This window comes from Pseudomonas sp. GNP012 (genome assembly GCF_054343835.1).
This window is the reverse complement of record NZ_JBTGUU010000001.1, coordinates 3,070,891-3,125,736: the sequence shown is the minus strand read 5'-3', so window position 1 is coordinate 3,125,736 and position 54,846 is coordinate 3,070,891. Positions and strand designations below refer to the sequence as shown.

At 61.3% G+C, this 54,846-nt stretch carries 56 protein-coding genes and 2 pseudogenes (1 of these 58 only partly in view); 38 read left to right on the top strand and 20 right to left on the bottom strand.

Annotated features, from left to right (window positions below; all coding sequences use genetic code 11):
• Nucleotides 1-61: 61 nt before the first annotated feature.
• Nucleotides 62-334 (bottom strand): hypothetical protein, encoded by a 273-nt coding sequence (locus ACXX83_RS13955; protein WP_056725158.1) that lies wholly within the window; start codon nt 332-334, stop codon nt 62-64.
• Nucleotides 335-776: 442 nt separating this feature from the next.
• Between ACXX83_RS13955 and ACXX83_RS13950 the strand changes: the two genes are divergently transcribed.
• The 4 genes from ACXX83_RS13950 to ACXX83_RS13935 all read left to right on the top strand — a co-directional run bounded on the left by ACXX83_RS13950 (nt 777) and on the right by ACXX83_RS13935 (nt 4,692).
• Complete coding sequence (locus ACXX83_RS13950) at nt 777-2,135, top strand: MATE family efflux transporter (protein WP_458548827.1); 1,359 nt, start codon at nt 777-779, stop codon at nt 2,133-2,135.
• 233 nt (nt 2,136-2,368) lie between these two features.
• Nucleotides 2,369-3,040, top strand: a complete 672-nt coding sequence (locus ACXX83_RS13945) for a phosphoribosyltransferase (protein ID WP_217835652.1) — start codon at nt 2,369-2,371, stop codon at nt 3,038-3,040.
• 137 nt (nt 3,041-3,177) lie between these two features.
• The gene (locus ACXX83_RS13940) at nt 3,178-3,762 is read left to right on the top strand and encodes a YceI family protein (protein ID WP_458548826.1); all 585 of its coding nucleotides are present in this window, start codon (nt 3,178-3,180) and stop codon (nt 3,760-3,762) included.
• 207 nt (nt 3,763-3,969) lie between these two features.
• Nucleotides 3,970-4,692 carry a GNAT family N-acetyltransferase gene (locus ACXX83_RS13935; protein WP_217835650.1) on the top strand — a complete coding sequence of 241 codons (723 nt, stop codon included), beginning with the start codon at nt 3,970-3,972 and terminating at the stop codon, nt 4,690-4,692.
• Nucleotides 4,693-4,844: 152 nt separating this feature from the next.
• Here ACXX83_RS13935 and ACXX83_RS13930 read toward each other — a convergent pair whose 3' ends face one another.
• The gene (locus ACXX83_RS13930) at nt 4,845-5,285 is read right to left on the bottom strand and encodes a hotdog fold domain-containing protein (protein WP_458548825.1); all 441 of its coding nucleotides are present in this window, start codon (nt 5,283-5,285) and stop codon (nt 4,845-4,847) included.
• Between the two features lie 165 nt (nt 5,286-5,450).
• Here ACXX83_RS13930 and ACXX83_RS13925 point away from each other — a divergent pair, with 165 nt between their 5' ends.
• Nucleotides 5,451-6,071, top strand: a complete 621-nt coding sequence (locus ACXX83_RS13925; RefSeq protein ID WP_217835649.1) for a TetR/AcrR family transcriptional regulator — start codon at nt 5,451-5,453, stop codon at nt 6,069-6,071.
• 297 nt (nt 6,072-6,368) lie between these two features.
• On the opposite strand, the gene ACXX83_RS13920 is transcribed toward ACXX83_RS13925, so the two are convergent.
• Together ACXX83_RS13920 and ACXX83_RS13915 are read right to left on the bottom strand one after the other, a co-directional pair.
• The gene (locus tag ACXX83_RS13920) at nt 6,369-7,499 is read right to left on the bottom strand and encodes a DmpA family aminopeptidase (protein WP_407801469.1); all 1,131 of its coding nucleotides are present in this window, start codon (nt 7,497-7,499) and stop codon (nt 6,369-6,371) included.
• A gap of 164 nt (nt 7,500-7,663) precedes the next feature.
• The gene (locus ACXX83_RS13915; RefSeq protein ID WP_458548822.1) at nt 7,664-8,767 is read right to left on the bottom strand and encodes an extracellular solute-binding protein; all 1,104 of its coding nucleotides are present in this window, start codon (nt 8,765-8,767) and stop codon (nt 7,664-7,666) included.
• A gap of 110 nt (nt 8,768-8,877) precedes the next feature.
• Between ACXX83_RS13915 and ACXX83_RS13910 the strand changes: the two genes are divergently transcribed.
• The gene (locus ACXX83_RS13910) at nt 8,878-9,651 is read left to right on the top strand and encodes a helix-turn-helix transcriptional regulator (RefSeq protein ID WP_458548820.1); all 774 of its coding nucleotides are present in this window, start codon (nt 8,878-8,880) and stop codon (nt 9,649-9,651) included.
• Nucleotides 9,652-9,763: 112 nt separating this feature from the next.
• Here ACXX83_RS13910 and ACXX83_RS13905 read toward each other — a convergent pair whose 3' ends face one another.
• Entirely contained in the window at nt 9,764-10,675 is a 912-nt protein-coding gene (locus tag ACXX83_RS13905; RefSeq protein WP_458548818.1) for a LysR family transcriptional regulator, read from the bottom strand.
• 105 nt (nt 10,676-10,780) lie between these two features.
• Between ACXX83_RS13905 and ACXX83_RS13900 the strand changes: the two genes are divergently transcribed.
• From ACXX83_RS13900 to ACXX83_RS13890, 3 genes are all read left to right on the top strand, one after another.
• On the top strand, nt 10,781-12,508 hold the full coding sequence (locus tag ACXX83_RS13900; RefSeq protein ID WP_015094476.1) for an amidohydrolase: 1,728 nt from the start codon (nt 10,781-10,783) through the stop codon (nt 12,506-12,508).
• Nucleotides 12,509-12,657: 149 nt separating this feature from the next.
• Nucleotides 12,658-13,734: a C45 family autoproteolytic acyltransferase/hydrolase gene (locus ACXX83_RS13895; protein ID WP_458548816.1), complete on the top strand. Its 1,077-nt coding sequence runs from the start codon at nt 12,658-12,660 to the stop codon at nt 13,732-13,734.
• Nucleotides 13,735-13,771: 37 nt separating this feature from the next.
• Nucleotides 13,772-15,115, top strand: a complete 1,344-nt coding sequence (locus tag ACXX83_RS13890; RefSeq protein WP_015094478.1) for an MFS transporter — start codon at nt 13,772-13,774, stop codon at nt 15,113-15,115.
• 79 nt (nt 15,116-15,194) lie between these two features.
• Here ACXX83_RS13890 and ACXX83_RS13885 read toward each other — a convergent pair whose 3' ends face one another.
• Complete coding sequence (locus tag ACXX83_RS13885; protein ID WP_458548814.1) at nt 15,195-16,136, bottom strand: class I SAM-dependent methyltransferase; 942 nt, start codon at nt 16,134-16,136, stop codon at nt 15,195-15,197.
• A 284-nt stretch (nt 16,137-16,420) separates the two neighbouring features.
• Between ACXX83_RS13885 and ACXX83_RS13880 the strand changes: the two genes are divergently transcribed.
• From ACXX83_RS13880 to ACXX83_RS13850, 7 genes and pseudogenes are all read left to right on the top strand, one after another.
• The gene (locus ACXX83_RS13880; RefSeq protein ID WP_458548813.1) at nt 16,421-17,038 is read left to right on the top strand and encodes a cytochrome b/b6 domain-containing protein; all 618 of its coding nucleotides are present in this window, start codon (nt 16,421-16,423) and stop codon (nt 17,036-17,038) included.
• Nucleotides 17,035-17,820 carry a molybdopterin-dependent oxidoreductase gene (locus ACXX83_RS13875; protein WP_102701954.1) on the top strand — a complete coding sequence of 262 codons (786 nt, stop codon included), beginning with the start codon at nt 17,035-17,037 and terminating at the stop codon, nt 17,818-17,820. The genes ACXX83_RS13880 and ACXX83_RS13875 overlap by 4 nt, the downstream gene beginning before the upstream one ends.
• Before the next feature lie 53 nt (nt 17,821-17,873).
• Nucleotides 17,874-18,047 (top strand): annotated as a pseudogene (locus ACXX83_RS13870) (pentapeptide MXKDX repeat protein); the annotation flags it as partial.
• Nucleotides 18,048-18,416: 369 nt separating this feature from the next.
• Nucleotides 18,417-18,929 (top strand): formaldehyde-activating enzyme, encoded by a 513-nt coding sequence (fae, locus tag ACXX83_RS13865; protein ID WP_429517195.1) that lies wholly within the window; start codon nt 18,417-18,419, stop codon nt 18,927-18,929.
• A gap of 10 nt (nt 18,930-18,939) precedes the next feature.
• On the top strand, nt 18,940-19,974 hold the full coding sequence (locus tag ACXX83_RS13860) for an aldo/keto reductase (protein ID WP_458548811.1): 1,035 nt from the start codon (nt 18,940-18,942) through the stop codon (nt 19,972-19,974).
• Nucleotides 19,971-21,404, top strand: a complete 1,434-nt coding sequence (locus ACXX83_RS13855) for an NAD-dependent succinate-semialdehyde dehydrogenase (protein WP_458548810.1) — start codon at nt 19,971-19,973, stop codon at nt 21,402-21,404. The genes ACXX83_RS13860 and ACXX83_RS13855 overlap by 4 nt, the downstream gene beginning before the upstream one ends.
• Before the next feature lie 166 nt (nt 21,405-21,570).
• Nucleotides 21,571-22,935, top strand: coding sequence for an MFS transporter (locus ACXX83_RS13850; protein ID WP_458548808.1), 1,365 nt, complete (start codon nt 21,571-21,573; stop codon nt 22,933-22,935).
• A 133-nt stretch (nt 22,936-23,068) separates the two neighbouring features.
• Here the strand turns inward: ACXX83_RS13850 and ACXX83_RS13845 are convergent, their stop codons facing one another.
• Nucleotides 23,069-23,944: a LysR substrate-binding domain-containing protein gene (locus ACXX83_RS13845; protein WP_458548806.1), complete on the bottom strand. Its 876-nt coding sequence runs from the start codon at nt 23,942-23,944 to the stop codon at nt 23,069-23,071.
• 206 nt (nt 23,945-24,150) lie between these two features.
• A complete protein-coding gene (locus ACXX83_RS13840) occupies nt 24,151-25,329 on the bottom strand; it encodes a hypothetical protein (protein WP_458548805.1) in 1,179 nt (392 codons plus the stop codon).
• 184 nt (nt 25,330-25,513) lie between these two features.
• Between ACXX83_RS13840 and ACXX83_RS13835 the strand changes: the two genes are divergently transcribed.
• From ACXX83_RS13835 to ACXX83_RS13805, 7 genes are all read left to right on the top strand, one after another.
• Entirely contained in the window at nt 25,514-26,446 is a 933-nt protein-coding gene (locus tag ACXX83_RS13835) for a LysR substrate-binding domain-containing protein (RefSeq protein WP_126046298.1), read from the top strand.
• Between the two features lie 171 nt (nt 26,447-26,617).
• Nucleotides 26,618-28,042, top strand: coding sequence for an aldehyde dehydrogenase (aldA, locus tag ACXX83_RS13830; RefSeq protein WP_458548803.1), 1,425 nt, complete (start codon nt 26,618-26,620; stop codon nt 28,040-28,042).
• 192 nt (nt 28,043-28,234) lie between these two features.
• Entirely contained in the window at nt 28,235-29,557 is a 1,323-nt protein-coding gene (locus tag ACXX83_RS13825; protein WP_458548801.1) for an MFS transporter, read from the top strand.
• Between the two features lies 1 nt (nt 29,558).
• The gene (locus ACXX83_RS13820; RefSeq protein WP_102701959.1) at nt 29,559-30,776 is read left to right on the top strand and encodes a mandelate racemase/muconate lactonizing enzyme family protein; all 1,218 of its coding nucleotides are present in this window, start codon (nt 29,559-29,561) and stop codon (nt 30,774-30,776) included.
• A gap of 164 nt (nt 30,777-30,940) precedes the next feature.
• Nucleotides 30,941-32,551 (top strand): GMC family oxidoreductase, encoded by a 1,611-nt coding sequence (locus ACXX83_RS13815; protein ID WP_458548798.1) that lies wholly within the window; start codon nt 30,941-30,943, stop codon nt 32,549-32,551.
• A 114-nt stretch (nt 32,552-32,665) separates the two neighbouring features.
• On the top strand, nt 32,666-33,073 hold the full coding sequence (locus tag ACXX83_RS13810) for a response regulator (RefSeq protein ID WP_126046293.1): 408 nt from the start codon (nt 32,666-32,668) through the stop codon (nt 33,071-33,073).
• A 60-nt stretch (nt 33,074-33,133) separates the two neighbouring features.
• On the top strand, nt 33,134-33,799 hold the full coding sequence (locus ACXX83_RS13805) for an HAD-IA family hydrolase (protein ID WP_458548796.1): 666 nt from the start codon (nt 33,134-33,136) through the stop codon (nt 33,797-33,799).
• Between the two features lie 120 nt (nt 33,800-33,919).
• On the opposite strand, the gene ACXX83_RS13800 is transcribed toward ACXX83_RS13805, so the two are convergent.
• Complete coding sequence (locus ACXX83_RS13800; protein ID WP_458548794.1) at nt 33,920-34,579, bottom strand: methyltransferase family protein; 660 nt, start codon at nt 34,577-34,579, stop codon at nt 33,920-33,922.
• A 70-nt stretch (nt 34,580-34,649) separates the two neighbouring features.
• Nucleotides 34,650-35,594 (bottom strand): GlxA family transcriptional regulator, encoded by a 945-nt coding sequence (locus ACXX83_RS13795; protein ID WP_458548792.1) that lies wholly within the window; start codon nt 35,592-35,594, stop codon nt 34,650-34,652.
• A gap of 123 nt (nt 35,595-35,717) precedes the next feature.
• On the opposite strand from ACXX83_RS13795, the gene ACXX83_RS13790 reads away from it, so the two are divergent.
• Together ACXX83_RS13790 and ACXX83_RS13785 are read left to right on the top strand one after the other, a co-directional pair.
• Entirely contained in the window at nt 35,718-36,509 is a 792-nt protein-coding gene (locus ACXX83_RS13790) for an SDR family NAD(P)-dependent oxidoreductase (protein WP_458548790.1), read from the top strand.
• Between the two features lie 101 nt (nt 36,510-36,610).
• On the top strand, nt 36,611-37,603 hold the full coding sequence (locus ACXX83_RS13785; RefSeq protein ID WP_258681627.1) for a pyridoxal-phosphate dependent enzyme: 993 nt from the start codon (nt 36,611-36,613) through the stop codon (nt 37,601-37,603).
• Here the strand turns inward: ACXX83_RS13785 and ACXX83_RS13780 are convergent.
• The gene (locus ACXX83_RS13780; RefSeq protein ID WP_015094489.1) at nt 37,597-37,917 is read right to left on the bottom strand and encodes a DUF2388 domain-containing protein; all 321 of its coding nucleotides are present in this window, start codon (nt 37,915-37,917) and stop codon (nt 37,597-37,599) included. The two genes, ACXX83_RS13785 and ACXX83_RS13780, sit on opposite strands and share 7 nt — an antisense overlap.
• Before the next feature lie 131 nt (nt 37,918-38,048).
• Between ACXX83_RS13780 and ACXX83_RS13775 the strand changes: the two genes are divergently transcribed.
• Nucleotides 38,049-39,158: an NAD(P)/FAD-dependent oxidoreductase gene (locus tag ACXX83_RS13775; protein WP_458548789.1), complete on the top strand. Its 1,110-nt coding sequence runs from the start codon at nt 38,049-38,051 to the stop codon at nt 39,156-39,158.
• A 72-nt stretch (nt 39,159-39,230) separates the two neighbouring features.
• Nucleotides 39,231-39,827 carry a DinB family protein gene (locus ACXX83_RS13770; protein WP_258681625.1) on the top strand — a complete coding sequence of 199 codons (597 nt, stop codon included), beginning with the start codon at nt 39,231-39,233 and terminating at the stop codon, nt 39,825-39,827.
• Here ACXX83_RS13770 and ACXX83_RS13765 read toward each other — a convergent pair.
• On the bottom strand, nt 39,748-40,668 hold the full coding sequence (locus tag ACXX83_RS13765; protein ID WP_015094492.1) for a LysR family transcriptional regulator: 921 nt from the start codon (nt 40,666-40,668) through the stop codon (nt 39,748-39,750). The genes ACXX83_RS13770 and ACXX83_RS13765 overlap by 80 nt on opposite strands.
• A gap of 132 nt (nt 40,669-40,800) precedes the next feature.
• Here ACXX83_RS13765 and ACXX83_RS13760 point away from each other — a divergent pair.
• The 3 genes and pseudogenes from ACXX83_RS13760 to ACXX83_RS13750 form a co-directional block, all read left to right on the top strand.
• Nucleotides 40,801-41,116: pseudogene (locus ACXX83_RS13760) on the top strand (hypothetical protein); the annotation flags it as partial.
• A gap of 54 nt (nt 41,117-41,170) precedes the next feature.
• Entirely contained in the window at nt 41,171-41,968 is a 798-nt protein-coding gene (locus ACXX83_RS13755; RefSeq protein WP_015094496.1) for an SDR family NAD(P)-dependent oxidoreductase, read from the top strand.
• Between the two features lie 26 nt (nt 41,969-41,994).
• Entirely contained in the window at nt 41,995-42,405 is a 411-nt protein-coding gene (locus ACXX83_RS13750; RefSeq protein ID WP_217835632.1) for an SRPBCC family protein, read from the top strand.
• Between the two features lie 140 nt (nt 42,406-42,545).
• Here ACXX83_RS13750 and ACXX83_RS13745 read toward each other — a convergent pair whose 3' ends face one another.
• The gene (locus ACXX83_RS13745) at nt 42,546-43,949 is read right to left on the bottom strand and encodes a sensor histidine kinase (RefSeq protein ID WP_458548785.1); all 1,404 of its coding nucleotides are present in this window, start codon (nt 43,947-43,949) and stop codon (nt 42,546-42,548) included.
• A complete protein-coding gene (locus ACXX83_RS13740) occupies nt 43,927-44,610 on the bottom strand; it encodes a response regulator transcription factor (RefSeq protein WP_015094499.1) in 684 nt (227 codons plus the stop codon). Before ACXX83_RS13740 ends, ACXX83_RS13745 begins: the two co-directional genes overlap by 23 nt.
• Nucleotides 44,611-45,100: 490 nt before the next feature.
• Here ACXX83_RS13740 and ACXX83_RS13735 point away from each other — a divergent pair, with 490 nt between their 5' ends.
• A complete protein-coding gene (locus ACXX83_RS13735) occupies nt 45,101-46,042 on the top strand; it encodes a hypothetical protein (RefSeq protein WP_458548783.1) in 942 nt (313 codons plus the stop codon).
• 230 nt (nt 46,043-46,272) lie between these two features.
• Here the strand turns inward: ACXX83_RS13735 and ACXX83_RS13730 are convergent, their stop codons facing one another.
• Nucleotides 46,273-46,878, bottom strand: a complete 606-nt coding sequence (locus tag ACXX83_RS13730) for a glutathione S-transferase family protein (RefSeq protein ID WP_458548781.1) — start codon at nt 46,876-46,878, stop codon at nt 46,273-46,275.
• 369 nt (nt 46,879-47,247) lie between these two features.
• Between ACXX83_RS13730 and ACXX83_RS13725 the strand changes: the two genes are divergently transcribed.
• The 3 genes from ACXX83_RS13725 (at nt 47,248) to ACXX83_RS13715 (ending at nt 49,958) form a co-directional block, all read left to right on the top strand.
• A complete protein-coding gene (locus ACXX83_RS13725) occupies nt 47,248-47,652 on the top strand; it encodes a TraR/DksA family transcriptional regulator (protein WP_007935965.1) in 405 nt (134 codons plus the stop codon).
• Nucleotides 47,653-47,887: 235 nt separating this feature from the next.
• On the top strand, nt 47,888-49,495 hold the full coding sequence (locus ACXX83_RS13720; RefSeq protein WP_458548779.1) for a methyl-accepting chemotaxis protein: 1,608 nt from the start codon (nt 47,888-47,890) through the stop codon (nt 49,493-49,495).
• Nucleotides 49,496-49,754: 259 nt separating this feature from the next.
• Nucleotides 49,755-49,958 carry a hypothetical protein gene (locus ACXX83_RS13715; RefSeq protein WP_458548777.1) on the top strand — a complete coding sequence of 68 codons (204 nt, stop codon included), beginning with the start codon at nt 49,755-49,757 and terminating at the stop codon, nt 49,956-49,958.
• Nucleotides 49,959-49,963: 5 nt separating this feature from the next.
• On the opposite strand, the gene ACXX83_RS13710 is transcribed toward ACXX83_RS13715, so the two are convergent.
• The 3 genes from ACXX83_RS13710 to ACXX83_RS13700 all read right to left on the bottom strand — a co-directional run bounded on the left by ACXX83_RS13710 (nt 49,964) and on the right by ACXX83_RS13700 (nt 50,973).
• Nucleotides 49,964-50,200 carry a DUF2789 domain-containing protein gene (locus ACXX83_RS13710; RefSeq protein WP_217835627.1) on the bottom strand — a complete coding sequence of 79 codons (237 nt, stop codon included), beginning with the start codon at nt 50,198-50,200 and terminating at the stop codon, nt 49,964-49,966.
• A gap of 132 nt (nt 50,201-50,332) precedes the next feature.
• Nucleotides 50,333-50,563 (bottom strand): hypothetical protein, encoded by a 231-nt coding sequence (locus ACXX83_RS13705; RefSeq protein ID WP_007973761.1) that lies wholly within the window; start codon nt 50,561-50,563, stop codon nt 50,333-50,335.
• A 161-nt stretch (nt 50,564-50,724) separates the two neighbouring features.
• Nucleotides 50,725-50,973 (bottom strand): hypothetical protein, encoded by a 249-nt coding sequence (locus ACXX83_RS13700; RefSeq protein ID WP_225923697.1) that lies wholly within the window; start codon nt 50,971-50,973, stop codon nt 50,725-50,727.
• Between the two features lie 412 nt (nt 50,974-51,385).
• Between ACXX83_RS13700 and ACXX83_RS13695 the strand changes: the two genes are divergently transcribed.
• The 4 genes from ACXX83_RS13695 (at nt 51,386) to ACXX83_RS13680 (ending at nt 53,745) form a co-directional block, all read left to right on the top strand.
• A complete protein-coding gene (locus ACXX83_RS13695) occupies nt 51,386-51,856 on the top strand; it encodes a hypothetical protein (RefSeq protein WP_458548775.1) in 471 nt (156 codons plus the stop codon).
• The gene (locus tag ACXX83_RS13690; protein ID WP_217835626.1) at nt 51,856-52,059 is read left to right on the top strand and encodes a hypothetical protein; all 204 of its coding nucleotides are present in this window, start codon (nt 51,856-51,858) and stop codon (nt 52,057-52,059) included. Before ACXX83_RS13695 ends, ACXX83_RS13690 begins: the two co-directional genes overlap by 1 nt.
• Before the next feature lie 119 nt (nt 52,060-52,178).
• Nucleotides 52,179-53,192, top strand: a complete 1,014-nt coding sequence (locus ACXX83_RS13685; protein WP_217835625.1) for an ABC transporter substrate-binding protein — start codon at nt 52,179-52,181, stop codon at nt 53,190-53,192.
• Between the two features lie 115 nt (nt 53,193-53,307).
• The gene (locus ACXX83_RS13680; protein ID WP_458548773.1) at nt 53,308-53,745 is read left to right on the top strand and encodes a DUF3995 domain-containing protein; all 438 of its coding nucleotides are present in this window, start codon (nt 53,308-53,310) and stop codon (nt 53,743-53,745) included.
• An 85-nt stretch (nt 53,746-53,830) separates the two neighbouring features.
• Here ACXX83_RS13680 and ACXX83_RS13675 read toward each other — a convergent pair whose 3' ends face one another.
• Complete coding sequence (locus ACXX83_RS13675; protein WP_256582901.1) at nt 53,831-54,655, bottom strand: IS3 family transposase; 825 nt, start codon at nt 54,653-54,655, stop codon at nt 53,831-53,833.
• Between the two features lie 8 nt (nt 54,656-54,663).
• A protein-coding gene (locus tag ACXX83_RS13670) for a transposase (RefSeq protein WP_458548453.1) crosses the window boundary here: on the bottom strand, nt 54,664-54,846 show its 3' portion. Its footprint extends 120 nt past the window's final position; 183 of the gene's 303 nt are visible here — the last part of the coding sequence; its start codon lies beyond the right edge, outside the window; it ends in the stop codon at nt 54,664-54,666.

The window sequence follows — 54,846 nt, the reverse complement described above, 5'->3', positions numbered from 1 at the left end:
AGTGATCAGAACCGTCTTCACGCAGCGCAAAAAGGGCGCCTGAATAGGCACCCGTTTTCGTTTACTCCGCTGCTTGTGCTCGCAGGCGTCGGCCAATCACATCCATCAAATCACAACCATCGCGCAACGGAATGACCAGCAATTTGGCGAAGTCTTCCAACACCACCGTGTCGCAACCGAGCTCGGATCGGTAGGCGATGTTTTCCAGCACCTGCGTAACCGTCCGAATCCGGTAATCGGCCATGGCTTGCAGAACGTCGAGCGGGGCTTGGGTGTCGATGAGCAGGGAAGCCGGAACCAGGTCGATTCCGGTGAGAGGCATGTATCGATTCATTGTGAAGATCTCTGTTTGATTGGCTCAAGGCCGTCACTCAGTCGTCGCCAAACGAATGGGTGGCAGCTGTGCGCAGGTTGGCGAACCGGCACAGAGAAAACCGGCAGACCCGAAGGTCTCCCGCGCACAGCCGCCATAACAGCGGCTTTGCGGGTGCGATGATACCTGCAATAAAGCGGATAGCCTTCGCATTCTCTGAGGTCAGGTCGCCAAACCCGAATCGCCATTAGGGCGACGGCGCCGACTATAAGCCGCACGAGATCAGCGCGGGAAGGTGAGGCATTCCGAGCTTTGTGTAGGACCTTTGAGGATGAAACTTCAGACCTTTCACCTCAGGTCGCTGGAAATCCAGACACAGACCTGAGATGGTCATCGCCCCTTGGTTTCAGCCACCCACGCTATCCTTAATCATCGCTACTGCCGTCGAGATGGATCTTCGCCCATGCAAACCCCCAACCCCCAACGCCCTCTCTGGAAAACCTACCTGTTTTTCCTCGCCCCGATGGTGCTGTCGAACTTCCTGCAATCCATGTCCGGTACGGTCAACAGCATCTACATCGGCCAGATGCTTGGCACCCAGGCGCTGGCGGCGGTGTCGGGGATGTTCCCCATCGTGTTTTTCTTCATCGCCCTGGTGATCGGCCTCGGTGCCGGCGCGGGGGTGTTGATCGGGCAGGCGTGGGGGGCGCGGGAGACGCATCTGGTGAAGGCGATCGCCGGGGCAACCTTGTTGTTGGGGGTGTTGATCGGGTTGACGGCGGCGGTGGTGGGCAGTGTGTTTGCGCGGTCGGCGTTGGTGGGGTTGGGGACGCCGGCGGATGTGCTGGACGATGCGGTGGCGTATGCCCATGTGATGTTGTGGATCATGCCGTCGCTGTTGGTGTTTGTGCTGTTCACGCAACTGCTGCGCGGGGTGAGCGATACCTTGTCGCCGTTGTTGGCGCTGGTGGTGTCGACCATGGTCGGGTTGGCGCTGACGCCGGCGTTGATTCGCGGGTGGATTGGCTTGCCGCCGATGGGGATTCAGAGTGCGGCGTTTGCCGGGTTGGTGGGTAACCTGGTGGCGATGGGGTTGCTGGCGTGGCGGCTGGTTGGCAAGGGCCATCCGCTGGCGCCGGACCGTGAGTTTTTTGCGGCGATGAAGCTGGACATGGCGATTCTCGGCAAGGTGCTGCGCATCGGTTTGCCCACCGGGTTGCAGATGGTGGTGTTGTCGCTGTCGGAGCTGGTGATTCTGGCGCTGGTGAACCAGCACGGTTCCCAGGCGACGGCGGCCTATGGCGCGGTGACGCAGATCGTCAATTACGTGCAGTTCCCGGCGCTGTCGATTGCGATTACCGCATCGATTCTTGGCGCGCAGGCGATTGGGGCGGGACGCATCGAACGCATGGGGCCGATTCTGCGCACGGGGTTGATGATCAATGTGTGCCTGACCGGTGGTCTGGTGGTGCTCGGGTATTTGTTGTCGCATTGGCTGCTGGCGTCGTTCCTCACGGAAGAAGCGACGCGGACCATGGCCCAGCACCTGTTGCACATCATGCTCTGGAGCCTGTTGGTGTTTGGCTTCCAGGCGATCATAGGCGGCATCATGCGCGCCAGCGGCACGGTGATGGTGCCGGTGGCGATTTCCATTGTCTGCGTGGTGGGGGTGCAGTTGCCGGCGGCCTATCTGCTGGATGCGAAGTTCGGGCTGCAAGGGGTGTGGATGGCGTTTCCGGTGGCGTATCTGGGGATGCTGGTGTTGCAGACGCTGTATTACAAACTGGTGTGGCAGCATCAGAAGATTGAGCGGTTGGTGTAGGCGGGACGCGTCGGGAGGGGCATGCTGTTCACTGAACTCTGTGGCGAGGGGGCTTGCCCCCGTTGGGCTGCGTAGCGGCCCCAGAAATCTTATGATCAACGGTGTTAGCGAGTGCTTCGCACTCGAACGGGGGCAAGCCCCCTCGCCACAAAAGCCCCTGCCACAGAGCCCCTTGCCACAAAAGGACGGTGTGACTGAAAAAGTCAGGCGCAATCGCCTGGGGAGGTTTTCACATGAGCCCCTTGTCCCATTCCATCCTGCAAGACCGGCCAGCGGCCGGGCGGCGTTTGATCGAGCCGCTGCTGCCTTATGCCAATCGCCCCGATGTCATCGTTCTGGCCTTGCCCCGTGGCGGCGTGCCGGTGGCTTATGAGGTGGCCACGGCGCTGAAGGTTCGCCTGGACCTGATGCTGGTGCGCAAGCTCGGCGTGCCATCCCACCCGGAGTACGCCATGGGTGCGATTGCCAGCGGTGGCATCCGGATTCGTAATGAAGAGGCGCTGCGGGTGCACCCGATTGACCGTGCGGCGTTCGATGCCGTGGTCGAACGGGAAAGCCGCGAGTTGCTGCGCCGCGAGCAGGTCTACCGTGGCACGCGGCCGCCGGTGCAGCTCAAGGATCAGGTGGCGATCCTGATCGACGACGGCCTGGCCACCGGCGCTTCGATGCGGGCGGCGATCCAGGCGCTGGGGCTGCAGGAACCTGCGCGCATCGTGGTGGCGGTGCCGGTGGCGCCGATCGAGACGGTGGAGGCGCTGCGCCGCGAGGTGGATGAACTGGTTTGCCCGCTGATGCCCGAGTGGTTCACTTCGATTGGCCATTGGTACATGGACTTTTCCCAGACTTCGGATGCCGAGGTGATCGAACTGTTGCGGCGGGCGTGGCAACGCGAGGCGTGCGGGTAGCGCTGGCGGTCATCGGCAGGTGGTCGCAATTGAACGGCCGAGGTGGAATAAACGCCGGATGTTTGCTTTAGTCCATCTGGTGTCGGCCTTTGTGTACGGCACGCCAACTCAAGACGGGAGCCCTCCCGGAGAGCGCCATGAACTTTCGATCCGCGCGTTGTGTCGCTCTGGGTGGCACGTTGGTGTTCGGCCTGGTGCAGTTCAGCCTGGTGCCGTTCGCTGAAGCCGTGGAATACAAGGAAGTCAACGCCAAGGCCAGTACCTTGAGTTTCACCTATCAGCAGATGGGTTCGAGAACCTACGGCACCTTCGGCAAGTTCAAGGCCAAACTCGACTTCGACACGGATAACCCGGGTGCCGCACATGCCGCACTGACCATCGACCTGAGCAGCATCGACGCCGGCAGCAGCGACGCCAACACCGAGCTGCAAAAGCCGGCGTGGTTCGATACCGCGACGTACCCGGTGGCGACGTTCAAATCGACGTCCGTCAAGGCCCTCGGCAATAACCGCTACAGCTTCACCGGCAAACTGACCCTGCGCGGGCTCACTCGGGAAGTGAGTGTGCCGGTGCTGCTGAAGTCGGAGAGCTCCATCGGCATCTTCGAAGGCCAACTGGTGCTCAAGCGTAATGACTTCAAGATAGGCGAGGGCGAGTGGGCGAGCAGTATGGTGTCCAACGAGATCAATATCCGCTTTCGGATGGTGGCGCCACAGCGGTGACGGGAGGTTACCTTCGCAGGCTTGCTCGGGTAGAAGCCGGAGACATCCTTTACGTTTTAAACCGGAGACAGCGTTTACAGGTATGAAATACGGTCAGGAGGTGCTTGACATCCCAGCGCAGCAACATGGACGTGTTTTCGTGCTCGGACCGCAAGTGTCAGGCGCGTTATGATAGGCGGCCCATGCCTCCCGGAGCCTGTCACCGCAATGCCCCTGATCAGCCACTTCAAGACCCCGTGCCCCGAGCACATCAATAGCCAGATCCTGCAGATGGTGGTCGACAACCTGACCGACATCAGTATGGTCGCGATCCCGCCCAGCAACCTGCTGTACAACCTCTATCAATACGCGATCGGCTATGAGGTGCACCTGTACCTGGAGGCTCTGAACGGTGAAAAAGGCATTGCCGTGGAGTTGATCGTTGCCACGGACGAAGACGATCCGCAAAAGGTGCTCGGCTTTTTGCTGTACCTGCCGGTGCAGGACGACCCCGAAGCCTGTGGCGTGGCGTACATGGCTGTACAGGCCGAGTATCGGCGCCAGGGTGTGGCACGACGGATGCTGCGGGAAATGGTCGGCCGCTATCCCCATGCCGAGCTGACCTGCGCGGTGGCCAAGGTGCCGTATTTCGAGGCGATGGGTTTTCAGGTGGTGGGCGTGCGTGCGACCCAGGTGTTGATGAATACCCGCGACCACAGTACCGGTGGCTTGATGGCGCTGCTGGACGTGGCGTCGATCTACAGCTCGCTGGAAGTGCGGCAGATTCATACCTATCTGCTGCAAAAGCACGGCAAGCGGGCCATGACCGACGCGGAAAAACAGCGCGACCGGCATCTGGACCAGTTGACGCGCAAGGCCAATGAATGTGTGCGCGAGCGTTTGGGGGATGAGGCAGTGCCGGCGTCTGGCCCCCGGTTGCGCCTGGTCTGACCGCATTCAACTAAACACCACAATTTCCCTGTGGGAGCGGGCTTGCTCGCGAAAGCGGTGTGTCAGCCAACATTTATGGCGACTGACACGACGCCTTCGCGAGCAAGCCCGCTCCCACAGGGACCGAGTTTTCCGCGAGAGGCGGTCAGCGTTTAGGCCAGCTTCACATTCATGGTAATCCGCGCCGTGAACACCTTCTTGCCCTCGGCATCGTGAATGTCCACCGGCACGATCTTGTCGCCTTCGCAGGTCCAGTCCACTGCATCTCCTTCGGCTACCGCCGTCACATCACTCTTTGCCTTGGCCAGGTATTCGACGCTCATGCCCTTGGGAATCCAGCGGGCGCCGGCGGGAATGGAAACGTCGGTCATCATCCCGGCGGCCAGCTCGGCGGCGTTGCACATCGCTATCGCATGCACCGAACCCAAATGATTGGTGATTTCCCGGGAAAACGGCACGTGCACGGTGGCCGAGCCTTTGCGCAAATCCTGGACCAGCGGGTTGATGGTGGAGAAGTAGGGCGCCACCTGGCAGGCCAATTTGCTGAACGCTTCTGGCCCTGCGCTGTTGAACATGCTGAGGAACTGACTCATTTTTTTGCCTCTTGAGGATGATGGTTTACAGAGCAAGTTTCCGTAACAGAATAATGTTCTGTTACGGAACAGTATTCTGTTGAAAGGAAATCTGTCAACCTGACGCCACTTGTTCGCTGGCAACCGCCAGCCTCCACTCATGACTTTTGCGGACTGTTTTTCAGCATGGATACCGCCGATCTGCTCGAACGCTGCTACCCCGGACGACGCGCCGAACTCAAGCGCGACATCTTCAGAAAGGCCCTGTGCCTGTTCAACGAACAGGGGATCGAGGCCACCACCATCGAAATGATCCGCGCCGAATGCGATACCAGTGTCGGCGCGATCTATCACCATTTCGGCAACAAGGAAGGCCTGGTGGCGGCGTTGTTTTTTACCGCCCTCGATGATCAGGCCCGTTTGCGCGACAGCTACATGGCGGATGCACAAACCACGCAGGCGGGGGTGCACGCGCTGGTGCACAGCTATGTGGATTGGGTCGATAGCCAGCCGGAGTGGGCGCGGTTCCAGTACCACGCGCGATTTGCCGTCACCAAGGGGCCGTTCAAGGACGAACTCGCCACCCGCAACAAGGCGCGCAACAAGCAGTTGCTGGAGTGGCTGGGCGCTCACGGCGATGAATTGGGTGGTTTTCCGGCGGAGTTGATACTGTCGTTGATCATCGGCCAGGCAGACAGTTACTGCCGCGCGTGGTTGTCGGGCCGGGTCAAGGGCAGCCCGAGGGCGTACCGGGACATGCTGGCGCAGGCAGCGTGGCGGTCGTTGTGCGCCCCCGAAACACAATGACTTTTCCCTGTGGGAGCGAGCCTGCTCGCGAAGACGGCGTCACATCCAACATCAATGCTGCCTGACCCACCGCTTTCGCGAGCAGGCTCGCTCCCACAGTGATTTGTGTTGGTTTTCCAGAGACAAAAAAAGAGCCTCAAAGCTCTTTGATGGGGAGGAAGTAGAGCCCTCGAGGCTCAAGATGCGCATGAAGCAGGCGGTGAGCTTGGTAGGGGTTCAGTTCACTCACCACCTACGCAGCGGCTTGCACAAGCAAGCGACTGCGTAAGTTCATCCTAGAAAGACCGAGTGTTTCACTCAAGTACCGCTAGTCGCATCCCCCGGCCAGCCGGCGCTGCGCAACGCCTTGAGCAGGGTTTCGGCATCCAGCCCCGGCACCCCGTGCCCGTTGCCTTCGGCGGTGTCGGCGGCGAGCAGGGCATTGATGATGGCTTCTTCAACGGCTTCGGTGGCGGCCAGGAACAGCTCGCTGATGTGGTCGTTGTTGACCATGCTCAGGTTGTTTGTGGTCGGCGCTTTCTTGCTCTCGTAGGCAGCCGGTGGCACGTGATCGTTACCGGTGGCGAAGGCGATGAAGATGTCGCCGCTGTGGTCTTCATTGCCGCCGCCGGTGCGGGCCAGGCCAAGGCTGGCGCGTTGGGCCAGGCGCGTGCACTGGTGTGGCAGCAGCGGCGCATCGGTGGCCAGGCAGACCACGATCGAACCCATGCCCGGATGGGGCAGCGAGGCCTTGAGGAACGGCGAATCGACCTGTTCCATGTAGCGCCCGACCGGATACCCGTCGACGCGCAGTTCATGGCGGATGCCATGGTTGGCCTGGACAATCGCCCCCACTGTCCAGCCACCCTGGGCGCTGTTCAAGCGTCGCGACGCGGTACCGATGCCGCCCTTGAATTCGTGGCAGATCATGCCGCTGCCGCCTCCGACATTGCCTTCGGCCACCGGGCCACCCGCCGCCGAGTGCACGGCTTGGGCTACGTGTTCGGGCTTCACGTGAAAACCGTTGATGTCGTTGAGCAGTCCGTCGAAGGTTTCCAGCACCACCGGCATGTTCCAGTAGAGCCGTCCGTCATCGGCTTGCTGTTCGCGGTCGACCACGATCAGCGCATCGCGCACCACGCCCAGGCTGTGGGTGTTGGTGAAGGCGATGGGGCTGGTCAGCAAGCCCGCTTCGCGAATCCATTCCAGGCCCGTGGCATCGCCATTGCCGTTGAGAACATGCACGCCGGCAAAGCACGGTTGCTGGCTGGTGGAACCGGCACGCGGTTCGATGACGGTCACTCCGGTGAGGATGTCGCGGCCGTTGGCCGTGCGTCCTCGTACATCACAGTGGCCGATCCGCACGCCAGGGACGTCGGTGATGGCATTGAGCGGGCCGGGTTGCAGTTGGCCGAATTGGATGTTCAGGTCGCGGGCACGTGGTTTCATGGGTTTTCTCATTCGATTCGTGGCAGAAAAAAGGGGTATTTCGGGCATCGTAGATCCCCTGTGGGAGCGGGCTTGCTCGCGAAGGCGTAGTGTCAGTCGCTATCAACGTTGGCTGACCCAACGCCTTCGCGAGCAAGCCCGCTCCCACAAGGGTATGCGGTGGGTTATTGGCCGTTTTTGACCTTGCTCCAGATTCGCGTGCGCACGCGCTCGGTCGCCGGCGGCAGGGGCTGGAGGGTGAACAGGGTGGCCATGGCTTCGGCTGACGGGTAGACGGCCGGGTTGTTGCGGGTTGCCTCGGCCACCAGCGTGGTCGCGCTGCGGTTGCCGTTGGGGTAGTTGAGGTGGTCGCTGACCGGGGCGATGACTTCAGGGCGCATCATGTACTCGATGAAGGCCATCCCTTGTTCCGGGTGCGGGGCGTCCTTGAGCAGCACCAGGGTGTCGAACCACACCGGCGCGCCTTCCTTGGGCAGGCTGTAGGCGATCTTCACGCCGTTGCCGGCCTGCTCGGCGGTGGTCTTGGCTTCGAGCATCGCGCCGGACCAGCCGACCGCCACGCAGATGTTGCCGTTGGACAGGTCGCTGATGAACTTCGACGAGTTGAAGTAGGCAATGTGCGGTCGCAGCTTGAGCAGCAGCGCTTCGGCTTTCTTGTAGTCTTCGGGGTTGGTGCTGTTGGGCGGCAGGCCGAGGTAATGCAGGGCGACCGGCAGCATCTCCGACGGCGAGTCGAGCATGGCCACGCCGCACTCACCGAGCTTGGCCAGGTTTTCCTCCTTGAACACCAGGTCCCAGGAATCCACCGGCGCCTTGTCGCCCAGTACCGCGCGCACTTTGTCGATGTTGTAGCCGATGCCGTTGGTGCCCCACAGGTACGGCACGGCGTACTGGTTGCCCGGATCGTTGCTGGCCAGTTTCGCCAGCAGATCGGTGTCCATGTTCTTGAAGTCCGGCATCTGCGAGCGGGGCAGAGGGGCGAGGGCACCGGCCTTGATCAGGGTCGGCAGGCTGAAGTTGCTGGCCACCACCACGTCGTAGCCACTGCGGCTGGTGAGCAACTTGCCTTCGAGTACTTCGGCGCTGTCGAAGGTGTCGTAGACCGGCGCGATCCCGGTGTCTCGCTTGAAGTCCTGCAGGGTCGTGGGGCCGATGTAGTCGTACCAGTTGTACACGTGCACGGTCGGGGCTTCGACGGCAAGCGCTGACAGCGACACCGCCAGACAGGCGCCAAACCCCAGATTGAAATACAAGCGGTGACGACTCATGATGCGGCACTCCTGGCCTGTTGCGGCCGGTGGTAATCAGGAGTTTGCAGCGTATCGACCTGGGTGACCTTCACCCATTCCCATCATGGGTTACTCAAAAGGGGTAGTGCGTGGACGCGTTGTTGAAAGAGTTGCCGGTGCACCAGGGGCTGGCGCGGGTCTTTACGACGGTGGGGCGAGACGGCTTCTGGCGGGCGCTGGTCGATACCCTGCGGCTGCTGGTGCCGCTGGACAACGCCTTGGTGGCGCTGATGCGTCCGGGCCACGTGCCGCGCCTGCTGATTGATTTCGATGCCAAGGGCAACAGTGCCGAGCAGGAAGAACTGGCGGACTACCGCGCCGGCATGTACCTGCTCGATCCATTCTATCAAGCCGTGTGCGCCGGCATCGCCGACGGCTTGCACAGCCTCGAATCGGTGGCCCCCGACCAGTTCCAGCACAGCGAGTACTACCTGAGTTACTTCAGCACAGTGGTCGGTGGCGACGAGTTGCAATTCATGGTCAACCTCGACGGCGCCGTGCTCGGCCTGTCCCTCGGGCGTTCGACGCGCTTTGGCCTTGAGGATCAGGGGCGCCTGCTATGCGTGCGTGACTGGGTGCTGTCCGCGATGCGCCGACACCTGGATTTGCTGCCTCCGGAAGGGCCGGTCGCCGAACCGCCGGCCGGAGATCTGGCGACCTTGCTCGATCGCTTCGACGCCCGCCTGACCGTGCGGGAAATCGAAACCGCGCGCCTGATTCTCCAGGGCTTCTCCAGCAAGGCCATCGCCCAGCAAATGGGCATCTCCCCGGAAACGGTGAAAGTGCATCGGCGCAATCTCTATCACAAGCTCAACGTGAATGGGCATGGCGAGTTGTTTGCGTTGGTGTTGCAGCCGCATTAATCCGGATTGTCTGGTTGCCCAAGCCGTCGCCTTTGCGAGCAGGCTCGCTCCCACAGTTGAACTGCATTTCATTGTGGGAGCGAGCCTGCTCGTGAAGGGCGCTATGCGGTCTTCAGGCCTGCTGTTGCTGCCAATGCGCCTTGAGGTATTCGATGAACATTTTCACTTTGCGCGTGTTGCGCCGGTGGGCCAGGTACAGCACGTAGATCCAAGGCCCGAACGCACTGGGTTCACGCCAGTACTGCGGCATCAACTCGACCAATTCACCCCGCGCCAGATAGGGCGCGGCACTCCATTGCGGGATGAACTGCAGGCCCTGCCCATCGAGCAGACAGGCCAGCAGAAAATCAAAGTTGTCGCTGGCCACCCGCGGCGTCGGTTGTGTCAGCCGAATTCGTTGCTCGCCTTGCTTGACCCACCAGAAATGCCGGTTGAGCAGCGGGTGGCGGAAGATCAGCCAGTCGTGCTGCTGATAGTTCTCCAGTGAAACATCCTCGCCCTTGCGCGCCAGGTAAGCCGGGCTGGCGCAGAGCAACACCTGGTTTTCCACCAGCGGCTGCGCGATCACGCCAGGCAGGTCGATGGGGCCGTCGCGCAGGGCCAGGTCATAGCCACCGTCCACCGGGTCTTCGAAGTTATCGCTCAGGTCCACTTCCAGTTTGACCTGCGGGTACGCGGTCAAAAAGCGACAGCACACCTGGTTCAGAAAAGCCGGCGCGAACGAGGGCGGGGCGGTGATCCGCAGGTCGCCGCGCAGTTCATGCTGCAACTGCTCCACATCCTCGGTGGCCAGTTGCAGTTGCATCAGCGCCTGGCGTGCACCTTCCAGGTAGATGCGACCGGCCTCGGTCAACGCCATGCGCCGGGTGGTGCGGTCGAACAGGCGCGTGCCGAGTTCTTCCTCCAGTTGAGCCACGGCCTTGGTCAGGGCGGACGGGGTCTTGCCGAGCAGGTCGGCGGCGCGGCTGAAATTACCCTGTTCGGCGGTGGCGACGAACATGGTCAGGGCACTCATTTTATCCATTTATCTATTCCTGATAGGCACAGAAGTTGTGCGGGAGCAGGCATTCAGTTGTCGATTCGGCTTGGATATTCTTGGCTACAGCCCAACAAAAATAAAGAGCCACCCATGAAACAGATTCTGACTCTGGCCACGTCGCTTGCTCTGGCCTGTTCCTCAATGGAAAGTATGGCCGCTGTCGATCTCATCCTGCACAACGCCAGGGTGTACACCGCCGAACCTGGCCAGCCCTTGCAGCAGGCCATTGCGGTCGAGAACGGCAAGGTTTCGGCGGTGGGTTCCGATGCCCAGGTGCTGCGGCTCAAACAGCCGGGCACGCGCATCGTCGACCTGGGCGGCAAGGTGCTGATGCCGGGGTTTATCGACTCGCACTCACACACGGTGAAGGGCGGCCTGCAATTGCGTCAGGCCAATCTGGACGGCGAGTTGCTGGCGCTCGACGAGCTGGAAAAGCGCCTGCGTCAGTGGCGCGAAGACGGCAAGGCCAAACGCGGTGACATCCTTAGCGTCGGCGGCTTGCCATCGACTTACTGGAGCCAGGTCGAGGCGCTTGAGCAGCGCTTCAATCAGGGCGAATGGGCAGACACGCCGATTCTCTTTCTGGGCTGGGACCTGCACACGGGGTGGGCCAACCGGGCGATGCTCCAGCGTGCCGGAGTGGATGTCGCGCGGGTCAAGGCGTTGAAGGACGAAGAGCAGGCCACGATCGGGCATCACGACGATGGACGGCCCAATGGCTTCCTGGTCGACGCCGGACTGTATCCGGTGCAGGCCCTGCTGCCACCTCCGACCACCGAGGAATTGATGGCGGGCGCGCGTGCAGCCCTCGACTATTACAAAAGCCTGGGCATCACCGGTTGGATGGACCCCATCGCCAATGAAATTCCCGGTGGCGATGTGAACAATCAGTCGCTGGGGGTGTTGCCGATCTACAAGGCGCTGGCCGAGCGCGACGAGCTGACCGCGCATGTGGCCGCATTGCTGATGGCCGATTCGAAAGCCACACCGGCCGATCTGGATGAACTGGACAAGGTTCGCCAGCAGTTTATCGGCGTGCCCAACCTGACCCTGCCGGGCATCAAGATTTTTGCCGACGGCGTGGCGGAAGTTCCGGCGCAAAGCGCCGCCATGCTGGAGCCCTACAAGGACTCGAAAAAATCCGGCGAATTGCTGATCGACCCGGCGCACTTCGGCGAGCTGGTCAGCGCTGCCGACGCCCGTGGCTGGCTGGTGCACATCCACGCGATTGGCGATCGCGCGGTGCGTGAATCGCTCAACGGCATCGAACAGGCGCGCAAGGATCGGCAAAGCGGGATTCCCCACTCCATCACGCACCTGCAAATGGTCAACCCTAAGGAATTCGCCCGCTTCAAAACCCTCAACGTGATTGCCTCGATGCAGCTGTATTGGGCCATGGCCGATGAGTCGAGCATGGACCTGGTCAAGCCCTATGTCAGCGCCATGGCCTTCATGTATTCGTACCCGGCCCGTTCGCTGCTCAAGAACGGCGCGACCATTGCCGGCGCCAGCGACTGGCCGATCACCACGCCGGATCCGTGGAAGGCGATCTATCAGGCAGTCAGCCGCACCGGCCCCAAAGGCGTGCTCAACGCCGCCGAAGACATCGACCGCCAGACCATGTTCCAGGCCTACACCCTCAACGCCGCCCGCACCCTGCGCCTTGAAGAACAGATCGGTTCGCTCAAGCCGGGCAAACAGGCCGACATGATCGTCCTCGACCGTGATGTCTTCACCGTCAAGTCCGAGGCCCTGCGCGATACCCGGGTGCTGCAGACCTTCTTCGCCGGCCGCGAGATCTTTTCCCTTAAACCCTGATTCCATTCAGGCCGGACACAGTACCTGTGGGAGCGGGCTTGCTCGCGAAAGCGGTGTATCAGGCAATACAGATGTCGACTGACACACCGCCTTCGCGAGCAAGCCCGCTCCCACAGGTTGAATACCCACGCAAAAAAGGAACACCGCTCGTGAAACTGCATTGCTTCGTCACCGACACCCACAACCCACAGATTCGAGGCCAGCAAATCGGCGAAACCTGGGCGGCGCAAATCGGCAAGACGGTGGCGCTCTATCTCGACTTTTTCAATCAGGTGGGCGTGGCGCCCGAACAGGTGCGCGCCCTGGGCGAAGCCAGCCTGCAAGCACTCACCGACTGGAGCCCGAACCTGGCCCAGGAACTGCATGCCACGGCCGAAGGCGCCGGGATTCCCCTGTGGCAACTGGCGAGCCTGAACGCCCGCACGGAAATCCTCGCGGTGATGCCTGCCTCTCTCGAGGGCGAATGCTCGACAGCGGTCTTCGCGCCGGCGGGGGCCGATGCGCCCAGGACCATCCAGACCTGGGACTGGCACGATTCGCTGGTGCCCCACGGCATGCTGCTGCAACTGACAAACCCTTCCGGCATGACCGTCAAGCTGTTCACCGAGTTCGGCATGCTGGGCAAGATCGGCGTGAACAGCGCCGGCCTCGGGCTGCACTTCAACATCCTCCACCACGCCAGTGATAACGCGGTAGCCGGGGTGCCGGTGCACGCCATTGCCCGACGGATCCTGGAGGAGGCGACCAGCGTTGAAGAGGCCATTGCCCTGGCGCGGTCGGCGCGGGTCAGTGCGTCGACCGTCCTGACCGTGTTCTCGATCCGTGATACGGCGCCACGGGCGGCGAGCATTGAAATGTCCGCTGCCGGCATCGCCGTGGTCCTGCCCGGCGAAGACGGCTGGATCACCCACACCAATCACTTCCTTGACCCGGTGCTGAGCCTTGGCGAGCGAACGCCGGATGCATCGACCACCTACGCACGCCTGGCCCATGTCAACGCGGCGCGGGTCGACATGATCCATGGCGACTTGAATCGCCGGGCAGGGGCCATGTGCGGTGACGCCGGGGACGAGGCGCCGATCTGTTTCCATCCGGACCTGAGCCTGCCGGCCACCGAGCGCTGGGAAACCCTGCTGACCATCGGCATCGACAGCGAAAACGCGGTCCTCGAATACGCCGCCGGCAACCCGATGCTGCTGGCCCGCGACGGCTTCCACCGCTTCTGAAACGACGTCCTCCATAACAACAAAAAGAGCACTCGATATGGCTAGTTACGGTCATTCCCCGGCGGGTTCGCAGTCCGCCCTCAGAACCTTCTTCGTCTCCGGCATGGGCACCGCGCTGGAGTTCTATGACTTCGTCATCTACGGCACGGCGGCGGCGCTGGTGTTTCCCAAGGTGTTCTTCCCGCAGATGGACCCGCTGACCGCCACGCTGTTTGCCTTCGGCGCCTTTGGCGCGGGCTTTTTTGCCCGACCGTTGGGCGGCATGGTGTTCGGGCACTATGGTGACAGGATCGGCCGGCAGAAAATGCTGGTGATCACCCTGTTGCTGATGGGCTTGAGTACCTTGTTGATCGGCTGCCTGCCGGGCTATTCGTCGATTGGCTTGGCAGCACCGGCTCTGCTGGTGTTGCTGCGCTTGATACAAGGCTTCGCCGCCGGTGGTGAGTGGGGCGGGGCGGCGCTGTTCGGCATCGAGTCGGCGCCGCCCGGTCGACGAGGGTTGTGGGGCAGTTTCACCAGCATGGGCATCGGCATCGGCGGCATCCTCGGCGCGGCAGTGTTCGGCATTGTCAGTGTCGCCTCCAACGATAATCTCGCCGATTTCGCCTGGCGCATTCCCTTCTGGCTGGGCGGTGTGCTGGTGTTGATCGGGCTCTATGCGCGGCTGCAAAAACCCGTTGAACAGCGCGTCGAACAAAAGGCGCCGGTGCGTATGCCACTGATCGCGGCACTGCGGGCGCGGCCGAAAGAAATGCTGCTGTGCACGGGGATCGCGTTTGGCTACGTGACCATCGCCTACATCGGCAGCACGTTCTTTTTGTCGTACGCCACGCAGATCGGTTACGGCAGCACCGATGCACTGATCTTCGATTTTTCGCTGTCGGTGGCCATCGTGGTGACCGCGCCACTGTTTGCCCTGCTGTCCGACCGGATCGGCCGTCGCAAGGTCATGATCCTCGGTGCGGTCATCATGGCCGTCGGGTTCTTTGCTTTCTTCCCGTTGGTCGGCATGAAAAGCCTGCTGGTATCGACCCTGGCCTACATCGCGGTTGGCGCGTTCATGGGAGCGACACAGGGGCCGATTCCGGCCTTTCTCGCAGAGCAGTTCCCCCGGGAGATGCGCTATTCGGGGATGTCCGCCGCCTACCAGATCGGCGCTGCACTTGGCGGCGGTACGGCGTCGAGCGTGGCCACGGCGATCCTGATTGCCACCCACCACAATGCGGTGGGTGTAGCCGTGTACGGCTCGGTGGCGCTGGCGATTGTGGCGGTCTGCTCGTTCTTCTTGAGGGAGACCGCGCACTTGAGCATGGCGCAGATTGATGAGGTGGCGGGAGAGGGAAGGCATCCGTCGGTAGCTGGTTTAGCTACACGCTCTTGAGATCAAAAGATCGCAGGCCTTGCCAGCTCCTACGGGAAATACAAAACCCTGTAGGAGCTGCCGCAGTCTGCGATCTTTTCTAGTTGTCCAGCCTGAACACCAACGCCTTCAACCCACACTCGACATCCGCATCCGGAAACTCCGGCGGATTCTCCAGCCGCTGCTCAAACCGCAAGCCCGGCGCCTCACGAGTCACGCCATCGATCAGGAAGTCCGCCCCAAACGCCGGGTCGTTCATGCAGGCCAACACCGTGCCTTCAGGGCTGAGCAATTCCGGCAACCGACGCAGCACCCGCTGGTAATCCTTGGTCAGCAAAAAGCTGCCTTTCTGGAACGACGGCGGGTCGATGATCACCAGGTCGTACGGGCCTTTGCCGATGACTTTGCCCCAGGACTTGAACAGGTCATGGCCGAGAAACGTGACCTTGCCCAGGTCGTGGCCGTTGAGCCGGTGGTTGTCGCGGCCACGGCTCAGGGCCGGGCTGGACATGTCGAGGTTGACCACGTGGCTCGCGCCGCCTTCGATGGCCGCCACCGAGAAGCCGCAGGTGTAGGCGAACAGGTTCAGCACCCGCTTGCCCTGTGCATGGGCGCGGACCCAGTCGCGGCCGTAGCGCATGTCGAGGAACAGCCCGGTGTTCTGCTTGCGGCCCAGGTCGACCCGGTACTTCAGGCCACCCTCGGTGATGGTCATTTCTTCGATGACTTCGCCCAGCAGCCATTCGGTGGTGCTTTGCAACAGGTAGCGATGTTGCAGCAACAGCGTATGGGCGCCGGATTGCGCCCACTGATCAGACTGGGTGATTGTCATCAGCACCTGTTTCAAGTCTTCCAGTTGCCCGGCCTCAGGCTCCTTGAACAACGCCACCAACACCACGCCCTGCAACCAGTCCACAGTCACTTGCTCCAGCCCCGGCCAGCAGCGGCCACGGCCGTGGAACAGGCGGCGGGTTTCGGTGGGGGCCGCCGCGAGGGCGGTCAGCAGGTGCTGGTCGAGGGTGGCGAGGGCTTCAGGGTTCATCGTGTCGGGTCGGTGGCGTGGAAAGGGGCGGCATTTAACCATAATTGCGCATCCGGCGGACCACACAAATCCCCCTGTGGGAGCGGGCTTGCTCGCGAAGGCGGTGTGTCAGGCAATACAGATGTCGACTGACACACCGCCTTCGCGAGCAAGCCCGCTCCCACAGGTTTTTCGGTGCTCGTCAGGAGCGAGTTATCACGTTTAATTTAACTTTACGTGAGGATTTGGCGATCTTCCGGCTCTCATACTCGGCCCCAACGAACAACAACACACGGGAGCCGGACATGTCGCAGTCAACTGCCTCACCCAAGGCCAGTCATCCACGCTGGCTACGCCTGACCCACTGGCTCAACGCCCTGGCGGTGCTGGTGATGGTCACCAGCGGTTGGCGTATCTACAACGCCTCGCCCCTCTACGAATTCAGCTTTCCCGCGTCGATCACCCTCGGCGGCTGGCTCGCTGGCGCGCTGCAATGGCATTTCGCGGCGATGTGGTTCCTGGCGATCAACGGTCTGATCTACCTGGCCTTCAACCTGTTCAGCGGGCGCCTGAAGCGGCGTTTCTTCCCGGTGACGCCCAGCGGCGTGCTGCATGACCTGTGGGCCGCCTTGCGCGGAAAACTCGGACACGCCGACCTCAACCATTACAACCAGGTGCAACGCGTCGCCTACCTGTTCGTGATGGTCGACATCACGCTGCTGGTGCTCTCCGGGCTGGTGTTGTGGAAGTCGGTGCAGTTCCCGCTGCTGCGTGAATTGATGTTCGGTTACGAAGGCGCACGCCGTGTGCATTTCTTCGCCATGGCGCTGTTGGTGGCCTTCGTGGCGGTGCATCTGCTGATGGTCGCGCTGGTTCCGAAAACGTTGTTGGCCATGATCGTCGGCCGCAAGGAGCAAGCATGAAAAAGCGCATTCAGATCCCCGGGCTGGACGAATCTTCGATCCTCACCGACGCCCGCAAGATCCTCGCCCCGCAAATCGAAGACCGCTCGCGGCGTTCGTTCCTGCTGCGTGGCCTGACCCTCGGTGGCGTGGCCATGTTGTCCGGTTGCAACATCACCGACAACGAAAGCGTCGACACCGCGCTGTCCTCCATGTCGCGCTTCAACGACCGGGTACAGGGCTGGCTGTTCAACCCCAACGCCATGGCGCCGACCTATCCCGCATCGATGATCACCCGGCCGTTTCCCTTCAATGCCTTTTATGGCATCGACGAGGCACCGACAGTGGAGGAGGAGAGCTATCGCCTGGAGGTCAGCGGCCTGGTCGCCGACAAACGCAGCTGGCGCCTCGAAGAACTGCGTGCCATGGCCCAGACCGAGCAGATCACCCGGCACATTTGCGTCGAAGGCTGGAGCGCGATCGGACGGTGGGGCGGCGTGCGCTTCAGCGATTTCCTCAAGCGCATCGGCGCCGACACCGACGCCAAATACGTCGGCTTCAAATGCGCCGACGACTACTACACCAGCATCGACATGGCCACTGCGCTGCACGCGCAAACCCTGCTCGCGCTGACCTGGGACGGCGCGGTGCTGCCGCGCGAATACGGCTTCCCGATGAAGCTGCGCATGCCCACCAAGCTTGGCTACAAGAACCCCAAACACATTCAGGCGATTTTCGTCAGTAACACCTACAGCGGCGGCTACTGGGAAGACCAGGGCTACAACTGGTTCGGTGGCAGCTGACGAATGCCTGGCCCTTTCACACCTCCACAACCCACGCTCCAAGGAGTTTCATCATGAAAAAGTTGACCACCGTTGTACTGTCCATGTGCCTGGCCGTTGGCGCTGCCTCCGTGTTTGCAGCTGACACGATGAGCAACGACAGCATGAGCAAGGACTCGATGTCCAAGGATGCCATGTCCAAGGATTCGATGAAGAAAGATGCGATGAAAAAGGACGCGATGTCGCAGTAATCCCGAACACCCCGCCCCCTGTAGGAGCGAGCTTGCTCGCGATGGAGTGTCAGCCGATGACGGGCTGACTGATACACCATCGCGAGCAAGCTCGCTCCTACAGTTTTTTCATATGATCCAAAGGGTATGACCTGAAGTCATATCCCCATGACTTTTAATGGTTACAGCCCCGCCAACCCCCGGTGTTAAAAAATCGCAAACCAGCTCATCAACAACAAAAAAGAGCGTTTGCAACCATGACTCATCATCACTGCCGCGTCTTCGCCAGCGATCTGCTGCGCTCTTCGAACCCAGACATCTGCCACGCCAGGCCTCGTGCTGGCGTGCGCTGCTGATCAACCAAAACTCCCTGAAGAGTAACGATTCATGAAAGAACTCGACCTGTACATCGGTGAAGGCTTCGAAGGCCCTGGCGTGAACGCCGCGCACATCAACATCCTGATCGGCCCGCGCAACGGCCCGGCAGGGCAGGCGTTCGCCAATAGCCTGGCGTCGCCAAGCCAGGGTCACTGCCCGTTCATGGTGATCGCTCAGCCGAACATCCCGGTCAAGCCGATGACCCTGTATGTGAACAAGGCCGCGATCGGCAGCGACCTGCACGGCAATGCGACCTGGGGCGCGTCCCAGGCCGGTATCGCCAAGGCCGTTCTGGAAGCGCTGCTCGACGGCACCCTGCCGCCGGAAGCCGAGGACGAGTGGGCCATCGTTACCGCCAACTGGGTCAACCCGGCCTGCGACAACCTCGATGCGGTGTACCTGAACAACTACAACGCCTGCCGCACCGCGATCCGTGCCGCCCTCACCGGCAAGCCGGAAACCGCTCAGCTCAAGGATGTGGTCGATCACATCAGCAACCCTTTCTACACGCCAAAAGCCTGAGGTCCGCGCCATGCAATACATTCGTTTGGGCAACTCCGGCCTCGAAGTCTCCCGCCTGTGCCTGGGCACCATGAACATGGGCACCCCGGACTGGAAACCGTGGATCTTCGATGAGAAGAAAAGCGAACCGATCGTCAAGCACGCGCTGGACAACGGCGTGAACTTCATCGACCTGGCGGACTTCTATTCCGCCGGGGTCGGCGAAGAAGTGGTGGGGCGCATCGTCAAACGCCTGGCCCGGCGCGAAGACCTGGTGATCACCACCAAGGTCGGCTACGGCACTCGCAGCGGTATCAACGCCAGCGGCCACTCGCGCAAGCACATCATGGACAGCATCGATGCTTCGCTCAAACGCCTGGACATGGATTATGTCGACGTCTTCATGTTGCATTACTTCGACGTCAACACCCCGGTCGAAGAAACCATGAGCGCGATGAATGACATCGTGCGTTCCGGCAAGGCCCGCTACATCGGCGTGTCGACCATGCTCACCGGGCAACTGGCAAAAATCCTCATGGCCTGCGAGCGCAATGGCTGGGTCAAGCCGATCAACATGCAGCTGCAATTGAACTGCGCCTACCGTGAAGAAGAGCGCGAGATGATCCCGTTCTGCCGCGACCAGGGCCTCGGTGTGTCGGTGTTCAGCCCGTTGGCCCGTGGCCTGTTGACCGGCGATGCGCAGTCGACCCGCAACCAGACGGACTTCTTCACCCAGCAGATGTACAGCGACGAAGCCTCGTTCGAAATTGCCCATTCGGTGCAACGTGTAGCCCGCGCCCGTGGCGTGTCCAACGCGCAGATCGCCCAGGCGTGGGTGGCCAACCACCCGGGCGTGGATTGCATGCTGGTCGGCGCCGACACCACCGAACAGTTCGACAGTGCCCTGGCGGCTCTGGAGACCAGGCTCGACGCCGAGGAACTGCATGAACTGGAGCGCAACTACACGCCGTGCGACGTGATCAACGATTACACCGCCGGCAAGCGCATCCTGCGTACCGCCCGTCCGGGGCAGGAGCGCTTCCACCTGACCGAGGCCGTGGCATGAGCGCGTTGATTCGTCACGGCAATTTCATCGATGGCCAATGGTCCATCGGCGGGCAGACTTACCCGGTGCTGAACCCGGCCAACGGCGAGCTGATCGCCGAGGTGCAAAAGGCCGGCGCTGAAGAGACCCGGTTGGCCATCGAGGCGGCCAGCCGCGCCTTGCCGGCGTGGCGCAAGTTGACCGCCAAGGAACGCAGCCAGCGCCTCAAGCGCTGGAGCGACTTGATGCTGTGCAACCAGAAGGAACTGGCCACGCTGCTCAGCCGCGAACAGGGCAAGCCGTTGGCCGAAGCCATGGGCGAAGTGGTCTACGCTGCGAGCTTCCTGGAGTGGTTCGCGGAAGAAGCCAAGCGTGCCTACGGCGACGTGATCCCGAGCCACAAGGCCGATGCGCGGATCATTGTGGTCAAGGAGGCCATAGGCGTCGTCGCGGCGATCACCCCGTGGAATTTCCCCCTGGCCATGGTCACCCGCAAGGTCGGTCCGGCGCTGGCCGCCGGTTGCACCATGATCCTCAAGCCCTCGGAAGAAACCCCGCTGTCGGCCTTCGCCCTGGCGGTGCTGGCCGAGCAGGCCGGGATTCCGGCCGGTGTGTTCAACATCGTTTCCGGTGATGCCGTGGCGATCGGTGGCGCGCTGCAAGCGTCGAGCATCGTGCGCAAGCTGTCGTTCACCGGCTCGACCCGCACCGGCAAATTGCTGATGCGCCAGGCCGCCGACACTTTGAAAAAGGTCTCGCTGGAACTGGGTGGCAACGCGCCGTTCATTGTGTTCGACGACGCTGATCTGGACGCGGCGGTCAAAGGCGCGATGGCTTCGAAATTCCGTAATACCGGGCAGACCTGCGTTTGCGTGAACCGCTTCTTCATTCAGGACGGCGTGTACGAAGCCTTCACCGGCAAACTCGCCGAAGCCGTTGCAGCCATGCGCGTCGGCAGTGCATTGGACGGTGAAACCGAACAAGGCCCGCTGATCAATGGCGCCGCACTGGCCAAGGTCGAGCTGCACGTGAGCGATGCGGTGGAGAAGGGCGCCAAGGTCCTGTGCGGCGGTCGTCGTCATGCCTTGGGCGGTACGTTCTACGAGCCGACGATTCTTGCCGAAGCCAGCAGCGACATGCTGATCGCCCAGGATGAAACCTTCGGACCGGTGGCTGCCTGCTTCCGTTTCAAGGATGAAGCCGAGGTGTTGCAAAAGGCCAACGACACGCCATTCGGTTTGTCCGCCTACTTCTACAGCCGCGACATCGGCCGCGTCTGGCGCATGGCCGAAGGCCTGGAAGCCGGCATGGTCGGGATCAACGAAGGGATCATTTCCACGGAAGTGGCGCCGTTCGGCGGCATCAAGGAATCGGGCCTGGGTCGCGAGGGTTCGAAGTACGGTCTGGATGACTACCTGGAAATCAAATACCTGTTGATGGGCGGTTTGTAATCCCCCCGGCACCCTTGTGTAGGAGCGAGCTTGCTCGCGATGGACGTCAACGATATCGCGGGGAGCCTGACACCACGCGGAGTTCTCAAGTCCATCGCGAGCAGGCTCGCTCCTACAGGAGTTACACGCTTCATTTCTCCGTCAATAACAACAATTGGAGATTTACATGTCCGTAACACCGGTAAAAATCGACGACCTGCCCATCGGCCGCTTTCATATCAAGATCGCCGGCCTGACGTTTGGCGCACACTTCACCGACGGCTATATCCTCGGCCTGATCGGTATCGCATTCACCTTGCTGAGCCCGCAGATGCAGCTGGATGCATTCTGGCAGGGCCTGATCGGCGCTTCGGCCCTGATGGGCCTGTTTCTCGGCAGCCTGTTCTTCGGCTGGATTTCCGACAAGGTCGGCCGGCAGAAAATCTTCCTGGTCAGCTTCGTGCTGATCACTCTCGCCTCGGTCATGCAGTTCTACGTCGAGTCGGCCATGGCGCTGTTCCTGTGCCGGGTGCTGATCGGCATCGGCCTGGGCGGTGACTTCAGTGTCGGCCACGCCATGCTCGCCGAGTTCGCACCAAGAAAGCACCGTGGCGTGTTGCTCGGTTCGTTCAGCGTGATCTGGACCTTCGGCTATGTCGCCGCGACTTTCGTCGGCACCGCCATGCTCAGCCTCGGCGACGACGCCTGGCGCTGGATGCTGGCCTCGTCGGCGATCCCCGCGGCGTTGATCCTGATCGCCCGTATCGGCACCCCGGAATCGCCGCGCTGGCTGGTCAATCAGGGCCGCATCGCCGAGGCCCGGGCCATAGTCAGGAAACACCTGGGCGAGCACGTCGAACTCGACGAAACCCCGTCCACCGAAACCCGTTCCGGCTACGCGGTGCTGTTCAGTCGTGAATACCGCAAGCGCACGGCGTTCAACTGCCTGTTCTTCGTGTGCATCGTGATGCCGTACTTCGCCATCTACACCTTCCTGCCGTCGATCCTGCAGAAGATGGGCCTGGCCGAGGGCTTCGGCACCGAACTGATGTTGAACATGCTGCTGATTCTCGGCGCACTGATCGGCATCTGGTGCACCATCAAATTCACCCGGCGCGGGTTCCTGATCAACTCGTTCATCATTCTGGCGCTGGCGTTGTTCCTGCTGGCGGTATTGCCGGGTAGCGCGGCGTGGCTGATGGTGCTGGTGTTCGGCGTGTTCACCCTGGTGCTGTCGGCGGTGAGCAACCTGGTGGGTGTGTTCCCGGCCGAGAGCTTCCCGACTGAAGTGCGCGCCAGCGGTATCGGCCTGGCCACGGCGGTGAGTCGCCTGGGTTCGGCGATCAGCACCTTCCTGTTGCCGGTGAGCGTAGCGGGGATTGGCTTGAGCCCGACCATGGGCATTCTCGCGGCGATTCTGGCGCTGGGTGCCTTGCTGTCCTGGGCCTGGGCGCCGGAGACCAAATCCCTGACCTTGAGCCAGGCGTGCAAGGCGCAGAGCCCGGTGGAAGCTGGTGCTGCGGTGGCAGTGAAAGTGGCTGCCACGGTTTGAAGAACGCCACCGTCCCCCTGTAAGAGCGAGCCTGCTCGCGATGGTCGTGAACGATAACGCGAGGAGCCTGATACCCCGCGGTGTTCTTTGGTCCATCGCGAGCAGGCTCGCTCCTACAAGGGATCTTGGTGTGTCAGGGATTGCTGACCAGTTCCAGCCACTGCGTGAACATCCGCACCTTCGACAAACCCTGTTTGTCATTCGCCACATCCAGCCAATAGCCATACGGCCCGACCACTTCCACCGGGGTGATCGACACCAGGCTGCCATTGGCCAGTTCCTTTTCGATCATCTGCCGGTCGATCACCGCCAGCCCGCCGCCCGCCAGCGCGGTGTGGATCACCTGGTCCAGGGTGCTGAACTCCAGCCCTTGCCCGGCATCGACATCCTCCCGGCCCATGGCCGCCAGCCAGTTCTCCCAGACCTTCAGGCGCTTGCCGTCGTGCAGGATGTGCAGCAATGGAAATTGCCGCAGGTCCGGTGGCTGCTCGCCATTGAACAACTCCGGACTGGCCACGGCGATGTGCCGCTCCATCACCAGTAAGCGACTGCTGCAATGGCTGGCGGCTTCGAGGCCGAAGCGGATATGGCAGTCGATTTCCGCAAGACTCTCGTGGCCCATCTGGTTGGTCACGCTCAGACTGATATCGGGGTAGCGCTGAACGAAGGCGCGCAGGTGAGCGGAAAGCCAGCGCGTGGCCCAGGTCGGCGGCGCGACGATGCGCAGGCGTTGGCGCAGATTGGGCACGCGCACCGCTTGCAGGGCGCGCTCGATGTGGTCGAAGGCTTGCGCCAGGTGCGGGGAGAGGGCGGTGCCGGTTTCGGTCAGGGTCAGGCCCTGGGGCGTGCGGACGAACAGCGCCACGCCAAGGTAGTCTTCCAGCTGTTTGATCTGCCGGCTGACGGCGCCCTGGGTGACGCTCAGTTCCAGGGCTGCCTGGCTGAAACTGCGATGCCGCGCGACCTCTTCGAAGACGCGCAGCATGTTGAGCGAGGGCAGTTGACGCATGGGAGGGGGCTCATTTCTGATGTGTTTTGTAGCGTCTATCTGACTATTGGCAACGAGCCGATGCAAGTGTTGTTTGGGCTGACGCCATCGCGGGCAAGCCCGCTCCCACAGGTTCTTTGGTGTGCACGGATTTTTTAGTACGACGCGGACATTGTGGGAGCGGGCTTGCCCGCGAAGGCGTCCTCATGGACGCCAAAACCTCCGGATCAGAAGTAATACCCGATGTTCATGTACAACTGGTTTTCCCACTGATCTGTACCGCCAGCCCCCAGGCTCTGGGTATAGCTGCTGCCACCAATGTACGGATCGTTCTTGCCGAAGATCCATTCCGTGGCGATCCACAATTTGCTGAACGAGAACGAGGTACCGAGGATCGCCCGCTCGGAGGTCTTGAAGTCATCGGCGGATTTGTCGAAGGCGCTGTAGTTGGCGTAGAGCTTGACCCCGCTGATCTGGTCGAACAGGTACTTGCCGGCCACGTCATAGCTGAGGTCCGCCACGTACAGGTTGCCGCGGCTGGCGACGTTGTAGGTGCCGTCGTAACCGCCGAAAGTCACCAGTTCATCGGTACCGGGGTTGCGTGGAGACATCTGCTGGCGCGCTGCCTGCAACTGCACGCCCCAGGGGCCGTTTTTGCCCAGGTAGTGCAGCGCGACGGCATTGCGCCGGCCGTCATTGTCGGTGTCGCGGTTTTGAATGCTCGACGTCAGGCCGGACAGGCCGACCTCGGATTTCCATGGCCCCAGGTCCAGCGCCCTGGCCACGCGCAGCACCACGGTGTGGCGTTCCTGGTTGTCGCTGCCGTCGGTCACGTAGCTGTCGGCTTCCGATACCACGCTGGAGTAGGTGACGCCATTGCTGGTGCCTTTGCCTTGCCAGGCCGGACGCAGGTAGTAACCGGCCTGGACGTTCCAGTCGCCGCTTTGCTGGATGTACTTGGCGCCGACCTGCTGCACGTCTTCCAGGCCGATGACGTTGCCCAGGGTTTCGTAGAAGGTGCTGCCGAAGTACGGCTGCAATCCGAACGGCACCGAGTTCAGGCCGACTTGCACCTGCTGGTCGGGGTTGAACCTGTAGCCGGCCCACGCGTACTTGGCGAACTGGATATCGCCATAGTTCCTGGTGTACTGGTACGGATAGGAACGGCCGTAGAAACGGTACTGGGCCTCACCGATCCAGGTGTCGGAGTTGTACTTGGCGCTGAGGAATACGGTGTCCAGGCCGAATTTCTGGATGTCGCGATCCGGGTCGTAGTCCCAACGGGCCCGCACCGCGCCGCCAAGGTCCAGGTTGTCGGTGACTTGCACGGCCATGGCAGGGGCCGCAAAGGTGCAGAGTAGAGCGAGGTACAAAGGACTCAAGCGCAGGGAAACAGGGAAGGGCATGTGGCAGCTCTCGGTTATTTTTATTTGAGATGCCGGCCAGTCTTGCGATCTGAGCTGCGATGAACAAACGATTAAAAATCCACTGAAACCTTCCTCGAACGCATGTTACTGAAAAAATCCTGTAGGACAATGTATCGCCGTCATGGGATCCTTGCGCCCTGTCACTGGTCCTTGAGAGCCTTTCATGAAACGCAAAATGCCCGGCCTGAATGCGCTCAAAGCGTTCGAAGTGGCCGGTAGCACAGGCAGCTTCACCCGTGCCGCCGAACTGCTCAACGTCACCCAGAGCGCGGTCAGTCGCCAGGTGCGGCAGCTGGAAGAGCAACTGGGCGAAAACCTGCTGGAGCGCCGTCACCATCACCTCGAACTGACCAGCGCCGGCCGGGTACTGTTGCGGGCGCTGCACCAGTCGTTCGACAAGATCGAGCTGACGGTGCGCAGCATCCAGCAGAAAACTCATTCCAACCGCCTGCACATCAACGCGCCGCCGACCTTCACCAGCCGCTGGTTGATGCCGCGACTGGGGCGCTTGCGCGAGCAGCATCCGGAGTTGGAATTGAGCATCACCACGCGCTTGCAGGACAGCCTGGCGGAGACCAGCACACTGGATTGTGCGATCCGTTTCGGCGATGGCGAATGGGACGGGCTGGACAGTTCGCTGCTGATACAGGAGCGGCATATTGCGGTGTGCGCGCCGTCCCTGTATGCGCGGGAGTGGGGCGAGCAGGGCCTGGACCTCAATCGCCTGACGCTGCTGCATGTGCTGGCCCGGGAAGACCAGCGCTACCTGACCTGGAAACACTGGCTGGACGCGGCGCGCATCAGCGGTGTCGACACCCAGGGCGGTTATGAATTCGACCTGCTGGACCTGGCGATCCAGGCTGCCACCGATGGCCTGGGGATCACCATTGCCGACTGGCACATGGTTGCCTCGGAACTGGCCAGCGGGCAGTTGACCCAGGTGCTGAATGTGCACGTCGACGGGCATCAATCCTACTGGCTGGTGACCCGGCCGGAGCAGACCGAGATGCCGCAGTTGCAGGTCTTCAGCCAGTGGCTGCAGGAGGAAGTCTGGTTGGCGCAAAGGCAGTTGGAGCCCTCTACCGCTGCTTCCTGAAACACCACGCCCCCCCGTAGGAGCGAGCTTGCTCGCTCCTACAGGGGATCACACCGTTCACAGGGGTAACCTGCATTTTTCGAATGTTTCGTCGCTCAATAAATCGTTTGTTCAACCCGGTCTGCATGACAAGACTGGCGGTATTGAAAAAAACAACGATGGGCGATTCACATGCGACTCGAGCGAAATTTTGTTAACGGTCACTTCATTGAACCGGTCAGCGATGCGCTGATCGCGGTCTACAACCCCGCGACCGAAGCGCTGCTGGGCCACGTCTCGGCGGCTACGGCCGATGAAGCCACGGCGGCGGTCGAAGTGGCCCAGGCAGCACAAAAAGTATGGGGCAAGTTCACCAGCATTGAACGCGCCGATTACTTGCGCGCCTTCGCCGATGCCCTGGAAGCCTGCGCCGAGAACATTGGTGAGGCCCTGGCCGCCGAGTCCGGCAAAAGCGTGAGCGATGCCAGCAACGAAGCCCGTTACGCTGCGCAGATCACCCGTTATCACGCCGAATGGGCGCGCCGCATCGAAGGCGAGATCATTCCCAGCGACACACCGAACGAAAACCTCTTTCTGCATCGCGAGCCGATTGGCGTGGTCGCCTGCCTGATCCCGTTCAATTACCCGGTCTACACCTTGCTGCGCAAAATCGCTCCGGCGCTGATCGCCGGCAACACGGTGGTCGTACGCCCGAGCAACAACACGCCGACCTCGGCCTTCGAAATCGCCAAGGCTGTACAGCAATCCGGCATGCCGGCGGGCGTGATCAATATCCTGACCATGGATCACGCCACCGCCGCCACGGTTTGCACCCACAAAGCCGTGGGCCTGATCACCCTCACCGGCAGCGTCAATGCCGGGCGCATTGTGCTCGATTATTGCAAGGCCAACATCGCCAAGCCGTCCCTGGAACTGGGCGGCAAGACCCCTGCGATCATCGAGGCCGACGCCGACCTCGAAGCCGCCGCCAGTGCGATCGTCGCCTCCAAGACCACCCACTGTGGCCAGTTGTGCACGGCGGTGGAGCGGGTCTATGTGCAGGAAAGGGTCTACGACCAATTCCTCGGCCTGCTGAAAGAGAAAATCAGCGCCGTGAAATTCGGCGACCGCGCCACCGACGCCAGCCTGATGGGGCCATTGGTCAACGCCAGCTCGCAACAGAACATCCACGCCATGGTCGAGCGCGCCATCGCCGACGGCGCGGTGCTGGAAACCGGCGGCGTACTGCCTGAGGGCAAAGGCCATTTTTACCCGCCAACCCTGCTCAGTGGCTGTCGCCAGGGCATGGAAATCATCCAGGAAGAAATCTTCGGCCCGGTGCTGCCGGTGCTCAAGTACCGCGACATCGACGAAGCCCTGGCCATGGCCAACGACCACCAGTTCGGCCTGTCGTCGGTGCTGTACACCGAGAACTACCGTACCGCGCAGAAAGTCGCCAACGCCATCGAGGCCGGCGAGTTGTACGTCAATCGCACCCCGGCCGACCCGTACCAGGGCTTCCACGCCGGCTGGAAGCGCTCGGGCCTGGGTGGTGATGACGGCAAGCACGGCATGCTCGAATTCACCCAGACCCGTCTGGTGGTCATGAAGTACTGATTTACCCGGAGCACCCCTCTCGCTTATGTGGGAGCGGGCTTGCTCGCGAAAGCGACCTTTCAGTCGACATGTTGTTTGAATGATGGACCGCTTTCGCGAGCAAGCCCGCTCCCACATTGGCCTGAGTACACCTGAGCCATATAAAAACAATTATTCGAGCGCCCGGACCACCGGGTGCCAGAGGTCTACTCGATGTCAAAGCCTGCAACCACTGTTGCCGCTGTTCAGGGTTCGAACGCGGGTTCAAAAAGCCAAAGCGACAAGGGAAGTCGTTATTTCCAACTGATGCTGTTGGTGCTCGCCGCCGGTGCGATCTATCCGATCCTGTACCTGCGCCAGGTCTACCAGACCACCATGCTCGAAGTGTTCCAGATCAGCCACAGCGAGCTGGGCTACCTGTACTCGATGCTCGGCACGATCTTCCTGCTCTCGTATTTGCCCAGCGGCTGGCTGGCGGATCGCATTGCACCACGCTTCCTGATTTTCTTCTCGCTGGTGGCCACCGGCGCCCTGGGCCTGTGGTACTCCACCGCGCCGTCGATGACCGGTTTGATGATCATCTTCGGTTGCTGGGGCCTGACCACCGGTTTGACCTTCTGGGCCTCGGTGCTCAAGCGGGTGAAGATGATTGCCCATCACACCGAGCAGGGTCGGTTCTTCGGCATCCTCGACGGCGGTCGCGGTCTGGTCGAAGCCCTGCTGGCAACCGTCGCCCTGGCGCTGTTCGCCTTCGCCACCGAAACCCGTGGCGAGTCGGTGGCCGAAGGCTTCAAGCACGTGGTCTACCTGTATTCCTTCACCTGTATCGCCATCGGCTGCGTGCTGGTGCTGATCAAGGACCCGAAGGCCATGGAAGACACGCCGGCGGTGGAGAAAGGCAAGTTCAACCTGCTCAGCGACCTGACCACGTTGGTGAAAATCCCTGAACTGTGGCTGGTCACCGCCATTGTGTTCTGCGGTTACCACATCTTCTGGGCCACCTACAGTTTCTCCGATTACCTGCAGGGCGGCGGTATGACTGCGGTCATGGCCGGCACCATCACCACCATCAAGCTCTGGATGCGTCCCATCGGCGGCATCGGCGGCGGCTGGCTGGGTGACAAGTTCTCCAATATTTCGGTACTGGTCGTCGCGTTGTTCCTCGCTTCCCTGGCGATGATCGGCCTGATCGTGTTCCCGGCCCTCAACAGCCTCGGCCTGCTGATCGGCACGGTGATTTTCATCGGCCTGATGACCTACGCCATTCGCGGGCTGTACTGGGCGATTCTCGACACCTGCAACATTCCGCTGCGCATCACCGGCCTGGCCATCGGCATCGTCTCGGTGGTGGGTTACCTGCCGGATGCCTTCATTCCCTTGATCAACGGCTACCTCACCGAGCATTTCCCCGGTGCCTTTGGCTACAAGCTGTATTTCGGCTACATCGCGTTCGTCGGCCTGCTCGGGACCCTGGCGGCCCTCACGCTGCGTGCGCGCATCAATCGTAAAACCATGAATAAGAAGACAGGTGCCTGAGATGAAAATCGTCGCCCTTGAAACCCATATCGTTGCCGTTCCACCACCGCACATCGGCGGGATGTACTGGCTGTTCGTCAAGATCAAGACCGACTGCGGCATCGAAGGCGTCGGCGAAATCTACGCAGCGACCTTCGGCCCCAAGGCCATGCTGCCGATCATCGAAGACGTGTTCGAGCGCTACCTGCTGAACCAGGACCCGCACCACATCGAACGCTTTTTCCGCCAGGCCTATTCGAGCGGCTTCACCCAGCGCCCGGACCTGACCATGATGGGTGTGGTCAGCGGTCTGGAGATGGCCTGCTGGGACATCATCGGCAAGGCGGCGAACAAACCGGTCTACGAGTTGCTCGGTGGCAAGGTCCACGAAAAACTGCGCTCCTACACCTACCTGTACCCGGTCAACAGCAAGGGTGAGTACGACTACGACGACCCGGACCTGGCCGCCGAGTGCGCCATCGAAAACATGAACAAAGGCTTCACCGCCGTGAAGTTCGACCCGGCCGGGCCGTACACCGCGTACTCCGGTCACCAGATTTCCCTGGAAGTGCTGGAGCGCTGCGAAACCTTCTGCCGCAAGATCCGCGAAGCGGTGGGCGACAAGTGCGACCTGCTGTTCGGCACCCACGGGCAGATGGTGCCGTCCTCGGCCATTCGCCTGGCCAAGCGTCTGGAGAAGTACGACCCACTGTGGTTCGAAGAGCCAGTGCCGCCAGGCCAGGAAGATGCGATGGCGCAAGTCGCGGCCAAGACCAGCATCCCGATCGCCACCGGTGAACGCCTGACCACCAAGTACGAATTCTTCAAGCTGCTGCAGGCCGGCGGCGCGTCGATCCTGCAAATGAACGTTGCACGCTGCGGCGGCCTGCTGGAAGCGAAGAAGATCGCGAGCATGGCCGAGGCGTATTACGCGCAGATCGCCCCGCACCTCTACAACGGGCCGATTGGCGCGGCGGCGAGCTTCCAGTTGGCGACTTGCACGCCGAACTTCCTGATCCAGGAAAGCATCATGACCTGGGGTGGTTTCCATGCCGAAGTCCTGACCAAACCCTTGCAGTGGGAGGACGGCTACATCATCCCGTCCACCGAGCCGGGCCTTGGCGTGGAACTGAACATGGACGTGGTGCGCAAGCATTCGCCGTACACCGGTGAGCGGTTGCACCTGCAAATGGCGCCGACTCCGGCGGATGTCAAAGACACTTCGCCGGCCAGGGGCTGACGGGAGACTTTTGTAGGAGCGAGCTTGCTCGCGATGATCGTCAACGATAACGCTGGGGGCCTGATACCCCGCGGTGTTCTCAGGTTCATCGCGAGCAAGCTCGCTCCTACAGGGCTCTACCCATTCCGGCTTTTTTTGTACAACGACTTACGCGGTAACCGTGCATGACATACGACTACATCATCGCTGGCGCCGGCGCAGCAGGCTGCGTTCTGGCCAATCGCCTCTCGGCTTCCGGGAAACACACGGTGCTGCTGCTGGAAGCGGGCGGGAAAGACTCGTCCTTCTGGTTCAAGATCCCGGTCGGCTTCGCCAAGATGTATTACAACCCGACCTTCAACTGGATGTACTACAGCCGCCCGCAAAAGCAACTGAACAACCGTGAGATCTATGCCCCACGCGGCAAGGTGCAGGGTGGTTCGGGCTCGATCAACGCGATGGTCTACGTGCGTGGACAGGCCCATGACTTCGATGACTGGGCGGCCAACGGCAACGACGGCTGGGGCTTCAAGGACGTGCTGCCGTACTTTCGCAAGCTGGAAAACCACCCGCTGGGTGACAGCGATTACCACGGCGGCAGCGGCCCGATCAGCATCACCCCGATGAAGGGCCAGACCCATCCGATCTGTGATGTGTTCCTCAAGGGCTGCGACGAACTGGGCTACCCTATCAGCGACGACTTCAATGGTCCGAAATTCGAAGGTGCGGGCATCTATGACGTCAACACCCGCGACGGCCAACGCTGCTCCAGCAGCTTCGCCCATTTGCATCCGGCATTGAGCCGGCCGAACCTGACGGTCGAGCATTTTGCCCTGGTGGACCGGGTACTGTTCGACGACCGGCAACGTGCCACCGGGGTCTCCATCACCCAGCACGGCGTGGTGCGCACTTTCAGCGCCAACAAGGAAGTGATCCTCTGCGCCGGTGCCGTGGACACGCCGAAGATCCTGCAACTGTCCGGCGTGGCCGATCAGGCGCTGCTGGCCAGACACAACATCCCGCTGGTCAAGCACCTGCCGGCGGTGGGGCAGAATCTGCAGGACCACCTGTGCGCAAGTTACTACTACAAGGCCAACATCCCGACGCTGAACGACCAGCTCAGTTCGCTGTTCGGCCAGTTCAAACTGGGCCTGAAGTACCTGTTTACCCGCAAGGGCGCGCTGGCGATGAGTGTGAACCAGGCCGGCGGGTTCTTCCGTGGCGACGCGCAGCAGACCAACCCGAATTTGCAGTTGTACTTCAACCCGCTGTCGTACCAGATCCCGAAGAACAACAAGGCCAGTCTCAAGCCGGAGCCGTACTCAGGCTTCCTGTTGTGCTTCAACCCGTGCCGGCCGACCAGTCGCGGGCATATCGAAATCGCCTCGAAAAACCCGCGGGATGCGGCGCTGATCGACCCCAATTACCTGAGCACCCAGAAGGACATCGACGAGGTGATCCAGGGCAGCCGCCTGATGCGCAAGATCATGCAGGCGCCGGCGCTCAAGGGCATCACCGTCGAAGAGGTGTTGCCCGGACCGGTGGTCGAAACCGACGAGCAGATGCTGCAGTACTTCCGCGAAAACAGCGGCTCGATCTACCACTTGTGCGGTTCCTGCGCCATGGGCCCGGACGAGCAGAAGTCGGTGGTGGACAAACGCCTCAAGGTCCACGGGCTGGACGGATTGCGCATCGTCGATGCGTCGATTTTCCCCAACGTGACGTCGGGCAACACCCACGCCGCCGTGTTGATGGTGGCGGAAAAGGGCGCCGACCTGATCCTGCAGGACGCGTGATGCCGGTCACCTGGCTGTATCAAAAATGAATTTCCGCGGTCTGCGCTGCTCATACCTTTAGGCAGCGGATCCAATTCCGCGAAATCATTGAGGCAATCAGGGAGCGGCACGGTCATGAGTCGAGTACCGACGGCGGGCGGACATCGTCCTGACGGGTTGATCCTGGTAGTTGAGGACGACCCGTTGATCCTGGAGTTTCTCTGCGAGATTCTCCAGGAGGAAGGTTTTGTCGTCGAGCCGCAAATCAGTGCGGACGCGGCAGTCATCTATCTGGAGCAGCATGCGCCGCAGGTGCACATGCTGCTGACAGACATCACCATGCCCGGCACGCTCAATGGCGCGGACCTGGCCAACCAGTTCGGCGATCGTTGGCCGGACAAGCCGATCATGATCATGTCCGGTTTCGAAACCCCTGAAAGCTCAGGTGTGCGGCACGCGGTCTCGTTCATCAAGAAACCCTGGATGATCGGTGGGCTGCTCGATTGTGTGGGCCAGACCTTCAAGTCCAAACGACTCAACTGAGCCGTTCGCAGATGCTACATTGCCGGGCAAATCCGTCCGGCAGCTGCGAGGTTCCTTTCCTTGTCCGATCACCCTGTATTCAACTCGACTTACCGTGCCTTTCTGTTCGACATGGACGGCACCGTCCTGACGTCCATTGCCGCTGCCGAGCGGGTCTGGACCACCTGGGCCGTGCGCCATGGTGTCGATGTCGAGTCCTTCCTGCCGACCATTCACGGCGCCCGCGCCATCGACACCATCAGGCGCCTGGGCTTGCCCGGTGTGGATGCCGAGGCCGAAGCCGCGTGGATCACCGAAGCGGAAATCGACGACGTCGAGGGGGTATTCGAAGTGGCTGGCGCGGCGAAATTCCTGCGGTCCTTGCCGGCCAGGCAGTGGGCCATCGTCACCTCCGCCCCACGGGAACTGGCGCTGCGGCGGATGGCGGAGGCGGGGATTCCCGAGCCTGCCGTGATGATCACAGCCGAGGATGTGACTGCCGGCAAACCGGACCCTGCGGGTTACCGACTCGCGGCCCGGCGCCTGGGTGTGGAGCCTGGGCAGTGCCTGGTTTTTGAAGATGCCACGGTGGGGATTCTGGCGGCTGAAGCGGCGGGGGCGGATTTGGTTATTGTCACGGCGACCCATGAGCAGCCGATCGAGACGTTGCATGGGACGTTGGTCGGGTATGACAGGGTTGCCGCGAGCGTGGATGCCGACGGTCTGATTCGTTTGCAGCTTTTGTGAACGACACATTTCCCCTGTGGGAGCGGGCTTGCTCGCGAAAGCGGCGTATCAGTCAACATTGATAGCGACTGACACTATGCCTTCGCGAGCAAGCCCGCTCCCACAGGGTCCTGCGTTGCTTCAGTAAAGTCCCGGCACCAACCGCCAGGTGCGGGCGCAATAGGCTTCGTATTCGCTGCCGAACTGCGCCCTGAGCAAGGCTTCTTCCGATTGAATCCGGGCGATCAGCGGGATCAGGGTCAACGCCGCCAGCAGCAGGCCGACACTTGAGCGAAACGCCAGCGCCCAGCCCACGGCGATGATCATCATCCCCAGGTAACTGGGGTTGCGCAGGCGCCGGTAAATGCCCTCGGTGACCAGTCGATGCCCCGGCTGGATCGCCACCAGCCCGCTGAAGCGCTTGCCCAGCACAAACACCGGCCACAACCGCAGCGCGCCGCCCGCGATAAACAACAGTGCCCCGAGCCAGCGCACGCCTTCACCTCCAAACGTCCAGAAGTCGATGCGGTCGGTATAGGCCGGCACAAAGCCGCTGAGCACGCCGATCACGCCGAAGACCGCGAGGACCCAGCGATTGCCCCGGTCTTCGCGTTCTCCCGAACTCAGGTTGGCCTCGGTGAACAGCGATGCGACGGCCATGATCAGGGTGGCCAGGGCAACGACGACCAGTGAGCCGTGGCTGAAGAAAGCCGCGAAACCGCCCAGCCCCCAGATCGCCAGGGCTAGGTAGGCGAGGGTGCTTACGACGGCGAAAAACGCCAGTTTGGCCGAGATTTTCATGGCGCCTCCAAAAAGACCTCCGCTATGTTCAGTGTAGATACCGAGGGTTCCCACCTCAGCGAGGTAGCAATCAAATCACCTCTGCTCGCGCATTGCGCCGGATCACCTGGGGTGGTTGTCCGAAGACCCGCAGGAAGGTTTCGCGCATGCGTCGGCGGTCAGTGAGCCCGGTTTCCAGGGCGATCTGGTCGAGGGTCAGGCGTCCGCGCTCGAGCAACTGTCGCGCGGCTTCCAGACGCAGGTTCTCGATGGCCTTGGCCGGTGATTGTCCGGTTTCGGCGCGAAACGCCCGGCTGAATTGCCGGGGGCTGAGGCTGGCCACTTGTGCCAGTTGCTCCACCGAAAGGGGCTGGGCGAGGTGTTCCCGGGCGTAGCCGAGCACGGTCTGGATGCGGTCGGATTTCGGCGCCAGTTCCAGCAGCGCCGAATGCTGCGACTGGCCGCCGGCACGGCGGTGGTACATCACCAGTTTCTGCGCCACGGCCCGGGCCAGCTCGGCGCCGTGGTCCTTTTCCACCATGGCCAGTGCGAGGTCGATACCCGCGGTCATGCCGGCCGAAGTCCAGATCGAACCGTCGATCACGTAGATGCGATCAGCCTCGACCTTGATCGCCGGAAATCGCGCCTGCAGTTCCCGGGCGTAGGCCCAGTGGGTGGTGGCCCGCCGTCCGTCGAGCAAGCCGGCCTGGGCCATGACGAACGCCCCGGAGCAGATCGACGCGGTGCGGCGCGCGCTGTGGATGCTGGCTTTCAGGTACTCCAGCACGGCCTCGGGCGCCTGTTCGACGATCGAGTCGCCGCCGACCACGATGACGGTGTCGAACACGCGCCCGTCGAAGGCCTCGGTGCAAACGCTCAAGCCACCCGAGGCGCGCAGGGTGTGACCGTTTTCCGACAGCACGCGCACGTCATACAGGGTCTGTGCGGCGCTGAAATTGGCGTATTCGAACACCGGCATGGCGGCCAGCGCCATGGACTGGAAACCCTCGAAAACCACGAACGCCACGCTGATCATCGGCCTGTCCTCAAACGGTATGTCCGAAAAACGTACTTTAAACGTCATTTGAGACGGGCGTAAGTCCCTTTATAACGGACGGCACCCGGCGAATCTCTCGCCTTACCCTTGAGGAATTGCACCATGGCTCTCTCATCCAAAGGCACTGCACTGATCACCGGCGCTTCTTCGGGCATCGGCGCGGTGTATGCCGACCGCCTGGCCCGCCAGGGTTACGACCTGATCCTGGTGGCCCGCAGCCGGGGCAGACTCAATGCCCTGGCCAAGCATTTGAGCGACCAGACCGGGCGCACCGTGGAGGTGGTGGTCGCCGACCTGACGAACAAGGCGGATTCGCTGCGGGTCGAACAGATCCTGCGCAACGACGCCAGCATCACCTTGCTGGTCAACAACGCCGGGGTCGGTGGCGTCATGCCGCTGCTGGCCAGTCCCGTGGACGACATGGAAGCGATGGTCAGCCTCAACGTGACGGCGTTGATGCGCCTGGCCTACGCCGCTGTACCCGGTTTCGTTGCCCGGGGCGCCGGCACCCTGGTCAATATCGCCTCCATCGTCGCCATCGCCCCGGAAATCCTCAACGGCGTGTACGGCGGGACCAAGGCGTTTGTCCTGGCCCTGAGCCAGTCGATGCAGCATGAACTGGCGGATAAAGGCGTACGCGTCCAGGCGGTGTTGCCGGGGGCGACTGCCACCGATTTCTGGAGCGAGGCCGGCAACCCGGTGGAAAATCTGCCGCAGGAGATCGTAATGTCCGCCGAAGACATGGTCGATGCCGCGCTCGCTGGTCTGGCGGCCGGTGAGACAGTGACCATCCCGGGCCTGCACGATGGCAGCCAGTGGGATCGTTACGAAGCCCAGCGCAAGACGCTGTCCGGGTTGTTTGGCAATTGCGTGGCGGCGCCGCGTTATCGCTGAGACGGCACCCCGACCGGGTGAACTAAACTTGCATGAGAGGACCGTTCACCGCTGGCTCGTCGACCTGTTCGGCGAGCCGGTGGCGTGTAACAGGAACCGACATGCTTCACATCCGCACGCCTTTGATTCTGCACCCTGGCCTCTCGACCCCGACCCGCCGTATCTGGCTGAAACTGGAAAACCTGCAACCTGGCGGCTCGTTCAAAATACGCGGCATCGGATTGCTGTGCAGCCGGGCGGCGCAGCAGGGCAAGCGCAAGGTGGTCTGTCCCTCCGGCGGAAACGCGGGACTGGCCACGGCCATGGCCGCGGCCTGCCTGGGGCTCAAGGCCTGCATCGTGGTGCCGCATACCACCCCGCACAGCACCCGGGCGCGGATCAGCAAGACCGGCGCCGAGGTGATCGAGCACGGCAAAGTCTGGGACGAAGCCAATCAATGGGCCCGGGAACTTGCCCAGGACCCACGCAGCGAATTCGTGCCGGCCTTCGACCACCCGGTGTTGTGGGAAGGGCACAGCACCATGGTCGATGAAATCCTTGCCGACTGCCCGCCAGTGGATGTGCTGGTGGCATCGGTGGGCGGCGGGGGCTTGCTGGCCGGGTTGCTCACCGGCCTGATTCGTCATCGGCACACCGATTGCCGCATCGTCGCCTGCGAAACCGAAGGCGCGGCGTCATTCGCCGCGGCGGTGGCGGCCGGGCACCCGGTCAGACTGCCGAAAATCGACACGGTTGCCACGTCCCTGGGCGCCGCGCAAGTGGCCGCCTGGCCGGTCAGGCACATCGGCGATTTCCCCTATGAGTGCGTGGTGCTCAGTGATGATGAGGCGATCATGGGCGTGGTGCGTTACGCCAATGATTTGCGTCAGCTGGTCGAGCCGGCGTGCGGCGTTTCATTGGCGATCGCCTACCTGGATCACCCGGCGATTGCCGACGCCCATGACGTGGTGATCGTGGTGTGTGGCGGGGTGAGTATCAACGCGCAGCTCGTGGCCGGGTGGGCACGCATGTCCACTGGCACGCACGCGAGGCAGGGCTGGAAACGCTATCCCGGTGTCACAAGCCCCACCGCTGGCGATGACGGTCTTCAGTGATCGGCGCCAACACCTTCCTGGACGAGGATGGCGCGGGCCAGGTCTTCGTCGCTTGCGTTGTTGAGGGCGGGATTGTCCTGACGGATCTTTTTCAGCACCGACTCCAGATAAGCACCACGAATCGCACCGCCGCTGGCGATGAAGCTGGAGGCGTCATCCCGGGCGGGAATCATGAGTTTGTGGTCTTTGAACGTTGAGTACAGCGATGCGGAAACCCCGGCGGAAGTGGCGACGTCACCGGCATCCACTTTGGCCAGAGCCGAGCCTGCGGGTAAACAAAGTACCAGTGCAGAGATGATAAATATGCGGCGCATGACGGTGTCCTCCGACAGCATTAAGCATAAGGGATGTACCACATAGTTTAGGATACGTGGCAGTCGACGAGAGTTCCGTGAGGAGGGCTCTGAGGCGTCGCCGGTGAGAGCAGGTGTAGGAGGCAGGGTCGTTGAGCGTGGATATTCACACCGTGGTGATCGGAGCCGGAGTCGTCGGGTTGGCGGTGGCCAGGCAGCTGGCCATGAGCGGGCGGGACGTGCTGGTGGTCGAGGCTGGAGGGGGTATTGGCACGGGCATCAGTTCGCGTAATTCAGAAGTGATTCACGCCGGCATCTATTACCCGGGCGGCAGCCTCAAGGCGCGGTTGTGCGTGGAGGGCAAGCAGCGTCTCTACACCTATTGCGATGAGCACGGTGTCGATTACCGGCGCGTGGGCAAGCTGATCGTGGCCACCGACGAACTGCAGCACGCGGCTTTGCAGCGCCTGTTGCAGCAGGGGCGTGTCAATGGTGTCGATGACCTGCAATGGCTGGATGGCCCGCAGGCCCGGGAGCTTGAGCCGGCGTTGTCCTGCGTCGCGGCACTGTGGTCGCCCTCTACCGGCATCGTCGATTCCCACGGGCTGATGCTGGCACTTCAGGGCGACGCCGAGCGGTTCGGTGCGACGCTGGCCTTGCACACGCCGTTGTTGTCGGCCCTGTGCATCGACCAGGGCTTCGAGTTGCACATGGGCGGCAGCCAACCCATGACCCTGCGCTGCCGCGAAGTGATCAACTGCGCGGGGCTGTCCGCTCCCCAAGTGGCGCGCACTATCGTCGGCCTGCCAGCACAGTTCGTGCCCCAGGCGCATTGGTGCAAGGGCAGTTATTTCAGTCTCAGCGGCCGGGCACCCTTTCGGCACCTGGTGTATCCGGCCCCGGAGAGCGCCGGACTGGGCGTGCACATGACACTCGACCTGGGCGGCCAGGCGCGCTTCGGGCCGGATGTCGAATGGGTCGAGCACATTGATTACCGCGTAGAACCCCGCCGGGCCGAGGGCTTCTATCAGGCGATCCGCCGTTATTGGCCGGGGTTGCCGGACAACAGCCTGCAACCGGCCTACAGCGGCATTCGCCCGAAAATCAGCGGGCCGACCGAGCCGGCCGCCGATTTTCTCGTCAGCGGATGCGCCGAACATGGCGTGCCGGGGCTGGTGAATCTGTTCGGCATCGAATCACCGGGGCTGACCAGTTGCCTGGCGCTTGCCGGGCACGTGGTGAAACGCCTCGACGACCGATGATCGGTGTTGGCCCTGCCTTGCGGGCATCGGGTCTATGCTAGGGAGTGCGCTTACTGCCATCGGAGAACTCTGATGATCACCGTACGCACTGCCTGCCTGCTGGCCGATTACAAACGCTGGGCCAATCAGCGTCTGTTTGACAGCCTTGCGGCGCTTCCTCCGGGCGAAGTCAAAAAACAACGGGTGTCGGTGTTCAACAACATGATCGGCACCCTCAATCATGTCTACGTGGTGGATTGCATCTGGCGGGCGCATCTTGAAGGCCGGGGACATGGCTTCAAGACCTCGCACGATCTGCTGCATGCCGACCTGTCGGAACTGCGCCAGGCGCAAAAAGAGATCGATCACTGGTACTGCGACTGGAGCGCCCGGCAAACCGATGCCTCCCTGGACAGGCCTGTGGAGTTCACCTTTGTCTCGGGCGAAAGCGGCACCATGAGCGCCGGCGCGATGCTGATGCATGTGGTCAACCACGCCAGCTACCACCGCGGCTGGGTGGTGCAGATGTACTTCGAGATTCCGGCCATGCCACCGGTGACCGACATGCCGGTGTACCTGCGCGAATCCGAGCCGGTGCTCCTGCAGTCGATCAATGCCCCGACGGTGGCGCCGCCATGTGCTGTGCAATTTTCGAACGCAACCAGCGTTCTGCCGGATCGTTATCGCTGACCCCGTTCCAGACCATCGACAGTTCGGACAGGTTGATCTCAAAGGGCGCATCGTCCGCCCGTAACTGGCTGCTGCCTTCGATCAGCGCGCTGGCCGCGTAATCCGGTACGGTGGCGAGCATGTCAGTACCCGCCAGCAAGGCCCGCAAGCCCGCGAACTGTGGCACCGCCAGCACCACCCGCCGCGAACGGCCGATGCGGGCCAGGTCATTGTCGATGGCACCGCTCAGATCCCCGGAAAACGACACCAGTGCGTGAGGACGTTCGCAGAACTCGTCGAGGGTCAGCGGGCCGGGACGGTCATCGCCGCGCAGGATCTTCACACTCAGGTCGCGCAGTTTCTTGCGCTTGGCGTTGGCCGGCAATTCCGTGGTGTAGCTGATACCGACGGAAATCTCGCCGCTGGCCAGCATCGACGACATCAGCAGGAAATTCACCCGGCGCACCACCACCACAACGTTCTGCGCCTCTTCGCGAATCTGCTTGAGCAGCGGCGGAAAGAGCCCGAATTCGGCGTCGTCGGACAGGCCGATACGAAACACCTCGCGACTGGTGGAGGGCTCGAAATCCTTGGCCCGGCTGACCGCCCCGGAAATGGTGTCCATCGCCGGCTGCAACTCCTTGAGAATCTGCAACGCCCGCGGGGTCGGCTCCAGGGTTCGACCGTTGCGCACCAGCAACGGGTCGTCGAACAGATCGCGCAACTTGGCCAGTGATGCACTGACAGCGGGTTGACCGAGGAACAGCTTTTCCCCGGCCCGGGTCAGGTTCTTCTCGAACATCAGGGTTTCGAAAATCACCAGCAGGTTCATGTCCACGCGGCGCAGGTCGTTGCGATTCATGGTGATGGCTCGGTGGGGGTGGGTTTTTTCAGTAAAGCAGCAAACCCTGCGGAATCTAGCGTTCGCTGAATACCTGTGGGAGCGAGCTTGCTCGCGATTGCGGTGCATCAGGCACATCATCGTTTACTGATGCTCCCTCATTGCGAGCAAGCTCGCTCCCACACGTTCGGTGCTTTACTCAGGCGGATCAAGTCGATCCAGCGCCCGGTTCACCGCTTGCGCGAGGAAGGCGTGATCAAGGGCTGGGGCCTGGGGGTGAACAAGGTCGAACCCTGCGAGCTGACCCTTGATCTGAGCGAAGCGCAGCCGGGCGGTTTTCTGCTGGCCGGTCGCTACACTCTTCCGGACCATGATCGCGCCTTGCAGCGTTTTGATGGGCGCCGCCCTGGCGCAGCAAGTCGAAATCGTTGTCGGCGGTGATTCCCGCTGCTTTCTGGCAGGCGTTGCGTGAGGCGAAGCTGATTTGCGAGCGCGCGCCCTTGCCCCTCATTGGAGCTTGAACATGAAGATTGATTTGAGCGCAAAACTGGCAATCGTCAGCGGCAGCACCGCCGGCATTGGCCTGGGCATCAGCCAGGCACTGGCCGAGGCGGGCGCCACGGTGGTGGTGATCGGCCGCGATACGGCCAAGGTCGAGCAGGCACTGGCGAGCATCCGTCAGCGTGTTCCCGCCGCGCAATTGCGTGGCGTGACCGCCGACCTGGGCACCGCCGAAGGCGCCGAAAAACTGTTCGCCGCCGAGCCACGGGCAGACATCCTGGTGAACAACCTCGGGATCTTCAACACGGTGGATTTCTACGACACCCCGGACAGTGAGTGGACGCGCTTCTACGAGGTCAACGTGATCTCCGGTGTGCGCCTGTCCCGGCACTACACACCGGGCATGGTCAAGCAGGGTTGGGGGCGGGTGATCTTCCTGTCTTCGGAATCCGGCGTGGCGACCCCGGCGGACATGATCAACTATGGCGTGACCAAAAGCGCCAACCTCGCCGTGTCCCATGGCCTGGCCAAACGCCTGGCCGGCACCGGGGTGACGGTCAACGCGATCCTGCCCGGCCCGACCTTTACCGATGGCCTGGAAGACATGCTCAAGGACGCCACGGCCGAATCCGGGCGCAGCGCCCGGGACGAAGCCGATGCGTTCGTGCGCAAGGCCCGGCCGACGTCGATCATCCAGCGCGTGGCGGACGTCGAGGAGGTTGCCAATCTGGTGGCCTACATCGCTTCGCCGTTATCCTCGGCCACCACCGGTGCTGCCTTGCGGGTCGACGGCGGTGTCGTCGACAGCCTGGCCATCTGAACCTTATTGATTGGAGAAAGCATTTCATGGCAACTGCAACAGCCTTCATCGACATCCCGGCTTCGGCCGAACAGGTCTGGCAATTGATTGGCGGATTCAACTCGCTGCCGGACTGGCTGCCGTTCATTCCCAGGAGCGAGCTCAGTGACGGTGGGCGCGTGCGCAGCCTGCAAACGGCGGATGGCGCGGTGGTGATCGAACGCCTGCAAACCTTCGACAACATGGGCCGAACCTACAGCTACTCGATTGAGCAGGCTCCCTTTCCGGCAACTGAATATCTGGCGACGATCAAGGTCGAGGCGCAAGGCGATGGCGCGCGGGTGACCTGGTCCGGGCGGTTTGAACCGGTGGGCGTGAGCAATGAGGAAGTGGAGGCGTTGTTTACCGGGATTTATCAGGGTGGACTTGAGGCCTTGCGGGCCAATTACCCGGCCTGACCGTCAAAACACCAATCCCCCTGTGGGAGCGGGCTTGCTCGCGAATGCGTAGTGTCAGCCAACATATTTGTTGAATGAGAAACCGCATTCGCGAGCAAGCCCGCTCCCACAGGGGATCTGTTTTGATCTTCAGATGAACACTAGGCCTGCGGTATCAAACTCTCCCGACAATCAAGCACCAGCCGCGCACCGCCTAGTTCGCTGCTGCCCACCTCCAGCGTAAATCCGTGCAGGCTCACAATCGCCGCGACGATGGACAGGCCCAGCCCGAAGCCGGTCTTTTGATTGCCAGCCTCGGCGCGATAGAAACGCTGGAATACCGCTTCACGCTCCGCCTCGGGAATGCCGGGGCCTGAGTCGAGCACTTCGATCCGTGTATGCCCGCCAGCATTGACCCCGCGCAGGATCACCGCACCACCGGGCGGGGTGAATTTGATCGAGTTGCTGAGCAGGTTCGCCACGGCTTCGAACAGCAGCGCCCGGTCGCCATTGAGGGGTGACAATGACGCGGGCAGGTGCAGCTGGAAAACCAGGCCGTCGTCTTCCGCCAGGGGCAGGTAGAACTCATGCAGTTCCTGCAGCAACGCCACGGGGTCCAGTTGCACGAAACCGGAGCGGCGCCGGCGATCTTCCAGTTCGGAAATCCGCAGCAGGCCACGGAAACGCGCCATCAGCGTATCGGCCTCGGCCAGCACCAGGTCCAGTTGCATGGCCTGCGGCGAGCCTTCGCCGGCTTGCTGCTGCATGCGGTAAAGCTGCGCGCGCAGACGGGTCAGGGGCGTGCGCAGGTCATGGGCGATGTTGTCGCACACGCCCTTGACCTCGTGCATCAGGCGTTCGATGCGTTCGAGCATGGCGTTGACGATGGCGGCGAGCATGTCCAGTTCGTCACGCCGACTGGACAGTGGCAGGCGCCGGCTCAGGTCGCCCGCGACTATGGCTTCGGCACTGGCCTGGATCCCGCGGATGCGGCGCAACGGCCGGCGCCGCAGCAGATACCAGCCGACGATGCCCGGCAGGATGGTCAGGGTCACCCCCCAGAACAGCGCGTGAAGAATGATGCGGGTCACGGCGAACAGCGAACCGTTGTCGCGCACCAGCACCAGCCAGCGGCCGTCGAGGGTACGGGTCGCCACGGCGTCGCAACTGTCGGCGGGCAGCGTCTGGTCATCATTGTCGCCGTAGGCATCGCAGTCGCGCAGCATGTGGATCTTGCCATCGAGCGGCAAGCCGTCCGGAATGTAGCGCAGGGCGCCGCTGAGGTAACGGTGCCGGGCATCGAACAGGCCGTAGGCGTCGATGCCGCGGATGTCGAAGGTCATGCTGACGGCGAGGGCGTCCACCAGTTGCTCGCCCGAGAAGCGCGAAAACAGGTGCTGACGTTGCATCAGTGAATGTTTGGCCAGATTGTCCAGATAAGCGGAAACCTCGTAGTACATGACCCCCATGAGAATCCCGCTCCAGATCACGAACAGCGAACTGTAGAGCGCCAGCAAACGGCTGCTGGAAGAGCGCCAGCCTTTAGACGGGTTCGGCAATGACATAACCCGAGCCTCTCACGGTCCGAATCAGTGGGACATTGCCAGGCGGGTCGATTTTCTTGCGCAGACGGCCGATGTGTACGTCGATCAGGTTGGTGCCGGGGTCGAAGTGGTAACCCCAGACTTCTTCGAAAATCATCATCCGCGAGAGGATTTGCCCGGTATTGCGCATCAGGAATTCCAGCAGTTTGTACTCGGTGGGCAACAGCGTCAGCAGTTTACCGTCGCGGCTCGCTTCGTGGCTGATCAGGTTCAGCTCCAGATCCGCCACCCGCAACGTGGTCGCCTGGGCGGTCACGGTGTTCTGCCGGCGCAGCAGGACTTCGACCCGGGCGGCCATTTCATCGGTGGCGAAGGGTTTGGTCAGGTAGTCGTCGCCGCCGGCGCGCAAGCCGCGCACGCGCTCATCGACGTCGGAGAGTGCGCTGATCATCAGGATCGGTGTCGCCACGCCCATGGTCCGCAGCGTGGTGACGATCGCCAGTCCATCGAGCTCGGGCAACATGCGGTCGAGGGTGATCAGGTCATAGTTGCCGCTGACTGCCCGCTCCAGCCCTTCGCGGCCATTGTCGACCCAGTCGACGTCGAGGCCGTGGCTACTCAGTTCGGCGACAATTTCCCGGGCGGTCACGGCGTCGTCTTCGATGGTCAAGATGCGGGTCATAAGGCTGGCCTGATTTGCAGTTCAATACGAAGTTGCGAGCATTTTGCCAAGAAAAAACTGCGACTTAATAAATTAACTTTCATCTGGGCGGGGTCGCTTCACGCGTTCCCGGGGAATAGGAGCCAGCCTGCTGGCGATGGACTCAAGTGCGCCACGTTTATCCAGTTCACACGCGTAATCGTTAACGACCATCGCTGCGATGCGGCGACCCGACAAGCCAGCTCCCACAAAAGACCGCGTCCGAATCGAAAAACCAGTGAACGCCCCCCCCAAAAAAAAGGTTGTCTGACCGCCAGTGGCAACGCAAATAACCCATGCATAAAACCCGTTGGCTAAACCTGATCCTTGCAGTTTGCATGGGGCCGGGAAGTTCAAACTTTCTAAACGATTGAAGCACAACGATTTATTCAAAATGCGTGGCTGGCACGGTGACTGCAATTCCTTCCTCGAAGAGTTGTAACACCATCTTTCTGCCTGGAGCGATACAACTATGAATAGATCCTCTGACGGTTTCTATCCCGCCATGGACCCCGCCATGAATGAGTCCACCACGCTGTCCGGCGTGTCCTGGGGGGCGATTTTCGCGGGTGCCGCTGCCGCGGCGGCGTTGTCGCTGATCCTGGTGTTGCTCGGCTTCGGCCTGGGTTTTTCGGCGGTGTCGCCTTGGGCCAATGAAGGCGTGAGCGCCAAAGGCCTGGGAATCTCGACCATTGTCTGGCTGGCCTTCACCCAGATTGTCGCTTCGGGGCTTGGCGGTTACATCGCCGGGCGACTGCGGGTGAAGTGGGCGTACATGCACGGCGATGAAGTCTACTTTCGCGACACGGCCCATGGTTTTCTGGCCTGGTGCGTGGCGACGCTGGTGACGGCCACGCTGGTCGCCGGGTCGGTCAGCAGCCTGGTCGGCGGCGGTGTGCAGGCCGGGGCACACATGGTCGGCGGTGCCGCCAGTGCCGCGACGCAAGCCGTGGGCAGTGCGGCGGGCAATACCCAAGGCGATGAGTATGGTTACTTCGTCGACAGCCTGTTCCGTGATGATCGCCCGGTTGCCATCAGCGATGATGCGGCCCGGGGCACCGTCACCCGGATCTTTGTGCGTTCCCTGAGCAGGGGTGAGCTGGCCGCCGAAGACCGGACTTACCTGGCGCAACTGGTCGCGCAGCGGACCAACCTCACTCAGGCCGACGCCGAACGTCGTGTCGATGAGGTCTATGCCCGCACCCAGAAAGCCGTGGCCGACGCCAAGCTGGCCGCTCAACAAGCCGCTGACACCGCCGCGAAAGTGGCGGCGTGGACCACGCTGTGGATGTTCGTTGCGCTGTTGGCCGGTGCGTTCTTCGCCAGCCTTGCCGCGACCTTCGGCGGTCGTCGTCGGGATGCGGTGGTGTATCTGGAAACCGATACCTACGTCACCGCTGCACCGATTCGTTAATCCAGGAGAACTACCATGCGTTCATTACTGCTGTTCTTTCTCGGCGTGCCGATCCCGATCATTATCTTGATTGCGTTGTTTGTGCATTGATTCGACTGCCGCCTTTGCCTTTGGGTGAAGCGGCGCTTTTGCTTAAGCCATCGCGAGCAAGCTCGCTCCCACAGGGAATCACGCGTTCCTGTGGGAGCGAGCTTGCTCGCGATGGCGGTCGATGAGGCGAAATGAATCCGTCAGTCAATCGGCGTACTGACAAACACCTCAAGCCCTTCGGCATACGCCGTGAACGTGGCGACCCGCGCAAACTGCGCCGCACTCACCTGATCCGGCACCACCAGGTTGGTGAAGCTCCAGGCTACGGCGAGGGTGATGCCGTCCTGCTCGATCGCACCGTCAGTCTTCAGCGGCTGCTTTTCCAGCTCCCGCTCCAGCGCAGACCAGGCCGCCACCAGTTGTCCTTCGACCCGCTGCACCCAAGGCTCGAATTGAATTTCCGCCGGCCGCAGGTTGCGCTCGTAGTAAAGCTGCACGGACTTTTCGCTGGCGGCCAGCGCCAGCCCGATCAGGCGCAACGCGCGCAGACGCTGAGCCGGTTCGACGGGCATCAGGCTGTTATCGGCCAGGGTTTCCAGATAGTCGATGATCAGCGTCGAGTCCATCAACACCTCACCGTCATCCAGCACCAGGGTGGGCGCTTTGACCACCGGGTTGATCTGCCGGAATTGTTCGAAGTGGCGGAACACTGAGACCGATTGATGTTCCAGCGTGATTCCCAGGCATTTGGCAGAAATGGCGGCGCGCCTGACATAGGGCGAGTCCAGCATACCGATCAGCTTCATGGTCCTTTCCTTTATATGGCCATTTCGGGAGGACAACCTTAGCTGAGGTTCGCCGCCGTGCAAATGGCAGGGAAAATGGCCTCGTGCAGGCCGTTTGTCTTCTATATACAGCCGCTCGATTGAATTTCTTGCTATAAACGCACTCCGATTACCGCCTCAAAGCCTGCCGTAGAGCATTTTCAGGGCTTTGTCGGACAAATTCGCTGTCTTTTCAGTTGCTGAGGCCTCAAGTCGGCCTTAGACTGCCGCCCCTCGTAAATTGAGTGCCGGGTGGCGCTTGGAACAAACGGCGCCTTTCCGATGGCCTGCCCAGGTCTGCCGGAACGCTCCCTAATTCGCCTTAATGCACGTTTTTTTATAGAGATATCAATGACAAAGGACAAGTTGCTGGCCATGCCGGCGGATGACTACATGAATGCCGAGCAACATGCTTTTTTCTCCGAGCTGTTGCAGAACATGAAAGTCGAAACCCATGAGCGCATCGAACAGAACCGCATCGCCATCGAAAGCCTGGACACCCCGGCCGATCCGGCAGACGCGGCTTCGGTCGAAGAAGAGCGCACCTGGCTGGTGAACGCGATCGATCGCGACCAGCGCATGCTGCCTCAGTTGGAACAAGCCCTTGAGCGCATCAAGGAAGACAGCTTTGGCTGGTGCGACGACAGCGGCGAGCCGATCGGCCTCAAGCGCCTGCTGATCAGCCCGACCACCAAGTACTGCATCGAAGCTCAAGAGCGTCACGAGCAAATCGACAAGCACCAGCGTCAGGCCTGATTCTGTGAGGCAGCCCTGTTGAACCGGGCTGCCTTGAAAAGATCGCAGCCTGCGGCAGCTCCTACGCAATTGAAGTAGGGCGTTGCTGCAGGCTGCGATCTTTGTTTTCTGCCGTCTGCGATTTCCCGATTCTTCTATTGATCTGCTGCAACGTTCGCGACTAAAGGCTCATGGATAATGGCCTTATGCCGGCGTTTAATGCGAAGACAACAATTAGAAGTTTTCCGGGGTGACGATGATGACAAGAGACGGGTCTCTGGCTGCGGCAGTGTCTGCACCAATGCTGTTGCCGAAAAACCGCTGGCTGACACCGACGCTGCAAAGCATCGCCCTGATGCTGTTGTTATGTGGCATGACGTTGGGCGGTTGGTCGCTCTACCTTGGCCTGCCCCTGGCCGTACTGATTATCTGGCTGCCTCGCTTGCGTTCGCGCGCGACCCCACAGGCGGCTTCCCCCGACAACGCTGATGCCATCGGCGATTTGACTCGCGATCTTTCCTACACCACCAGCCATAACGCGCTCTCGGCCGCCGGGGTGGCGTTCTCGGTTCGGCAATTGGCGCAAAAACTGCAATCGCAGCTGTCGGCGGCGGCACAGATCGTCAGCAACGCCGAGGTCATGATTACCACCGAACACGCCACCTCGCTGCTCAGTCGCCAGGCGCTGAGCGCTGCCAGCGAGGCTCATCAAAGCGGCGTGATGGGGCGTACGGAACTGATCGAGTCCATTGCCCGCATGCATCAGCTCAGCCAGCGCGCCAGTAACAGCCGTGAACTGATCGAAGCCTTGAGCCTGCGCAGCGATGATATCCAGCGCGTGACCCTGGTGATTCAGTCCATCGCCAGCCAGACCAACCTGTTGGCGTTGAACGCCGCCATTGAAGCGGCGCGGGCGGGGGAGCACGGTCGCGGATTTGCAGTGGTGGCCGACGAAGTTCGCGGGCTTGCCGCGCGCACGGCGACCGCGACGGGCGAAGTCGGTGAGATGGTTGCCGATATCCAGCAACGTACGACACAGGTGGTGGAGCAGATCCGCCAACTGTCCAGCGACCTCGACACCGGCGTCGAGCAGGTCGAGCGCACGGGGCAGCACCTGGAGAACATTGCCCGCCTGGCGGCCAGTGTCGAGTCCCAGGTCGGGGAAATCGCCCGGGGCGCAGACACCAACCGTGAACAGCTCGACAGCCTGTTTCACGCCATCGAGCAGATGCGCAGCGACCTGGCGGTCAGCGACCAGCAGACTCAGCGCCTGGCCCAGGCGGCGGTGCAAATGGAAGGGCAGGCAGAAACCATCAGCGAGCGACTGGCCGAGGTGGGGCTGGATGATTATCACCAGCGGATCTATGACCTGGCCCGGGAAGGCGCGAGCCGGATTGCAGAGCGTTTCGAGGCGGATATCGATGCCGGTCGAATCAGTCTGGACGACCTGTTCGACCGCAACTACCAGGTCATCCCCAATACCAGCCCGGCCAAGTACCAGACGCGTTTCGACCGCTACACCGATCAGGTTTTACCAGCGATCCAGGAACCCTTGTTACCGCGTCACGAAGGATTGGTGTTCGCCATCGCCTGCACTCAGCAGGGTTATGTGCCGACCCACAACCATGCGTTCAGCCAGCCGCTGACGGGGGACGCGCAGGTTGATGCCTTGCAGAACCGGACCAAACGCAAGTTCGCCGACCGCACTGGAATCCGCTGCGGCAGCCATCAGAAGGCCGTGCTACTGCAAACCTATACACGCGACACTGGCGAGTTGATGCACGATCTTTCGGTGCCGATCATGCTCAAGGGCCGGCATTGGGGCGGTTTGCGCCTGGGCTACAAGCCGGAAAAGCCGCGCTAGAAACCCCGGGTTGCCGTGTAATGCTGTTCAACTGTAGGAGCGAGCTTGCTCGCGATGGACTCAAGAGCGCCGCGTTTAGTCAGTAAACACGCGGCATCGTTAACGACCATCGCGAGCAAGCTCGCTCCTACAGTGGATCGGGTTACCGGGCAATTGTTACAAATCCTGCAACTAACCTGTGCAGCGTTTTGCTGTTTCCTCGTCGAAGATTTAACTAGCATACCTATTAATTAGGTTGCTAATTAAGTTCGAGGTCAGCATGCAAGGCAAAGTTGATATCGCGGTCATGATCGGCAGCGGCGTACCTGCCAGTCTGCGCTCCATGGGACGCAAGGTTTGCTGGGTGGTGTTGCTCAATGGCGAGCGCAGGGGCACGGCGTTCTCCAGTCGCGACGAAGCGCAGGAGTGCAAGGCTGCCTGGTTGGCGCAATTGAACGCCGAAAGACCTGACAGCCAGCATTGAAGGGGTCAGTGGGTCTGATGCATGCGCAGGTTCAGGTCGTCGACCACCCGCGCCCAGTCTGCGTCTTCGCGCAGTTGTTCCTTGAGGAAGCCGGCCTGCTGTGGTGTCCAGAACTCGGCGTCGATGAGCTTCTTGTCGTCGGGCAGGGAGTGGGCGGCAATGAAGTCGTCGATCGCTTTCTGGCTGGAGTCCAGGCCGAGCTGGTCGAACAGGCCTTTCAGGTCGTGTGTCGGTGATTCCATCTTCATCTCCTTGCAGGTCATCAGTCGGGCCGAGGGGCGACGTGCGGTCTCCTGATTTGGAGGGCGCCGCACGGGTGGAGTTCGATCACGATGTTCAAACGCAACACAGAGCATAGACCGCCAATCCGGGTGTCAGGCTTTCAGTGCCCCGGCATCGACCGCCGCCTTCAGTTCCCTGGCCGATTCCTGGGCCGCAATGGCAGCGACATCCGGGGTTTTGAACCAGCGATCTTTTTCGACCTGGTGATAGGTCACGGTCTTGAGCGGAGGTTTGGCGCGCATGACAATCACGGCCTGAAATTCACCCTCGACTTCTCTGGCTTCACCGCGGATAAAAAACTCGCCGATATCAAATTCCGTCACGTTGCAGACTTCCCCTGGAAATACATTGTTGTTGTCAACGCCATCCGATTTGTTGCGGATCCGTTTTATTGGGCGGGCAGTATGGCAGTAGTTGCCCGTCGACGGCTGAGATAAGTCGACGGGCAGACCAAACGTCGTTGAAAATGAGCGCGGCGGGCGTGTCAACCCTTTGATTCAAGAAACCGGGCGAGGGCGCAGGCTTCGTTATGATTGGCTCGGAAACCTCTTACACAGCCTGTAGAAATATCCTTGATGTGAAAGAAGGCAATGCCCGCCATCACCACCTGAAATCGCGGGCGGGGAGGGACGTCGAGAAGCGGTTCAGAGGGGCCGAACGGTATCGGCTGCGAGATCGCTGCTGTTTTCGAGTCAGGCAGCAAGGGATAGGCAAAGTGTGTCAGTGTGCACATATGAAGTCCTTTTCATTGTTTTACCGACGTATGTACGTCGTTTTGGCTAGTCTCCAGGAGCATCGCTGCTCTAGAATCACCCTTGCTGGCGGGTGAATGATGTTTATCTAAAGCAATTTTTTGCTAACGATATGTAGGAAAATTTGTTCTCTTTGTGAGATTTTTCCCCGAAGTTGATAGTCCATAATTTTCTGGCAGCAGGAGGGGCGTTTTCCTTCAGCCTGTGACGAACGCCAGTCAGGACGACGCGAGTGACGTTCCAGTAGTCTTCTCAAGCTTCGTGATAAATGAGTGCACTGCTCATTCAGGACTTCAATCCGGGTTCTCTGGCTACACCTTCGGCATTGCCGCTTTTTTGGCTGTGCGTTTATTTTCGCGTACGGCGCCATTTTTCAGATGTGGGGATGTTTCCTTGGCAGTAAGTAATCTCGATATGCATGCCTTGTTCGTGCTGGGCGATTTGCGCGCAAAGCTGGTCAAGCAGTTTCAGTCACGTTTCGTTTACATCACCGAACAGAACGCTGAAGGCATCTACATTGCCGAAATCGACACCGAATCAGCCCTGGTGGTGGACGACAAACCCGGACTCAAGCTCAAGGTCGGCGATCATTTCAGCGCGTCCGTGCTGCCCAGTCGCGAAGGCGGCAAGCTGGACATCAGGTTCCGCGACATCAAACTGACGGTTTACGGAATTGGCGATTACGCCTTCGTGAGCACGGCCGACGGTCAGGGGGTCGTGTTCAAGGAAGGTCACAGCGTGGTGATGGTGTTTGCCGCCCATCAACAGTTGCAGGAAGGCCTGACCAAGACCCTCAAGGCCGTGACCGCCAAAGTGGCCAAGTGGCGCAAGGGCGAGCTGGTGACCTTCAAGGCCAGCGAGTGATGACCCTGACCCGCGCCGACTTCCACGAACAGAACCTGGCCAGCGCTCAAGACGAAGCGCGGCGGCTGTTCGGGCAGAAGTCCCTTCTGCAAGGAGCCTGGCTGAACTGGGTGGCGTCACAGCTTTACCAACTGCAACCGGCGCCATACGCCAGCATGGTCAGACGAGAGCTGGCGCGCTTGCAGGAAACTTCCGAAAACTGATCCACGCACCTCGAAAGCAGGAACCTCTACTACAGTCATTGGACTGAGTATTCAGAGGCTTCGCGGGTCTACTGCCAGGCCATCCTGCTATTGCTGTGAACAGCACGAGGTGCAAAAGCATGAACGGATTTCGACGGTTGCTGGCTGCTGTCCTGGCCACTTTCGGTTTGCTGGCGACACCCGCCCCGGTGTTTGCCGCCCAGGCGCCGATCCACTTCGCCGACCTGAACTGGGAAAGCGGCAGCCTGATCACCGATGTCCTGCGCATCATTGTCGAGAAGGGCTACGGGCTGCCCACCGATACCTTGCCAGGCACCACCATCACCCTGGAAACCGCGCTGGCCAACAATGACATCCAGGTCATTGGCGAAGAGTGGGCCGGTCGCAGCCCGGTCTGGGTCAAGGCCGAAGCCGAAGGCAAAGTCGTCAGCCTCGGCGATACGGTCAAGGGCGCTACCGAAGGCTGGTGGGTGCCGGAATATGTGATCAAGGGCGACCCGGCCAAGGGCATCAAGCCGCTGGCGCCGGACCTGCGCAGCGTCAGCGACCTGCCGCGCTACAAAGATGTGTTCAAGGACCCGGAAGCTCCGACCAAAGGGCGTTTCCTCAACAGCCCGATCGGCTGGACCTCGGAAGTGGTCAACAAGCAGAAGCTCAAGGCGTACGGACTGGAGGACAGCTACGTGAACTTCCGCAGCGGTTCGGGCGCGGCCCTGGATGCAGAGATCAGTTCGTCCATTCATCGTGGCAAGCCGGTACTGTTTTACTACTGGTCGCCCACGCCGTTGCTCGGCCGCTTCAAGCTGATTCAACTGGAAGAACCACCGTTCGACGCCGAAGCCTGGAAGACCCTGACCGACGCCGACAACCCCAATCCACGGCCGACCCGTTCCCTGGCTTCAAAGCTGTCGATCGGTGTGTCCACTCCCTTCCAGAAGCAATATCCGCAGATTGCCGAGTTCTTTGCCAAGGTCGACTTTCCGATCGGCCCGCTGAACAAGGCGCTGGCCGAGATGAGCGAGAAACATACACCGCCGCGCCAGGCGGCAGAGGCGTTCATGAAGGCTCATCCGGACGTCTGGCGGGCCTGGCTGCCCAAGGACGTGGCGGATAAAGTCTCCGCCGCCTTGTAGGAGCTGCCGCAGGCTGCGATCTTTTGATCTTGTCTGAAAAAGCAAAATCAAAAGATCGCAGCCTGCGGCAGCTCCTACAATGTTCTGTTCAAATCCCTTTCAAGGATTCCTGACCATGACCTTGCTGTTGGCTCAATGGCTGGTGACGATCTTCTCCGTGATCAGTCTGGTGCATGTGTATTGGGCGTTGGGTGGCGAGTGGGCGGCGGTGGCGGCGGTTCCGCAAGTACCTCAGGAGGGCAGCGCAAGACTGAGGCCGGCGTTCAAGCCGCGAGGCTGGGTCACGCTGGTGGTGGCCGGGGCATTGCTGTTGATTGCCGTGCTGGTGTGCTGGCGGGTGGGTTGGTGGCTGCCGCCCTTGCATCACTGGTCGTTGCAGTGGGCGATCAGCGCCATTGCGATCTTGCTGTTTGCCCGGGCCATTGGCGATTCGGAGCTGGTGGGTTTTTTCAAGGAGGTCAAAGACTCGAAATTTGCCCGGCTGGACACCTGGGTTTATTCGCCCTTGTGTGTGGTGTTGGGTGCAGGGTTATTGGCGGTGGCCTGGGTCTGATACAGCGACGTTTCTGTAGTGATAGTACTGGCCTCATCGCGAGCAAGCTGAACTGGTCAACTAATTTTGGACACCAGTTACGGTTTCATGCCGCCAGCTTCTCCATAGCTACCGGCGACCGGTAGTCGTTGTAGCTATGGAGCCTGACGTTGTTGTAACGCATCACATAACGCTGCACATCCACCCGCGCCTCATGTTCCGAGCGGTAGCCATCTTCTGGTACCCACTCTGACTTGAGGCTTCCAAAGAAACGCTCCATCGGAGCGTTGTCCCAGCACTCACCTTTGCGACTCATGCTTTGCAGGAGGCCATGTTTGCGCATTTCTTTCCTGAATTTATGACTGGTGTATTGGCAGCCCTGGTCAGAGTGAAACAGCACCTCTTTTGGCCGGCCTCGCAGGTCGACCGCCATCCGCAACGCTTCGCAGGTCAGCGTGGCATCGGAAATCATCGAAAACGACCAGCCCACGATCCTGCGGGCAAACAGATCCAGCACCGCCGCGAAATACATCCAGCGCGTGCCGACTTTGATGTAGGTCACATCGCCGCACCACACTTGGTTAACCGCCGTGACATCAAACTTGCGCTTGAGCACATGCGGCGCCACCAGCGCCTCAACGCCGGAAGATTTGTACTTGTGCCGCCGCCGTTGATGACTGGCAACACCGGCTTCGCGCATCAAGCTACGAGCCATATGGCGCCCGACACGGTGCCCCTTGGCTTGCAGTTCCTTGGACAGGGTGCGAGACCCGGCGGACGCTCTGGATTCCTTATGATGCTTGACCAGCACGGCCTTAAGTTTCTCCCGTTCAGGATTCACCTTGCCCTGGCGCTGACGCCAGGCGTAAAAGCTGCTGCGGGTGACTCCAAACGCCCGACAGCAATTGTTAACGCCGTACTGCTCGTCCAGCTCATTGATCAGCGAGAATGATCTTTGGAGTCCAAAAGCAGGAGAGCACTGGCCTTTTTTAGGATTTCAATGTCCAGGTCTTTTTGCCTGAGCAACGCTTTGAGCTGCTGAATCTCCCGCTGATCGGCGGTGATTGCCTTGGCCCCCAACGGGGTCGAACCCAAGCGTTCTTTGCGAACCTGGTCGACCCA

Bases quoted from the DNA above. Each gene is read 5' to 3' on its own strand.
- ACXX83_RS13940 (WP_458548826.1), top strand. From the start codon at position 3,178: ATGAACTTTCGATCCGCGCGTTGTGTCGCTCTGGGTGGCACGTTGGTG.
- ACXX83_RS13925 (WP_217835649.1), top strand. From the start codon at position 5,451: ATGGATACCGCCGATCTGCTCGAACGCTGCTACCCCGGACGACGCGCC.
- ACXX83_RS13835 (WP_126046298.1), top strand. From the start codon at position 25,514: ATGAAACGCAAAATGCCCGGCCTGAATGCGCTCAAAGCGTTCGAAGTG.
- ACXX83_RS13955 (WP_056725158.1), bottom strand. From the start codon at position 334: ATGAATCGATACATGCCTCTCACCGGAATCGACCTGGTTCCGGCTTCC.
- ACXX83_RS13930 (WP_458548825.1), bottom strand. From the start codon at position 5,285: ATGAGTCAGTTCCTCAGCATGTTCAACAGCGCAGGGCCAGAAGCGTTC.
- ACXX83_RS13710 (WP_217835627.1), bottom strand. From the start codon at position 50,200: ATGGAATCACCGACACACGACCTGAAAGGCCTGTTCGACCAGCTCGGC.
- ACXX83_RS13915 (WP_458548822.1), bottom strand. From the start codon at position 8,767: ATGAGTCGTCACCGCTTGTATTTCAATCTGGGGTTTGGCGCCTGTCTG.
- ACXX83_RS13815 (WP_458548798.1), top strand. From the start codon at position 30,941: ATGACATACGACTACATCATCGCTGGCGCCGGCGCAGCAGGCTGCGTT.
- ACXX83_RS13860 (WP_458548811.1), top strand. From the start codon at position 18,940: ATGCAATACATTCGTTTGGGCAACTCCGGCCTCGAAGTCTCCCGCCTG.
- ACXX83_RS13945 (WP_217835652.1), top strand. From the start codon at position 2,369: ATGAGCCCCTTGTCCCATTCCATCCTGCAAGACCGGCCAGCGGCCGGG.
- ACXX83_RS13685 (WP_217835625.1), top strand. From the start codon at position 52,179: ATGAACGGATTTCGACGGTTGCTGGCTGCTGTCCTGGCCACTTTCGGT.
- ACXX83_RS13750 (WP_217835632.1), top strand. From the start codon at position 41,995: ATGGCAACTGCAACAGCCTTCATCGACATCCCGGCTTCGGCCGAACAG.
- ACXX83_RS13825 (WP_458548801.1), top strand. From the start codon at position 28,235: ATGTCAAAGCCTGCAACCACTGTTGCCGCTGTTCAGGGTTCGAACGCG.
- ACXX83_RS13790 (WP_458548790.1), top strand. From the start codon at position 35,718: ATGGCTCTCTCATCCAAAGGCACTGCACTGATCACCGGCGCTTCTTCG.
- ACXX83_RS13740 (WP_015094499.1), bottom strand. From the start codon at position 44,610: ATGACCCGCATCTTGACCATCGAAGACGACGCCGTGACCGCCCGGGAA.
- ACXX83_RS13715 (WP_458548777.1), top strand. From the start codon at position 49,755: ATGCAAGGCAAAGTTGATATCGCGGTCATGATCGGCAGCGGCGTACCT.
- ACXX83_RS13935 (WP_217835650.1), top strand. From the start codon at position 3,970: ATGCCCCTGATCAGCCACTTCAAGACCCCGTGCCCCGAGCACATCAAT.
- ACXX83_RS13725 (WP_007935965.1), top strand. From the start codon at position 47,248: ATGACAAAGGACAAGTTGCTGGCCATGCCGGCGGATGACTACATGAAT.
- ACXX83_RS13875 (WP_102701954.1), top strand. From the start codon at position 17,035: ATGAAAAAGCGCATTCAGATCCCCGGGCTGGACGAATCTTCGATCCTC.
- ACXX83_RS13820 (WP_102701959.1), top strand. From the start codon at position 29,559: ATGAAAATCGTCGCCCTTGAAACCCATATCGTTGCCGTTCCACCACCG.
- ACXX83_RS13700 (WP_225923697.1), bottom strand. From the start codon at position 50,973: ATGTGCACACTGACACACTTTGCCTATCCCTTGCTGCCTGACTCGAAA.
- ACXX83_RS13755 (WP_015094496.1), top strand. From the start codon at position 41,171: ATGAAGATTGATTTGAGCGCAAAACTGGCAATCGTCAGCGGCAGCACC.
- ACXX83_RS13795 (WP_458548792.1), bottom strand. From the start codon at position 35,594: ATGATCAGCGTGGCGTTCGTGGTTTTCGAGGGTTTCCAGTCCATGGCG.
- ACXX83_RS13720 (WP_458548779.1), top strand. From the start codon at position 47,888: ATGATGACAAGAGACGGGTCTCTGGCTGCGGCAGTGTCTGCACCAATG.
- ACXX83_RS13905 (WP_458548818.1), bottom strand. From the start codon at position 10,675: ATGGATAAAATGAGTGCCCTGACCATGTTCGTCGCCACCGCCGAACAG.
- ACXX83_RS13780 (WP_015094489.1), bottom strand. From the start codon at position 37,917: ATGCGCCGCATATTTATCATCTCTGCACTGGTACTTTGTTTACCCGCA.
- ACXX83_RS13680 (WP_458548773.1), top strand. From the start codon at position 53,308: ATGACCTTGCTGTTGGCTCAATGGCTGGTGACGATCTTCTCCGTGATC.
- ACXX83_RS13800 (WP_458548794.1), bottom strand. From the start codon at position 34,579: ATGAAAATCTCGGCCAAACTGGCGTTTTTCGCCGTCGTAAGCACCCTC.
- ACXX83_RS13850 (WP_458548808.1), top strand. From the start codon at position 21,571: ATGTCCGTAACACCGGTAAAAATCGACGACCTGCCCATCGGCCGCTTT.
- ACXX83_RS13730 (WP_458548781.1), bottom strand. From the start codon at position 46,878: ATGAAGCTGATCGGTATGCTGGACTCGCCCTATGTCAGGCGCGCCGCC.
- ACXX83_RS13855 (WP_458548810.1), top strand. From the start codon at position 19,971: ATGAGCGCGTTGATTCGTCACGGCAATTTCATCGATGGCCAATGGTCC.
- ACXX83_RS13735 (WP_458548783.1), top strand. From the start codon at position 45,101: ATGAATAGATCCTCTGACGGTTTCTATCCCGCCATGGACCCCGCCATG.
- ACXX83_RS13880 (WP_458548813.1), top strand. From the start codon at position 16,421: ATGTCGCAGTCAACTGCCTCACCCAAGGCCAGTCATCCACGCTGGCTA.
- ACXX83_RS13900 (WP_015094476.1), top strand. From the start codon at position 10,781: ATGAAACAGATTCTGACTCTGGCCACGTCGCTTGCTCTGGCCTGTTCC.
- ACXX83_RS13845 (WP_458548806.1), bottom strand. From the start codon at position 23,944: ATGCGTCAACTGCCCTCGCTCAACATGCTGCGCGTCTTCGAAGAGGTC.
- ACXX83_RS13770 (WP_258681625.1), top strand. From the start codon at position 39,231: ATGATCACCGTACGCACTGCCTGCCTGCTGGCCGATTACAAACGCTGG.
- ACXX83_RS13920 (WP_407801469.1), bottom strand. From the start codon at position 7,499: ATGAAACCACGTGCCCGCGACCTGAACATCCAATTCGGCCAACTGCAA.
- ACXX83_RS13745 (WP_458548785.1), bottom strand. From the start codon at position 43,949: ATGTCATTGCCGAACCCGTCTAAAGGCTGGCGCTCTTCCAGCAGCCGT.
- ACXX83_RS13890 (WP_015094478.1), top strand. From the start codon at position 13,772: ATGGCTAGTTACGGTCATTCCCCGGCGGGTTCGCAGTCCGCCCTCAGA.
- aldA (WP_458548803.1), top strand. From the start codon at position 26,618: ATGCGACTCGAGCGAAATTTTGTTAACGGTCACTTCATTGAACCGGTC.
- fae (WP_429517195.1), top strand. From the start codon at position 18,417: ATGAAAGAACTCGACCTGTACATCGGTGAAGGCTTCGAAGGCCCTGGC.
- ACXX83_RS13690 (WP_217835626.1), top strand. From the start codon at position 51,856: ATGACCCTGACCCGCGCCGACTTCCACGAACAGAACCTGGCCAGCGCT.
- ACXX83_RS13885 (WP_458548814.1), bottom strand. From the start codon at position 16,136: ATGAACCCTGAAGCCCTCGCCACCCTCGACCAGCACCTGCTGACCGCC.
- ACXX83_RS13950 (WP_458548827.1), top strand. From the start codon at position 777: ATGCAAACCCCCAACCCCCAACGCCCTCTCTGGAAAACCTACCTGTTT.
- ACXX83_RS13785 (WP_258681627.1), top strand. From the start codon at position 36,611: ATGCTTCACATCCGCACGCCTTTGATTCTGCACCCTGGCCTCTCGACC.
- ACXX83_RS13810 (WP_126046293.1), top strand. From the start codon at position 32,666: ATGAGTCGAGTACCGACGGCGGGCGGACATCGTCCTGACGGGTTGATC.
- ACXX83_RS13765 (WP_015094492.1), bottom strand. From the start codon at position 40,668: ATGAATCGCAACGACCTGCGCCGCGTGGACATGAACCTGCTGGTGATT.
- ACXX83_RS13840 (WP_458548805.1), bottom strand. From the start codon at position 25,329: ATGCCCTTCCCTGTTTCCCTGCGCTTGAGTCCTTTGTACCTCGCTCTA.